Source organism: Corallococcus sp. AB030 (assembly GCF_003668965.1).
Classification (GTDB): Bacteria; Myxococcota; Myxococcia; order Myxococcales; family Myxococcaceae; genus Corallococcus; species Corallococcus exiguus.
Window position 1 is genome coordinate 1 of sequence record NZ_RAWQ01000021.1, and the last position, 55202, is coordinate 55202.

Annotated in this window: 61 protein-coding genes and 1 tRNA gene (1 of these 62 running past the window's edge); 27 read left to right on the forward strand and 35 right to left on the reverse strand. The window is 70.3% G+C overall.

Annotated elements, in window-relative coordinates; genetic code table 11:
• A partial coding sequence (locus D7Y15_RS07710; RefSeq protein ID WP_199745896.1) for a hypothetical protein occupies positions 1–203 on the reverse strand: 203 nt, incomplete at its 3' end.
• 106 nt (positions 204–309) lie between these two features.
• On the opposite strand from D7Y15_RS07710, the gene mazG reads away from it, so the two are divergent.
• Both mazG and rpsT read left to right on the forward strand, forming a co-directional pair.
• The gene (gene mazG, locus D7Y15_RS07715) at positions 310–1500 is read left to right on the forward strand and encodes a nucleoside triphosphate pyrophosphohydrolase (RefSeq protein WP_121752161.1); all 1191 of its coding nucleotides are present in this window, start codon (positions 310–312) and stop codon (positions 1498–1500) included.
• Positions 1501–1671: 171 nt separating this feature from the next.
• Complete coding sequence (rpsT, locus tag D7Y15_RS07720) at positions 1672–1938, forward strand: 30S ribosomal protein S20 (RefSeq protein ID WP_120576275.1); 267 nt, start codon at positions 1672–1674, stop codon at positions 1936–1938.
• Positions 1939–1984: 46 nt separating this feature from the next.
• Here the strand turns inward: rpsT and lptE are convergent, their stop codons facing one another.
• The 3 genes from lptE to leuS form a co-directional block, all read right to left on the reverse strand.
• Positions 1985–2506 (reverse strand): LPS assembly lipoprotein LptE, encoded by a 522-nt coding sequence (lptE, locus tag D7Y15_RS07725; RefSeq protein WP_120576276.1) that lies wholly within the window; start codon positions 2504–2506, stop codon positions 1985–1987.
• 100 nt (positions 2507–2606) lie between these two features.
• The gene (locus D7Y15_RS07730; RefSeq protein WP_120576277.1) at positions 2607–3197 is read right to left on the reverse strand and encodes a hypothetical protein; all 591 of its coding nucleotides are present in this window, start codon (positions 3195–3197) and stop codon (positions 2607–2609) included.
• An 18-nt stretch (positions 3198–3215) separates the two neighbouring features.
• Positions 3216–5717, reverse strand: coding sequence for a leucine--tRNA ligase (leuS, locus tag D7Y15_RS07735; RefSeq protein ID WP_121752162.1), 2502 nt, complete (start codon positions 5715–5717; stop codon positions 3216–3218).
• 217 nt (positions 5718–5934) lie between these two features.
• On the opposite strand from leuS, the gene asnS reads away from it, so the two are divergent.
• Positions 5935–7335, forward strand: coding sequence for an asparagine--tRNA ligase (asnS, locus tag D7Y15_RS07740; protein ID WP_120576279.1), 1401 nt, complete (start codon positions 5935–5937; stop codon positions 7333–7335).
• A gap of 70 nt (positions 7336–7405) precedes the next feature.
• Here asnS and D7Y15_RS07745 read toward each other — a convergent pair whose 3' ends face one another.
• The 28 genes from D7Y15_RS07745 to D7Y15_RS07880 form a co-directional block, all read right to left on the reverse strand.
• A complete protein-coding gene (locus D7Y15_RS07745; RefSeq protein ID WP_120576280.1) occupies positions 7406–8296 on the reverse strand; it encodes an NAD(P)-dependent oxidoreductase in 891 nt (296 codons plus the stop codon).
• Positions 8297–8321: 25 nt separating this feature from the next.
• Entirely contained in the window at positions 8322–10043 is a 1722-nt protein-coding gene (locus D7Y15_RS07750) for a putative ABC exporter domain-containing protein (protein ID WP_121752163.1), read from the reverse strand.
• Entirely contained in the window at positions 10040–10813 is a 774-nt protein-coding gene (locus tag D7Y15_RS07755; RefSeq protein ID WP_121752164.1) for an ABC transporter ATP-binding protein, read from the reverse strand. The genes D7Y15_RS07750 and D7Y15_RS07755 overlap by 4 nt, the downstream gene beginning before the upstream one ends.
• Before the next feature lie 27 nt (positions 10814–10840).
• Positions 10841–11224: a response regulator gene (locus tag D7Y15_RS07760; RefSeq protein ID WP_120576283.1), complete on the reverse strand. Its 384-nt coding sequence runs from the start codon at positions 11222–11224 to the stop codon at positions 10841–10843.
• A gap of 69 nt (positions 11225–11293) precedes the next feature.
• A complete protein-coding gene (gene cheB / locus D7Y15_RS07765) occupies positions 11294–12337 on the reverse strand; it encodes a chemotaxis-specific protein-glutamate methyltransferase CheB (protein ID WP_121752165.1) in 1044 nt (347 codons plus the stop codon).
• A complete protein-coding gene (locus tag D7Y15_RS07770) occupies positions 12337–13209 on the reverse strand; it encodes a protein-glutamate O-methyltransferase CheR (protein WP_180945998.1) in 873 nt (290 codons plus the stop codon). The genes cheB and D7Y15_RS07770 overlap by 1 nt, the downstream gene beginning before the upstream one ends.
• A 13-nt stretch (positions 13210–13222) precedes the next feature.
• The gene (locus D7Y15_RS07775) at positions 13223–15214 is read right to left on the reverse strand and encodes a HEAT repeat domain-containing protein (RefSeq protein ID WP_121752166.1); all 1992 of its coding nucleotides are present in this window, start codon (positions 15212–15214) and stop codon (positions 13223–13225) included.
• 159 nt (positions 15215–15373) lie between these two features.
• On the reverse strand, positions 15374–15763 hold the full coding sequence (locus D7Y15_RS07780; RefSeq protein ID WP_121752167.1) for a hypothetical protein: 390 nt from the start codon (positions 15761–15763) through the stop codon (positions 15374–15376).
• A gap of 45 nt (positions 15764–15808) precedes the next feature.
• Positions 15809–16330, reverse strand: a complete 522-nt coding sequence (locus tag D7Y15_RS07785) for a chemotaxis protein CheW (RefSeq protein ID WP_120576287.1) — start codon at positions 16328–16330, stop codon at positions 15809–15811.
• On the reverse strand, positions 16327–16890 hold the full coding sequence (locus D7Y15_RS07790) for a chemotaxis protein CheW (protein WP_120576288.1): 564 nt from the start codon (positions 16888–16890) through the stop codon (positions 16327–16329). Before D7Y15_RS07790 ends, D7Y15_RS07785 begins: the two co-directional genes overlap by 4 nt.
• A 34-nt stretch (positions 16891–16924) precedes the next feature.
• Positions 16925–19156 (reverse strand): chemotaxis protein CheA, encoded by a 2232-nt coding sequence (locus D7Y15_RS07795; protein WP_121752168.1) that lies wholly within the window; start codon positions 19154–19156, stop codon positions 16925–16927.
• A complete protein-coding gene (locus D7Y15_RS07800) occupies positions 19153–19527 on the reverse strand; it encodes a response regulator (RefSeq protein ID WP_120567722.1) in 375 nt (124 codons plus the stop codon). Before D7Y15_RS07800 ends, D7Y15_RS07795 begins: the two co-directional genes overlap by 4 nt.
• A gap of 54 nt (positions 19528–19581) precedes the next feature.
• Entirely contained in the window at positions 19582–20073 is a 492-nt protein-coding gene (locus tag D7Y15_RS07805) for a M17 family peptidase N-terminal domain-containing protein (protein WP_120567723.1), read from the reverse strand.
• Positions 20070–20495 (reverse strand): transcription antitermination factor NusB, encoded by a 426-nt coding sequence (gene nusB / locus D7Y15_RS07810; protein ID WP_120576291.1) that lies wholly within the window; start codon positions 20493–20495, stop codon positions 20070–20072. Before nusB ends, D7Y15_RS07805 begins: the two co-directional genes overlap by 4 nt.
• Positions 20496–20500: 5 nt before the next feature.
• Positions 20501–21001 (reverse strand): 6,7-dimethyl-8-ribityllumazine synthase, encoded by a 501-nt coding sequence (gene ribE, locus D7Y15_RS07815; protein WP_120576292.1) that lies wholly within the window; start codon positions 20999–21001, stop codon positions 20501–20503.
• Positions 21002–21028: 27 nt separating this feature from the next.
• Entirely contained in the window at positions 21029–21694 is a 666-nt protein-coding gene (locus D7Y15_RS07820; RefSeq protein ID WP_120576293.1) for a riboflavin synthase, read from the reverse strand.
• Between the two features lie 40 nt (positions 21695–21734).
• Complete coding sequence (ribD, locus tag D7Y15_RS07825; protein WP_120576294.1) at positions 21735–22898, reverse strand: bifunctional diaminohydroxyphosphoribosylaminopyrimidine deaminase/5-amino-6-(5-phosphoribosylamino)uracil reductase RibD; 1164 nt, start codon at positions 22896–22898, stop codon at positions 21735–21737.
• A 10-nt stretch (positions 22899–22908) separates the two neighbouring features.
• Positions 22909–23412 (reverse strand): transcriptional regulator NrdR, encoded by a 504-nt coding sequence (gene nrdR, locus D7Y15_RS07830; RefSeq protein ID WP_120576295.1) that lies wholly within the window; start codon positions 23410–23412, stop codon positions 22909–22911.
• 7 nt (positions 23413–23419) lie between these two features.
• Positions 23420–24676 (reverse strand): serine hydroxymethyltransferase, encoded by a 1257-nt coding sequence (glyA, locus tag D7Y15_RS07835; RefSeq protein ID WP_120576296.1) that lies wholly within the window; start codon positions 24674–24676, stop codon positions 23420–23422.
• A gap of 57 nt (positions 24677–24733) precedes the next feature.
• The gene (rpiB, locus tag D7Y15_RS07840; RefSeq protein WP_121752169.1) at positions 24734–25180 is read right to left on the reverse strand and encodes a ribose 5-phosphate isomerase B; all 447 of its coding nucleotides are present in this window, start codon (positions 25178–25180) and stop codon (positions 24734–24736) included.
• Positions 25181–25283: 103 nt separating this feature from the next.
• Complete coding sequence (gene fabF, locus D7Y15_RS07845) at positions 25284–26540, reverse strand: beta-ketoacyl-ACP synthase II (RefSeq protein WP_120576298.1); 1257 nt, start codon at positions 26538–26540, stop codon at positions 25284–25286.
• An 86-nt stretch (positions 26541–26626) separates the two neighbouring features.
• Positions 26627–26875 carry an acyl carrier protein gene (acpP, locus tag D7Y15_RS07850; RefSeq protein WP_014395452.1) on the reverse strand — a complete coding sequence of 83 codons (249 nt, stop codon included), beginning with the start codon at positions 26873–26875 and terminating at the stop codon, positions 26627–26629.
• Between the two features lie 106 nt (positions 26876–26981).
• Positions 26982–27731, reverse strand: a complete 750-nt coding sequence (fabG, locus tag D7Y15_RS07855; protein WP_120576299.1) for a 3-oxoacyl-[acyl-carrier-protein] reductase — start codon at positions 27729–27731, stop codon at positions 26982–26984.
• On the reverse strand, positions 27728–28666 hold the full coding sequence (fabD, locus tag D7Y15_RS07860; protein WP_121752170.1) for an ACP S-malonyltransferase: 939 nt from the start codon (positions 28664–28666) through the stop codon (positions 27728–27730). The genes fabG and fabD overlap by 4 nt, the downstream gene beginning before the upstream one ends.
• Before the next feature lie 28 nt (positions 28667–28694).
• Positions 28695–29696: a beta-ketoacyl-ACP synthase III gene (locus D7Y15_RS07865; RefSeq protein ID WP_121752171.1), complete on the reverse strand. Its 1002-nt coding sequence runs from the start codon at positions 29694–29696 to the stop codon at positions 28695–28697.
• A 43-nt stretch (positions 29697–29739) separates the two neighbouring features.
• Positions 29740–30801, reverse strand: a complete 1062-nt coding sequence (gene plsX / locus D7Y15_RS07870) for a phosphate acyltransferase PlsX (RefSeq protein ID WP_120576302.1) — start codon at positions 30799–30801, stop codon at positions 29740–29742.
• A gap of 20 nt (positions 30802–30821) precedes the next feature.
• Positions 30822–31010, reverse strand: coding sequence for a 50S ribosomal protein L32 (gene rpmF / locus D7Y15_RS07875; RefSeq protein ID WP_014395447.1), 189 nt, complete (start codon positions 31008–31010; stop codon positions 30822–30824).
• 58 nt (positions 31011–31068) lie between these two features.
• Positions 31069–31668 carry a DUF177 domain-containing protein gene (locus D7Y15_RS07880; RefSeq protein WP_120576303.1) on the reverse strand — a complete coding sequence of 200 codons (600 nt, stop codon included), beginning with the start codon at positions 31666–31668 and terminating at the stop codon, positions 31069–31071.
• A 128-nt stretch (positions 31669–31796) separates the two neighbouring features.
• Here D7Y15_RS07880 and D7Y15_RS07885 point away from each other — a divergent pair, with 128 nt between their 5' ends.
• The 24 genes from D7Y15_RS07885 to D7Y15_RS08000 all read left to right on the forward strand — a co-directional run bounded on the left by D7Y15_RS07885 (position 31797) and on the right by D7Y15_RS08000 (position 54396).
• Positions 31797–32726, forward strand: coding sequence for a hypothetical protein (locus D7Y15_RS07885; RefSeq protein ID WP_120576304.1), 930 nt, complete (start codon positions 31797–31799; stop codon positions 32724–32726).
• Complete coding sequence (locus tag D7Y15_RS07890) at positions 32723–33211, forward strand: hypothetical protein (RefSeq protein ID WP_120576305.1); 489 nt, start codon at positions 32723–32725, stop codon at positions 33209–33211. The genes D7Y15_RS07885 and D7Y15_RS07890 overlap by 4 nt, the downstream gene beginning before the upstream one ends.
• Positions 33212–33339: 128 nt before the next feature.
• On the forward strand, positions 33340–34020 hold the full coding sequence (locus D7Y15_RS07895; protein ID WP_120576306.1) for a winged helix-turn-helix domain-containing protein: 681 nt from the start codon (positions 33340–33342) through the stop codon (positions 34018–34020).
• Positions 34021–34027: 7 nt separating this feature from the next.
• A complete protein-coding gene (locus D7Y15_RS07900; RefSeq protein WP_121752172.1) occupies positions 34028–35389 on the forward strand; it encodes a cell wall metabolism sensor histidine kinase WalK in 1362 nt (453 codons plus the stop codon).
• 13 nt (positions 35390–35402) lie between these two features.
• Entirely contained in the window at positions 35403–36353 is a 951-nt protein-coding gene (locus tag D7Y15_RS07905; RefSeq protein WP_120576308.1) for a metallophosphoesterase, read from the forward strand.
• A 180-nt stretch (positions 36354–36533) separates the two neighbouring features.
• Positions 36534–38141: a S1C family serine protease gene (locus tag D7Y15_RS07910; protein ID WP_120576309.1), complete on the forward strand. Its 1608-nt coding sequence runs from the start codon at positions 36534–36536 to the stop codon at positions 38139–38141.
• Positions 38142–38382: 241 nt separating this feature from the next.
• Positions 38383–40149: a chloride channel protein gene (locus D7Y15_RS07915; RefSeq protein ID WP_121752201.1), complete on the forward strand. Its 1767-nt coding sequence runs from the start codon at positions 38383–38385 to the stop codon at positions 40147–40149.
• Between the two features lie 42 nt (positions 40150–40191).
• The gene (locus tag D7Y15_RS07920; protein ID WP_233596813.1) at positions 40192–40404 is read left to right on the forward strand and encodes a hypothetical protein; all 213 of its coding nucleotides are present in this window, start codon (positions 40192–40194) and stop codon (positions 40402–40404) included.
• 96 nt (positions 40405–40500) lie between these two features.
• Positions 40501–41364 carry a sulfite exporter TauE/SafE family protein gene (locus tag D7Y15_RS07925; RefSeq protein WP_120576312.1) on the forward strand — a complete coding sequence of 288 codons (864 nt, stop codon included), beginning with the start codon at positions 40501–40503 and terminating at the stop codon, positions 41362–41364.
• Positions 41361–41810 carry a DUF1634 domain-containing protein gene (locus D7Y15_RS07930; protein WP_121752173.1) on the forward strand — a complete coding sequence of 150 codons (450 nt, stop codon included), beginning with the start codon at positions 41361–41363 and terminating at the stop codon, positions 41808–41810. Before D7Y15_RS07925 ends, D7Y15_RS07930 begins: the two co-directional genes overlap by 4 nt.
• 65 nt (positions 41811–41875) lie before the next feature.
• Positions 41876–42355, forward strand: coding sequence for a histidine phosphatase family protein (locus tag D7Y15_RS07935; RefSeq protein WP_121752174.1), 480 nt, complete (start codon positions 41876–41878; stop codon positions 42353–42355).
• 172 nt (positions 42356–42527) lie between these two features.
• Positions 42528–42914 carry a hypothetical protein gene (locus tag D7Y15_RS07940; RefSeq protein WP_121752175.1) on the forward strand — a complete coding sequence of 129 codons (387 nt, stop codon included), beginning with the start codon at positions 42528–42530 and terminating at the stop codon, positions 42912–42914.
• 298 nt (positions 42915–43212) lie between these two features.
• Complete coding sequence (locus D7Y15_RS07945; RefSeq protein ID WP_120580417.1) at positions 43213–43902, forward strand: response regulator; 690 nt, start codon at positions 43213–43215, stop codon at positions 43900–43902.
• A 109-nt stretch (positions 43903–44011) separates the two neighbouring features.
• On the forward strand, positions 44012–44836 hold the full coding sequence (locus D7Y15_RS07950) for a phosphate ABC transporter substrate-binding protein (RefSeq protein ID WP_121752176.1): 825 nt from the start codon (positions 44012–44014) through the stop codon (positions 44834–44836).
• A 58-nt stretch (positions 44837–44894) separates the two neighbouring features.
• Entirely contained in the window at positions 44895–45890 is a 996-nt protein-coding gene (pstC, locus tag D7Y15_RS07955) for a phosphate ABC transporter permease subunit PstC (protein ID WP_169821295.1), read from the forward strand.
• Positions 45887–46798 (forward strand): phosphate ABC transporter permease PstA, encoded by a 912-nt coding sequence (gene pstA / locus D7Y15_RS07960; RefSeq protein WP_121752177.1) that lies wholly within the window; start codon positions 45887–45889, stop codon positions 46796–46798. Before pstC ends, pstA begins: the two co-directional genes overlap by 4 nt.
• Positions 46799–46844: 46 nt before the next feature.
• Entirely contained in the window at positions 46845–47588 is a 744-nt protein-coding gene (pstB, locus tag D7Y15_RS07965) for a phosphate ABC transporter ATP-binding protein PstB (RefSeq protein ID WP_216671846.1), read from the forward strand.
• A 29-nt stretch (positions 47589–47617) separates the two neighbouring features.
• A complete protein-coding gene (gene phoU / locus D7Y15_RS07970; protein ID WP_120567750.1) occupies positions 47618–48301 on the forward strand; it encodes a phosphate signaling complex protein PhoU in 684 nt (227 codons plus the stop codon).
• An 87-nt stretch (positions 48302–48388) separates the two neighbouring features.
• Positions 48389–49576 (forward strand): ceramide glucosyltransferase, encoded by a 1188-nt coding sequence (locus D7Y15_RS07975; protein ID WP_120580409.1) that lies wholly within the window; start codon positions 48389–48391, stop codon positions 49574–49576.
• Positions 49577–49637: 61 nt separating this feature from the next.
• Positions 49638–50489: a metallophosphoesterase gene (locus tag D7Y15_RS07980; RefSeq protein WP_120580408.1), complete on the forward strand. Its 852-nt coding sequence runs from the start codon at positions 49638–49640 to the stop codon at positions 50487–50489.
• 95 nt (positions 50490–50584) lie between these two features.
• On the forward strand, positions 50585–50968 hold the full coding sequence (locus D7Y15_RS07985; RefSeq protein ID WP_120567753.1) for a response regulator: 384 nt from the start codon (positions 50585–50587) through the stop codon (positions 50966–50968).
• A gap of 84 nt (positions 50969–51052) precedes the next feature.
• Positions 51053–52336 carry a hemolysin family protein gene (locus D7Y15_RS07990; RefSeq protein ID WP_121752203.1) on the forward strand — a complete coding sequence of 428 codons (1284 nt, stop codon included), beginning with the start codon at positions 51053–51055 and terminating at the stop codon, positions 52334–52336.
• Between the two features lie 121 nt (positions 52337–52457).
• Entirely contained in the window at positions 52458–53555 is a 1098-nt protein-coding gene (locus tag D7Y15_RS07995; protein ID WP_120580406.1) for a glycosyltransferase family 4 protein, read from the forward strand.
• A gap of 64 nt (positions 53556–53619) precedes the next feature.
• Positions 53620–54396 carry a DUF3626 domain-containing protein gene (locus D7Y15_RS08000; protein ID WP_233604857.1) on the forward strand — a complete coding sequence of 259 codons (777 nt, stop codon included), beginning with the start codon at positions 53620–53622 and terminating at the stop codon, positions 54394–54396.
• Between the two features lie 39 nt (positions 54397–54435).
• Here the strand turns inward: D7Y15_RS08000 and D7Y15_RS08005 are convergent, their stop codons facing one another.
• The 3 genes from D7Y15_RS08005 to D7Y15_RS08010 form a co-directional block, all read right to left on the reverse strand.
• Complete coding sequence (locus tag D7Y15_RS08005; RefSeq protein WP_121752180.1) at positions 54436–54960, reverse strand: hypothetical protein; 525 nt, start codon at positions 54958–54960, stop codon at positions 54436–54438.
• A gap of 146 nt (positions 54961–55106) precedes the next feature.
• Positions 55107–55174, reverse strand: a tRNA-Ser gene (locus tag D7Y15_RS44070).
• A 1-nt stretch (position 55175) separates the two neighbouring features.
• On the reverse strand, positions 55176–55202 hold the end of the coding sequence (locus D7Y15_RS08010; RefSeq protein ID WP_158629019.1) for a site-specific integrase. Its footprint extends 1119 nt past the window's final position; the window shows 27 of its 1146 coding nt (coding positions 1120–1146); the start codon falls outside the window, past its right edge; its stop codon occupies positions 55176–55178.

Sequence of the window (55202 nt, forward strand, 5' to 3'; positions counted from 1 at the left end):
GGCTCGGGCTCCGGTTCGTCGGCCTCCTCGGAGCCGGTGTCCTCCACCGGATCATCCTCCGTGGCCTGGAAGGTGCTGGGGTCCGGCTCCGGCTCGATGACCTTCTCCTCGATGCGCAGGAGCGGCTCCTGCATCAACGCAGGGGCGCGAGCGGGGACAAGCAGCACGAGGCTGCAACACAGGCCGAGGAACGAGCGGAGCATCCGGACGTCCGATGATAGGCGACAGGCTGGACGATCCGAAATCATGTGGTGCCTTCCGCCCGTGCTACAGGATCCCGTGGCGGGGGGATTGCTCGGGAGTGAATGAATGGCGGCGCCTGGAAGCGAGCTGGAACGACTGGTGGAGATCATGCGGCTTCTTCGGGCCGAGGGAGGCTGCCCGTGGGACCGCGAACAGGACCTGCGCTCGCTGCGCCCCTACCTGACCGAGGAGGCGTTCGAGGTCCTGGATGAAATGGACCGCGTCTCCGACGGCGGCCCGTGGCGCCCGCTGTGTGAAGAACTGGGGGATCTGCTCTTCCAGATTGTCTTCCACGCGCAGCTGGCGGCGGAGCTGGGCGAGTTCACCATGGCGGACGTCTGCGCGGCGATCAGCGACAAGATCACCAGCCGGCACCCGCACGTGTTCGGGGATCAGCAGGTGAAGGTGAACGGCGCCGAGCAGGTGCTGGCCAACTGGGCGCAGCTGAAAGCGGAGGAGCGCAAGAAGAAGACCGGGCGCGCGGGCTCCGTGCTGGACGGCGTGCCCACCGCGGCCCCGTCCCTGCTGCGCGCGGAGCGCCTGACGGAGAAGGCCAGCCGCATCGGCTTCGACTGGCCGGACCTGGCCGGGGTGCGCGGCAAGCTGGACGAGGAGCTGCGCGAACTGGACGAAGCCATCGCGTCAGGCGGCCGGGACGCCATCGAGCACGAGCTGGGGGACGTCCTGTTCTCGCTCGCGAACCTCGCGCGCTTCGTGAAGACGCCCGCGGAGGACGCGCTGCGCATGGCCACGCGCCGCTTCGTCACGCGCTTCCAGTACATCGAGGCGAAGCTGCACGAGGAGAACGTCCCCTTCGGTGGCGCCACGCTCGAGCACATGGAGCGCCACTGGCAGGCCGCGAAGGCCGTGGAGAAGGCGCTCCCCCCGCCCAGCCACCCGCCGCGCGCGTCCGTGGCCACCCTGCGCCTGGCGGTGCCGGACGTGGCGGCCCAGAAGGCCTTCTGGGACGATCTGGCCTCCTGGCTGGGCTGGACGCCCACCCGGACGACGGATGGCACGGCGGCCTACACGGGCGCGGGCCTGGGGCTCGTCTTCATGCCGGGTGTCCAGGGACAGGCGGCGTCCGCAGTAGCCCTCACCCTGGAGGCCCCCTCCTTCGGGGGGGTCGCCCGGCTCCTGGAGCTGTTCCGGGCCCACCATCCGGGACGGTTGGTGCCGTGCGCCAACACCGAGGCGGGCTTCCAGTTCGTGGATCCCGCCGGGTTGCGGTGGGAATACGCCGCCCCTCCGGCATGATTCTTCCGGCGTGAGGCGTCGATGGGGCCCCGGGAGGCATTCCGGAGGCCTCCGGGGGTTCCGGAACTGGAAATCCTGATCGCGATCGCACGCGTGCCTTGACGCAATGGGGGCGTCGCAGTAAGGACGGCCCCTCTTTTTCCTTGCCTTGCCTTCCGCTGGAGCATTGCCTTGGCGAACACCAAGTCTGCAGAGAAGCGTTACCGCCAGTCCCTGAAGCGCCGCGCCCGGAACGTGAATGTCCGGACGTCCGTGAAGGACGCCGTCAAGTCCGCCCGCGAGGCCATTGCCTCCAAGGACGGTTCGAAGTTGACGGACTCGCTGAAGGCGGCTTCCAAGTCCCTCAACAAGGCGGCCAGCAAGGGCGTCCTGCACAAGCGCACCGCCGCGCGCCGCATCTCCCGGCTGGCCAAGGCCGCCGCGAAGAAGAAGGCCTAGTCGTCCCGTAGCACCACCGCGCGTTGAGGACCGGGCTCCCCGGTCCTCACCAGGTGCTGGCCAGCCGATCGTACCCGTCGCGCATGAGCAACTCCGCCAGGCGCGCCAGCGCGGCCTGACGGTTGGCCTCGGCTTCCAGGACGTTTCCGCGTCCCTGGAGGTAGTCCTCGGTCCCTGACACCACCGTCTCCCCGAGCAGCTGCCCCTCCTTGACGAGGCGCAGCCGCACCGTGGTGGAGACGCGGTAGTTGTTGCCGATGATGGTCGGGGAGGCCCAGACGTTGAGCACCGCCCCCTCAATCGTGGACGTGCAGTTCGGAGCGCTGGCCAGACGGCCCGCTTCGATGAGCTGCTGCCGCAGGTAGCGCGTGAAGAGGTTCTCCAGCGCGGGCTCCGGCGTCTCGTTGGCGAAGATGGGCGCGCACACCTGGCCCGTGCCCTCTGGCAGCGCGGAGCCCCACGGGCTGAAGCGGTAGCCGCACCCGGCTCCCAGCATCGCCACGGCCACCACGCCCCACCGGAACGCCTTCACCGCACCCACCTGAACCGCGCTCCTCGAGGGCCGCATGGGCGCGCACCCTACCCGGCCGCGATCCTCCGTCAAGCGCCGGGGCCGGCCAGCGGCGCGGCTTCGAGACCGGGCCCGTTGTCCCGCGGCGCGGGCTCCCTCAAGCGCCGGAGCCGGCCAGCGGTACTCCTCGCATGCGTCCGGCAGCCGCCAGCGTGTCGCGAGCCGCGGTGAGCCGTGCCTCGCGGGCCGAGCCCTTCAGCGCCATGCCCAGCGGCCACTGCATCCGCGTGCCGTCATCCAGCTCCAGCGTGAGGCCATGGTGGCGGTACAGCGCCGCGAGCCCCAGGCCGATGACGCCCGCCATGAAGGCCATGATCCGCACCGCCTGCGTGGGCGCCCAGAAGAGGCCCAGCGCTGTGAAGGCGAGCAGCCCCAGCGATTCGAAGTAGGGCCGCGTGCGCCACTCCAGCCGCCGCACCCTCGCCCAGGGCACCTCGAGCGTCGGGCCTCCGCCCGGGCGCCCCTGGAACGACAGTTGCGTGTCGTTCACCGCCAGGGCGCGTCGGTTGCCCAGGTCCAGCGCGAAAGGGGAGACGCCCGGCAACGGCGCGGGCGACTCCGAAGCCTCGGGAGACCGGGGCGGCAGGGGCGCCTCCGGCAGCTCCGCGTTGCAGAAGGCACAGCGGCGCCGGGCCGCCGTCTGGGGGCGCCCGCAGGCGGAGCACATGACGAGCACTTCCGCGGGCACCGCCCCTCCCTCCCGCCGTCAGCCGACGACGAAGTTCACCAGCCGCTTGGGGACGAAGACGAACTTGCGCAGCGTCTTGCCTTCGAGGGCGGCCTTCACCTTGTCGTCCGCCTCCGCCGCCGCGCGCACATCCGCCTCGCTCGCGTCCGCCGCCACGCGCACCTCCGCGCGCAGCTTGCCGTTCACCTGCACGGCGTACGGAATCACGTCGTCCACCACCAGCGCCGGGTCGAACTCCGGCCAGGACTCCGTGACGGTGGACGCCTTCGCGCCGTAGGCCTCCGCCAGCTCGTCCGCGATGTGCGGCGCGAGGGGCGTGAGGATGCGCGCGAGCAGCCGCACCGCCTCCCCCATCGCCGCCTTCTCCGCGGGCGTCTCCGGCGTGCCCACCGCGTAGAGCGCGTTCACGCACTCCATGACGCCCGCGACGGCGGTGTTGAAGGACAGGCGCTCGATGGCCTCCGTCACGCGCTTGAGGCACTTGTGGGCCGCGCGGCGCGTCTCCAGCGCCTTGCCCTCGTAGGGGCCCGAGTACGTGGCCTCCGCCGAGGAAGCGTGGTGCGTGGCGGCCAGCGTCCACACGCGCTTGAGGAAGCGGAACACGCCCTCCACCTGCTCGTGGGACCAGTCGAAGTCGCGCTCCGGCGGGCCCGCGAAGAGCACGTAGGTGCGCGCGGTGTCCGCGCCGTACTTCGCCACGATGGTGTTGGGCGCCACGCCGTTGCCGTAGCGCTTGCCCATCTTCCGGCCGTCCGCGCCGTTGACGATGCCCTGCGTGATCAGCCGAGTCACAGGCTCGTCCACCGGGGACAGCCCGAGGAGCTTCATCACCCGGGTCCAGAACCGGAAGTAGAGCAGGTGCATCACGCCGTGCTCGGGGCCGCCCACGTAGATGTCCACCGGCAGCCAGCGCTGGCCCTCCTTCGGGTCGAAGGGCGCCACGTCGTACTTCGGCGACAGGTAGCGCGCGAAGTACCAGCAGGAGTCGACGAAGGTGTCCATCGTCTCCGTCTCCCGGCGCGCGGAGCCACCGCACTTCGGGCAGGTCGCGTTGACGAACTCCGGCACCTTCGCGAGCGGCGGCTCCCCCTTGCCGGTGAGCACCGCCTGCGTGTCGATGTCCGGCAGCCGCACCGGGAGCTGCTCCATCGGGACGGGGATGCCCTTGCGCTCGGGGTCGCACTTCTCGCAGTAGACGATGGGGATGGGCGTGCCCCAGTAGCGCTGGCGGCTGAAGCCCCAGTCCTTCTGGCGGTACGTCACCGTGGCCTTGCCCTGCCCCTGCGACTCCAGCTTCGCGGCCAGCTTCACGCGCACTTCGGCCGAAGGCATGCCGGTGAAGTCACCGGAGTCCACGAGGACGCCGTCCTCCGTGTACGCCGCGTCGAGCGTCTCACCGGCGCCGAGCTTGTCGCCGGACGCCGGCTGGATGACCACGCGCACGGGCAGCGAGTACTTGCGCGCGAAGGCGAAGTCGCGCGCGTCGTGCGCCGGGACGCTCATCACCGCGCCGGTGCCGTAGTCGCTCACCACGAAGTTGGCGATCCAGATGGGCACCGGCTGGCCCGTCACCGGGTTCAGCGCGTAGCCACCGGTGAAGACGCCCTCCTTCTCCGCGTCCTCGCCCAGCCGCTCCGTCTTGTTCTGCGCGGCCATCTTCTTCGCGAACGCGTCCACGTCCGCGCGGCGGTCCGCCGTCGTCACCTGGGCCACGAGCTTGTGGTCCGGCGCGAGCACCACGTAGGTGCAGCCGTAGAGCGTGTCCACGCGGGTGGTGAAGACGCGCAGGGCGGCGTCATGCCCCTGCACGCGGAAGTCCACCTCCGCGCCGTCCGAGCGGCCAATCCAGTTGCGCTGGGCCGAGGTGATGCGGTCCGGCCACTCCTTGAGCGTGTCGAGCGCGTCGAGCAGATCCTGCGAGTACTTCGTGATGCGGAACGCCCACTCGGGCATCTCCTTGTCCTGCACCTCGGAGTCGCAGCGCTCGCAGCGGCCGTCCTTCACCTGCTCGTTGGCGATGACGGTGTGGCAGCCGGTACACCAGTTCACCTTGCTGAAGCGGCGATAGACGAGCCCGCGCTCGAGCATCTGGAGGAAGAACCACTGGTTCCAGCGGTAGTACTCCGGCTGGCTGGTGTTGACCTCGCGCGTCCAGTCGTAGCTGTAGCCGAGCGTCTTGATCTCCGCCTTGAACGACTCGATGTTCTCGCGGGTGCGGATGGCCGGGTGGACGCCGTCCTTGATGGCCGCGTTCTCCGCCGGCAGGCCGAAGGCGTCCCAGCCCATGGGGTGCAGCACGTCGAAGCCGCGCATCTGGTAGTAGCGCGCGTAGACGTCCCCGATGAGGTAGTTGCGCACATGCCCCATGTGCATCTGGCCACTGGGGTACGGCAGCATCTCCAGGACGTACTTCTTCGGGGCATCCGGGCGCCTGCCTGCCCGGAAGAGGCCCTCCTGCTCCCAGCGGGTCTGCCACTTTCCTTCAATCGACTGCGGCTCGTAACGCTCGTTCATCGCCATGGCTTCTCGGTCTCTTAGCGGGAGGTAGGACACGCGGGCAACAAGTCTTGGCGCGTCGAAAGCCTGGACGGCTGGCGGCCCCGGGGCCCTGACCGGGAAACCCGGATGGGCGGGGACCCGGCAGGCCCCGGGCCGGGGCCAGGCTTCGCTCGGTGCTTGCCCTTGGGGCCGGGCACGACTAACTCGCCTTCCCGGTCTGGAGCAGAGGGAGAGCACCATGCAGGTCGTGAGTGTGAAGAAGGCCCTGTCGGGGGCCGTCGAAGCGGGCTCGAAGGTGGAGGTGCGCGGCTGGGTGCGGACGCGCCGCGACTCCAAGGCGGGCATCAGCTTCGTGAACGTGAGCGACGGGTCGGTCTTCGACCCCATCCAGGTCGTCGCGCCCAATTCGCTGCCCAACTACGAGAAGGAAATCCTGCACCTCACCGCGGGCGCCTCCGTCATCTGCCGGGGCACGCTGGTGCAGTCCCAGGGCAAGGGCCAGGCTTTCGAGATCCAGGCGGATGAGGTGCAGGTGCTGGGGCTGGTGGACGACCCGGACACCTACCCCATCCAGCCGAAGCAGCACTCGCTGGAATTCCTGCGGGAGGTGGCGCACCTGCGAGTGCGCACCAACACCTTCGGGGCCATCACCCGCGTGCGCAACGCGGCGGCGCAGGCGGTGCACCGCTTCTTCCACTCGGAAGGCTTCTGCTGGGTGAACACGCCCATCATCACCGCGAGCGACGCGGAGGGCGCCGGGCAGATGTTCCGCGTGTCCACGCTGGACGCGCACAACCCGCCGCGTGGTCAGGACGGGAAGATCGACTGGGGCAAGGACTTCTTCGGCAAGGAGGCCTACCTCACCGTGTCCGGGCAGCTGAACGTGGAGGCGTACTGCCTCGCGATGTCGAAGGTCTACACGTTCGGCCCCACGTTCCGCGCGGAGAACAGCAACACCACGCGGCATCTGGCCGAGTTCTGGATGATTGAGCCGGAGATCGCCTTCGCGGACCTCAACGAGGACGCGCTGCTGGCGGAGCGGTTCCTCAAGTACGTGTTCAAGGCCGTGCTGGACGAGTGCGCGCCGGACATGAAGTTCTTCGAGGAGCGCCAGCAGAAGGGCGTCACGGAGCGGATGGAGAAGTTCATCGGCTCCAGCTTCGAGCGCATCGACTACACGGACGCCGTCTCCATCCTCCAGAAGGCGAAGAAGAAGTTCGAGTACGCGCCGGAGTGGGGCAAGGACCTCCAGACGGAGCACGAGCGCTACCTCACCGAGGAGCACGTGGGCCGGCCCGTGGTGGTGATGAACTACCCGGAGGCCATCAAGGCCTTCTACATGCGCATCAACGAGGACGGGAAGACCGTGGCCGCGATGGACGTGCTCGCCCCGGGCATTGGCGAGATCATCGGCGGCAGCCAGCGCGAGGAGCGCCTGGACGTGCTGGACGCGCGCATGAGGAAGTTCGGCCTCGATCCCGCGCATTACCAGTGGTACCGCGACCTGCGCCGCTACGGCACGGTGCCGCACGCGGGCTTCGGCCTGGGGTTCGAGCGGCTCATCGTCTACATGTGCGGCCTGCAGAACATCCGCGACGCCATCCCCTACCCGCGCGTGCCGGGCTCCGCCACGTTCTAGTCAGCGCCAACGCGCAGTGAAGTCAGAGAGGGCCTTCCGTGGCGCGAACCACGGGAGGCCCTTCGTCTTTTCAGCCCTTCTTCGTGATGCCAGCGCGCTCCTGTGCGAGCGCGCCGAGCGCGGACCAGTCCTCATCGCCGCGCCCCTGGGCGACGCCGGTGAGGAAATGGTCTCGCAGCAGGCTCGCGAGTGGCAGCGGCACCTCCGCCGCCCTTCCCGCTTCGAGCGCCAGCGTCACGTCCTTGAGGCCCAGGCGCAGCGCGAAGCCCGCGGGCGTGTACTGCCCCTTCGCGATGGCGCCCGCGTAGTTCTCGAAGATGGGCGCCTTGGCGAAGACGGACTTGAAGACGTCCAGGAACGCGGCGCGCTCCACGCCGCACTTCTCCGCGAGCGCGAAGGACTCCGACAGCGCCTCCATCATCGACGCGATGAGGAAGTTGCCGGACAGCTTCACCGTGTTCGCGGCGGACGGCCGTTCCCCCAGCTCCGTGAGGCCGCGCCCCAGCGCCGTGAGCACCGGACGCACCCGCTCCACCTGCGCCTTCGGGCCCGCGGCGACCACCCAGAGCTGCTTGCCCGCGGCGGCTTCTGGCCGGCCGAAGACGGGAGCGGAGACGTAGCCCTGCCCCGCGTCCGTGTGCGCCTTCGTCAGGCGCTCCGACAACGCGACGGAGATGGTGCTGGAGGAGACATGGACGGCGCTCTTCGGCAATGCGCTGACGATGCCGTCCTTCCCCAGCACGGCTTCTTCCGCGGCGTGATCATCCGCGAGCATGGACACGACGACCTCCGCGTCGCGGGCGGCCTCCGCGGGCGTCTTCGCCACGCGCGCGCCCTGCTGTTTCAGCGGATCCGCCTTGGAGGCGGTGCGGTTCCAGACGACGAGCTCATGGCCCGCGCCGGCCAGGTTCTTCGCCATGGGCGTGCCCATGTTCCCCAACCCGATGAAGCCGACCTTCATGGAGATGCTCCCTTCGTGCTCGCGTTCACGCTTCGTTCGACTGTTCTTCCGACACGTCCAGCCGCTCGAAGGCGCGGCCCAGGACGGCGACGCCCAGCGCCACCTCCGCGAAGAGTGCTCCCGCCGCCGCCAGCCCCGCGAGCGGAACCGCCCAGCGCCCCATGACAGTGAACAGCGGATAGCCCACGAGGAGGGCTACAACGGCGGCCGGCAACAGTCCCAGGAACGTCACCACCAGCGTGCCCACCAGCGTGAGCAGCCGCTGGCCCAGCGCCTCCACGCCGCGCGCCCGCTCGGAGTCCGCCGGAATCCACGCGGGCAGCAGCACCACCGCCGCGTTCTGCACGAACAGCCCCGCCAGGCCCAGCGCCGGCAACACCGACAAGAGGCCCAGCACCACCGGCGCGGACCATGGCGCGAGCGTCACATCATCCGCGCCCACGCCCAGCACCAGCGCCACGAGCAACATCACCCACTGCGCCACGCCCAACGTCAGCGCGGACGCCGCCAGCTCCGCGCCCACCACCTGCCGCCCCGTAAGCGGCAATGCGCGCAAGAGATCCAGCTTCGGCAGGTCCATGCGCAGGTCGGTGCGGAATGCGCTCGGGCCAATCACGGCCATGGCCACCGCGACCATCAGCGCCATGGGCCCCAGGAACTCACGGCTGTTGGAGAACAACCGAGTGTCCCCCATCACCAGCGCGAACACGGCGCCCAGTACCCCGAAGGACAGCAGCATCGCCAGCCCGCTGCCCATGCGCCTGCGCGCGATGAGGTTCTTCCACAGGAGCGCGACCTCTGGACGCCCCCGGGCCTTCAGCACGAAGGGCACCCGGCCCACGCGCAGATTGCCCGAGCGCGCTGCCCGCTGTGCCCGCCGCCGCGTCCGCGCTTCCGCCCCGGCCACCGCGGAGTCCTCGAAGGGAACCTCCACCGCGAGCACCCAGGCGTAGTGCGCCACCAACAGCGCCAGCGACGCGGGCAGGTAGCGCAGGAAGCCCTCCCAGCTTCGCGCCATCGCGGGGGCCACCAGCGCCCGGCCCGGCCACAGCACCGCTCGGGGCCCGGGGGCGTTGAGCACATCTCGCAACCACTCGCGTACGGCGAAGGGTGCGGAGAGGTTCTCCGGCAGTGGGTTGTCGCGCAGCGTGGACAGCAGCGTGCCCATCCCCGCGACCATGACGACCGCCACGATCGCCCACCGCACCACGCTGCCCCAGCGCCCTTGAGACACGAGCCACGCGCGCACGAAGGACGCCGCCGTGCCGTGCAGGTAGAGCGTCCCCATGGCCAGCGCCGCGCCCAGGAAGAAGAGCACCGGCTGGGGGCTGGTGAAGCGCCCCACGAAGAGGGTCGCCGCCAGCGCCGCGAGCATCGCGCTCAAGAGGCCGCGCAGCAGCTTGTAGTGCAGGAGCGCCTTGCGCGTGACGGGCGCGGCGAAGAAGGTCTGCACCTCCGTCTGCGTGAAGGTCAGCGCGGGCCGGTCCGCGCCCAGCACCCACGCCGTCACCAGCGTGCCCAGCACGGAGACCTCCAGCGAGAACTCCGCGAACAGCCTCGCGTTGGGCGCCACCGCGCGGCCCGTGCCCTGCACGAAGACGCTGCGCCCCACCAGCGAGTACAGGTACGCGAGCCCCACCAGCGCGCCCAGGAGGTAGCGCGGACGCTTCAGCCGCTGCACCTGGCGCACCAGCCGGTTGCGCCACGTCCTCACCCAGAGGAACGCCACCGCGCTCGGGAAGCTCACGCCGGTTCGTTCCCCCGCGCTTCCGCCTCCTCCGACGCCGCGCTGGTGATGCGCACGAACAGCTCCTCCAGCGACGCGCCGTCCCCGGCTCCGCCCGCCATCTGCTCGCGAATCTCCGCCAGCGAACCCAGCGCCACCGCGCGCCCTCCGGCGATGACGAGCAGCCGGTGGCACAGCTCCTCCACCAGCGGGAGCAGGTGCGACGACAGCACCAACGCCGTGCCCTCCTCCGAGCGGCGGCGCAGCGAGGCCTTCATGCGGCGGATGCCCAGCGGATCCAACCCCGTCAGCGGCTCATCCAGGAGGATGAGCCGGGGCTGGTGCAGGAAGCCGCACGCGATGGACAGCTTCTGCTTCATGCCCCGCGACAGCTCACCCGGCAGTGACTTCTCCCGGCCCGTGAGCTCCATCTCCGCCAGGAGCTCGCGGCCCCGCTCCTCCCAATCCTCCACGCCGTAGAGGCGCGCGGTGAAGTTCAGGTGCTCCCAGACGGTGAGATACTCGAAGAAGCGCGGCTCGTCCGGGAGGAAGGCCAGCTGGCGCTTCGCCTCCACCGGCGCCTGCGCCACGTCGAAGCCCGCCACCCGCACGCGCCCCTCGGAGGCCGGAAGGATTCCGGCCAGGCACCGCAGCGTGGACGTCTTGCCCGCGCCGTTGGGCCCCACCAGCCCCAGCACCTCGCCCGGTGCCACCTGGAAGGACAGGCCGCGCACTGCCCGCACCGCGCCGTACGTCTTCTCCAGCCCTTCGACGTCCAGCGCCGGTTCCATGCGTGCCCTTGGGATTCCTGTCGAAGCTCAGCCGAGCTTCAGCAGTTCCTTCACCGTGTCCAGCACCACGCGGGCCTGCACGGGCTTCACCAGGTAGGCCGTGGCTCCCAGCGCCATGGCCCGCTCGCGGTCCGCCGCCGCGCCCTCCGTCGTCACCACGACGATGGGCACCGCCCGGTGCTCTTCCGTCTGGCGGATGTGGTGGATGAGCTTCAGCCCGTCCATCAACGGCATGTTGATGTCCGTCATCACCAGGTCGAAGCGGCCCTGCGTGGAGAGCTTCTTCAGCCCCTCCACGCCGTCCTGTGCCTCGATGCAGACCACCCCGGCCAGGCGCTGGAGCGCGTACATGATGCTGCGGCGCATGGCCTGCGAGTCATCCACCACCAGCGCGCGGATCTGCTGCGACATGGACACCAGCCTAGCACCCGCACGCCGTCCGGCCTGGGATTGTGCGGCGGCTGTCATGCAGCCAGCGATTCACTGCCCGCCGGACTGCCGTCGGCGGCGCACCAGCGCGGCCAGCTCCGTCCCGATGGCGTCCAGGGCCAGCACCCGGCTCACCGCGCCCGTGGCGATGGCCTCCTTGGGCATGCCATACACCACCGCCGTGTCCTCGGACTCGGCCCACGTCTCGCCGCCCTCGCGGTGGACGGCGCGCACGCCCTGCGCCCCATCCGCTCCCATCCCCGTCAGCACCACCGCCACCGCGCGCGGTCCCAGCACGTCCGCCGCGCTCTCGAAGAGCCGGTCCACCGACGGTGCGTACTTGTCCGCGGGCACGGGCGACGGCGTGCGCAGCTCCAGGCGCCCGGTGCGGTCGGACAGCAACAGGTGGCGACCTCCCGGCGCGATGTAGACGTGGCCCGGCTTCACCATGTCGCCCTCGCACGCCTCCCTCACCGTGAAGGGGCCGATGCGATCCAACCGCTCCGCGAAGGCCTTGGTGAACTGCGACGGCATGTGCTGGCCCACCAGCACGCTGACGGTCGGCTCGGTGGCCAGTCCCTCCAGGAGCCGCTGCACCGCGGGAGGCCCGCCCGTGGACGCACCCACGGCGATGATCTGCGGCACCTCCCCCGACAGCACGACGCCGCGCGGCGCGGCCCCGTGGCGTCCCCCGGCCTTCACGTGGCGCGCCGCGAGCACCTTGTCGATGAGTTCGCGCCGCAGGTGCTCCAGCGCCGCTGGCGTGACCTGGGGCGGCTTGGCGATGAAGTCGAACGCGCCCAGCTCCAGCGCCTTGCCCACGTCCGAGCGGTGCGCGTAGCTGGAGATGACGATGACGGGCGTGGGCGCCGCGCGCATGAGCAGCCGCAGGAAGGTGTGGCCGCCCAGCCGGGGCATCTCCAGGTCCAGCGTCACCACGTCGGGCTTCAGGTCCAGGACCTTCCTGAGCCCCTCCTCGCCGTCCTGGGCCCAGTCCAGCACCATCACCTCCTGGGAGGACTCCAGCAGCGTGGTGAGCGTGCGGCGGTTGGTGGCCGAGTCGTCGATGACGAGCACCGTGAGCGGGCGTCCCATCAGCGGCCCTCCCCGCCCGGAAGCTCGGGCCGGCGGTAGACGAGGTCGCCCTTCAGGTGCACCAGTTCGAAGTCCGCGCCCAGGCTGAGCAGGTTCTCCGCGTGGCCCAGGAGCAGGTAGCCCCCGGGACAGAGCCGGTCGCGGATGACGCCCAGCACGCGGCGGCGCGCGGCCAGGTCGAAGTAGATCATCACGTTGCGGCAGAAGACGACGTCCGAGCGCGGCACCAGCTGGCTGCCCGCCACGTCCGACAGGTTGTGGTGACCGAAGTTCACCCACGCCTTCACGTCGTCGCGCACGCGGACGCGGTTCACCCCCGCGGGCACGAAGTAGCGCTCCAGCAGGTCCGGCGGCGTCGCGCGCAGGGCGCTGGGGCCGTACTCGGCGCGGCGGGCCACGGCCAGCACGCGGCGCGACAGGTCCGTGCCCAGGACCTCCACGTCCCAGTCGTCGAAGCGGCCGCTCTCCTTGAGCAGCATGGCCAGCGTGTACGCCTCCTCACCGGAGGAACACCCCGCCGACCACAGCCGCAGCCGCCGCGTGTGCGCGTTGCGCTTCTCCAGGATGGGGAGCAACTCCTCGCAGAAGGCCTTGAGCTGCGCGGGTTCGCGGAAGAAGTACGTCTCGTGCGTGGTGAGGGACTCCACCGCCGCTTCCAGCTCCGCGCTGCGCTGGGCGTCGTAGCGCAGGTAGCGGTGGTAGGAGCCGAAGTCCTGGATCCCCAGCGCCTCCAGCCGGGGCCACAGCCGGCGCTCCATCACGAACTTCATGTTCTCGTGGATGAGGATTCCGCAGTGCGCGTAGACGTGGTCGCGCAGCAGCCGGAACTCCTCCAGCGTCATCTCCGGGCGGCCCTCGTCGAAGCGTGGCATCCGAGTCCTCTCCTCAGCGCCCCGACAACCGGACGACCGCTTCCGCCAGCGCCACCTGGGCCAGCGCGTCCTGCTCCACCGCCATCGCCTGCTCGAGCGCGGGCAGGCACTCCGGCCGCCCCAGCCCGCCCAGCACGCGCGCCGCGGTCGCCCGCACGTCCCAGCGGGGATGCCCCAGCAGCGACACCGCCAGCGCCGCCCCATCCGCCGAGGCCTCCGCCGACCCCAGCGCCGCCAACGCCGCCTTCACCACCTCCGCGTCGTGATGGCTGAGCGCGTCCCACAGCACGCCCGCGCCCACCGTGCCCAGCTTCGTCAGTGCGCGCACCGCCAGCATCGCGAGCGCACCATCGCCGTGGCGCACCAGGGCCTCCAGGTCCGGCGAGCGCTCCTTCGCGCCCGCCACGCCCACGGCCTCCACCGCGGCCACTCGCACACCGCGGTCCTCGTCCTTCAGCGCGAGCCCCAGGAACGTCGCGGCCTCCCTGCCGCCCTGCTGCCCCAGGGAGCGCACCGCGGCGATGCGCACCTTGGGGGACTCGTCCGCCAGCGCGCCGCGCGCCAGCTCCATGCCGGCCTCGCCGTCCGCCCGGCCCGCGGCCTCGACCGCCGCCGCGCGCCAGGAAGCGTCTTCATCGCGAGCAATCCGCCGCAGCACGGGCAGCACCCGCGCTCCACCCAACCGGCCCAGCACCGCCACCGCCGCGGGCGTCGTGCGCTGCTCCACCGCCTCCTCCAGCGCGGCCAGCGCCGCCAGCGGGTGGGCCACGGTCAGCTGCTCCAGCGCTCGCGCCGCCATGCCCGACAGCGCGGGGTCCGAGAGCAGCTCCACCAGCGGCGCCACGGCCTCCGGCGAGCGCGTGCGCCCCAGCGCGCGCACCACCACCGCGCGCAGGTCGTCCTCCGCCCACTCCAGGAGCGCGCACAGCTCCGACACCGACGTCGAGTCCACCAGCAACACCAGCGCCTCGGCCGCCACCGTGCGCGCGGGCAGCGACAGCGTGCCCATGCTCCCGAGCAGCAGGCGACGGCCCTCCGGCCCCAGCTGGCCCAGCGTGAAGAGCACCTCGCGCAACAGCCGGTCCTCGCGCGCCACCTCCGCCACCGCCACCGCGAGCGACGCTTCGCCCAGCGCTCCGGCCGCCACCAGCGCGCCGGCCCGCACCCGGACATCATCGCCGTCCAGGGCCTGCGCCACATGCGCCGTCACACCTGGGATGCCGCTCAGCACCGAGCGAGCCACGGCATCCAGCTCACCGCGCTCGTACGGGCCCAGCCCCACGGCCTGCTTCCCCAGCGCGACGAGCGCCGCCTCGCGCACCGAGCGCACCGGCGACGCCAGCGCCCGGCAGATGCGCTCCGTGGACACGCCCGGGGGGTACAGGCCGAGGAGCCGCAGGGCGCTGCGCTGTACCCCCGGGTCCTCGACCAGCGCCAGCACCCGCACCAACGGGGGCGCGCGCTTGAGCGACGCGAGCCCCTCCAGCGCGGCCAGTCGCAACAGGGGCGTGGGCGCGTCCAGCAGGCCTTCCAGCGCCCGCGCCGCGGCGTCCCCGCCCATCCGGCCCAGCGCCTCCGCGGCCGCCACGCGCACGTTGAGGTCGTCGTCGGAGAGCGCGCGCAGGAGCACGTCCTCCACCTCCGGACGGCCCAGCTGGCCCAGGATGTCCGCCGCCAGCTTCCGCTGATCCGGATCCTCGTGCTCCAGCAGGTGCACCAGCGGCGGGATCGCCACCGGGCCCATTCCGGCCAGCGCCTCGGCCGCCGCGTTGCGCGCGCCCGTCTCGCCGCGCTTGCCCAGGACGGAGATGAGCCGCGCGGTGACGCTCCGCGCATCCGGCACGTGGCGCAGTCCTTCCGCCGCCGCGTGGCGCACGCGCCAGCTCTCGTCATGCAGACCGGTGGTGAAGGTCTCCAGGGCTCCGGGCGCACGCGGATCCACCGCCTGCAATGCCCGATACCGCGCCTCTTCCTGCCCCGCGGGGGACCGCACCGTGTCGCTCATCCGCCGTCCTCCTTCGGGGCTCGTGTTGCTCGGTTTGGCTCCATCCTGCTCGAAGCCGCCGGGGGAGTCGCGTCCCACGAGACTGCTCCCACCGCAGGTGGACAGCCCTGCGCCGGATGGAAACGTTCACCTTCGCACCCTTCGCCACACGCGGCGCGCTCAGGCCTCCTGGAGGTCCGCGTCCCAGCCCTCCTGGCCGAAGAACCAGAGCGAGTAGACGCCCAGCACCGTACCTAGCGGAAAAGTGGGCAGGGCCACGAGGCCGAGCAACGTCGCCAGGCCCTTGGAGACGGGGCGGCCGCGCACGAGCCCCAGGCCCAGGGCGAGCCCTGCGATGGACGCCGCCAGGAGCACCACGAAGATGCCCGCCATCGCGAGGACGAGCGGGTTCTCCCACACCGGAATCGCGGGGGCGGACCTGCCGGCGGCGGCGACGAAGCCCAGGGCGGCCGTGACGTACGCCAGCACGCCCGTGCCCGCCAGCATCAGCGTGTGCACGAACAGGTAGAGGAACCCCAGGGACTTCCGGTGCCCGCTCAGGTCTCGCATGAGGCCCCCTCCTAAAGCCGGGATGCGCACGCCGAAAACGCGCGCTCAGCCAGCGGGCGGCGGGCGGGAGTCGCGCTCCAGCTCCGCGCGCAGGAGCGCCTTCAAGTCCAAGAGCAGCCTCAGCCGCTCCGGCGGTCCGCACACGCCCACCACGAACGGCGTGCGCCCCCCGGCCATGAGCGCCGGCGCGGGCTTGATGTCAGCCCGGCGCACGCGCAGCACCTCCGCCACGCGGTCCACCCGCGTCACCACGCGCCGCGTTCCCAGCCGGCACACGAGCAGGCGCGTGCGCCGCGTCTCCTGCGCGGGCTCGCCCAGCAAGCGCCGCCGCAGGTCCACCACGGGCAGCATCGCGCCGCGCAGGTGCAGCACGCCCTCCACGAAGGCGGGCGCGTGCGGGATGGGAATCACGCGCTGGGGCGGGAGGATCTCCTCCACGCGCATGATGTCCAGCACGTACTCCTCGTTGCCCACGAAGAAGGCGCACAGCTGCACCTCGGCCGAGGGCGTCTCGGAGGTCTTCTCGCCGCGCGGTCGGCGGACCATCAGGTTCACGGGGTCCGTCATGGGGCGAGCGCCTGCTCCGGATCCAACAGGATGTAGAGCTGCGAGCCCTTGCGCCCCAACCCCGCCACGCAGTCCCGGTCTCCCCGCAGCCCCGCGGGCGACAGCTCCACCATGGACGGCTTGAGCCGCACCACACCCGCCACCGAGTCCACCCATACGCCCGCGGGCCCGTCCTCCGTCTTGAGCACCAGGATGCGCGAGGCCCGGGGCGGCAGGCCCGCGTCCGGCCCCGCCACCAGTGGCGGCACGTCCGCCAGCCGCAGCCGCAGCTTCACGTCGTAGACGGGCAACAGCTCCCCGCGCAGGTTCATCACGCCCAACAGCTGCGGCTCCGCGCGCGGAATCTCCGTGAGCAGCGGCACCTTGCAGATCTCCCTCACCGCGAGGATGGGCACCGCGTAGCACTCCGCCTCCAGGCGGAAGGCCAGGTACTCGACGGGCTCCTCCTCCAGCAGAGGCTGCGCCAGGTCGTCACTGCCCGCGGCGAAGTCCAGCAGGCCGCCGACGTCCTCGTCCGGACGGTAGAAGAACGCGTCGAGCAGGGCTTCGAAACGGGACACGCCCGGGAGGATAGCAGCCCCCGGCGTGGACGCCTCAAGCGCGGCGCCGCTCCTGCGCGATGCCCTCTTCCAGGAGTTCCGCGACATCCAGCACCAGGACGGTGCGGCGGTTGCCCAGGTCGGTGGCGCCGGAGATGCCCTTCACGCGGCTCAGCCGGCCGCCCAGGGGCTTGGTGACGATGTCCTGCTGGCCGAAGAGCTCGTCCACCGCGATGCCCAGCCGCTGCTGCGCCAGGCCCACCACGACGACGAAGTGGCGGCTCACCTCGCGCTCCGGCAGGTGGAACAGGCGCCCCAGACGCAGGAAGGGCAGCGTCTGGCCGCGCAGGTCCAACACCTCGCGCCGCTCCACGGTGCGGATGTCGCGCGGCTGCACGGACAGGATTTCCAGCACGCTGTTGAGCGGCACCGCGTAGGTGCGGCCGCTGACGCCCACCACCAGCGCGCGCACGATGGCCAGCGTCACCGGCAGCGTCAGGTGGAAGGCCGTGCCCTTCCCGCGCTCGCTCCACACGTCGATGATGCCGGAGAGGTTGCCCAGGTTGTTCTTCACCACGTCCAGGCCCACGCCTCTTCCGGAGAGCGCGCTGACGCTGGAGCGGGTGGAGAAGCCCGGCAGGAAGATGAGGTTGAGCAGCTCGCGCCGCGTCATCTCACTGACCTGCGACGGGGTGACGAGCCCGCGCGACAGCGCCACTTCGCGCACGCGCACCTCGTCGATGCCCGAGCCGTCGTCGGACACGCTGATGACGACGTGGTTGCCCTTCTGCTCCGCGCGCAGCCGGACCGTCGCGCGCCGGGACTTGCCCGCGGACAGCCGCGACTCCGGGCCCTCCGCGCCATGGTCGATGGCGTTGCGGATGAGGTGCATCAGCGGGTCGCTGAGCTCCTCCACGATGAGCTTGTCCAGCTCCACCTCGCCGCCGGAGCTGACGAAGTCGATCTCCTTGCCGGCCTCGCGGGCAATCTTCCGCACCAGCCGCGCCAGCTTGTCGAAGACCTGGCCCACCGGGACCATGCGCGCTTCGAGCAGCCCCTCCTGGAGCGCCTCCAGCTTGCGCTCCAGCTGCCGCGTCTCCCGCGACAGCTCCTGGCCAAAGAGCTTGGACAGCGCGACGGTGCCGTCCTGCCGGGACGTCTCCGCCAGCCGCTGGAGGTTGGCCTTGATGAGCAGCAGCTCGCCCACCATGTTGATGAGCCCGTCCAACCGCCCGATGTCCACGCGCACGGTCTGCGTGAGCGAGCGCAGGGACGTCTCTTCCGCCTTGGGGCGGCCCGCGGTGAGGGGCGCGGACGCGGCGGCCTGGAGCCCCACCACCGTGGCCGGAGGCGTCACCGCCCGCATGCGCGGAGGGCTTGCTCCCGGGTGCGCGGACACGGTCGCGAGGCCTCGGGTCTCCACCGGCCCCTCCGCGTCCTCGTCCTCCGGAGGCAGCACCTCGACGTCCTCGCGCACGGTCGCGGCATCGCGTGGCCGAGGCATGTCGAACGCGGGCCCCGTCGAGCCCGATTCCGGCGGCCGGACGGACAGCGGCGCCAGCTCCGCGGGCGTGCCCCGGAGGCCGTCCTCCAGCGCTTGCGCGCCCACCTTCGCGCCGAAGATGAGATCGAACGCGATGCCGGTGGAGCCGCCCGGCCGCGACGAGGGCAGCGTGCTGATGACCTCGCCCAGGGGCTTGAGGCGCGCGTTCAGGTCCGCGAGTCCCTGGTCGAAGTCCGTGAGGTCGAACGCCGCGCGCACCCGCCACAGCGCCACCCCGCGCCGCACGTTCTCGCGCAGCCGGTGCTCCTCGTACTCGGTGAAGACGGCGCGCACCGTCGCGTCCAGCTCCAGCCGCTCCAGCGGATCCTCTTCCACGGCGGGCGGGGGCGACCCCAGCCGCGCCATGCGGTCCTCCATGTCGCGGGTGCGCTGGGAGAGCTCGGGGCCCTCCTCGCTCCGGGACGCCTCCCCGAGCAGCGCCTGGAACGTGTCCAGCGCGTCCACCAGCGTGTCCAGGACCTGGTCGTCCAGCGTCAGCCGGCCCAGCCGAAGCCGGTCCAGCAGGTCCTCCGCCGCGTGCGCCAGCTGGGTGATGCGCTCCTGGCCGAAGAGGCCCGACAGGCCCTTGAGCGAGTGCGCCGCGCGGAAGATGCCGTTGATGTGCTCGGGGTCCGCCTCCAGGCCCCGCGCCTCGTCCAGGGCCAGCAGGTCGCGGCCCAGCGCATCCAGGATTTCGGTGGCCTCGGCGACGAACTCCGCGAGCGCCTTGCCCCCAGGCGTCACAGCGGCTTCAGGAAGCGCCGCAGGAGCGCCTCCAGGTCCGCCGGCTGGAACGGCTTCACCAGGTAACCAGCGGCGCCCAGCGCCATGCCCCGCGAACGGTCCTGCTCACGCCCCTCGGTGGTGACGATGATGAGCGGCACGTCCCGGTAGTTGGGGTTCTTCTTGACGAAGTTGATGAGTTCCAGCCCGTTGATGTCGGGCATGTTGATGTCGGTGATGATCAGGTCGAAGCGCTGACGCGGCAGCAGCTTCAGCGCCTCGAAGCCGCTGGCGGTGGTGACGGCCTCGACGCCGTCCACGGCCTCCACGGTCGCGGCGATGTGCTCGCGCGACACCTTGGAGTCCTCGACGATCAACACCTTGAACTTCATCGCGCGCGCCTCAAGGGCCGGATGCTAGCAGAACCCCTGTCTGGCCGCTGTGCGTCAACCCTTCCGGGATGACAGCGACCCGACAAGGCCCTTGTCCGCGAGGAGGGACACCCGTCCCCCCTTGAACGCGGGCAGGAACTGCCGCTGGTACGCCTCCGCCCGAGCGGAGTCGCTCAGGGAAGACCCCTGAGGCACCTCCAAGGCCACGGACTCCACCTTCGCGCGGCTCAAGACCTTCGCCGCGCCCGCCAGCGCCTCGCCCAGCGAGGCCGCGTCCAGGCGCTTCCGGGAGCCCAGCCCCACCACGAAGATGCGCGGCACGGTCAGCTTCCCGTCCGACGGCAACAGGAGCCAGTCGTCCTTCACGCCGGTGAAGAACCCACCCTGGAGCACGCGCGACAGGGCGCCGCACAGCCGCCAGTCCACGTAGCCGGCGGAGGACGGCAGGGGGCGGTCGTCCTCGGCCACGAAGAGGCAGAGGGCGTCCACCCCGTTCAGCGCGTCCAGGCCCTCCAGGCCCACGTCCAGGGTCTGCGTCTGGCTCACGGCTTCCCGAGCGCCACCGCGACGCGGTCCAAGAGGCCGTTGACGAAGGCGCTCGACTCCTCGTTGCCGAAGTTCTTCCCCAGCTCCACCGCCTCGTTGATGGTCACCTTGCGGGGGATGTCCGGGCGGTACTTCAGCTCGAAGATGCCCAGCCGCAGCACGTTCCGGTCGATGCGGGACATGCGGTCCAGGCGCCAGTTGTGGCTGTGGCGTTCGATGAGCCCGTCAATCTCCTCGCGGTGGGCCTCCACGCCCTCCACGATCTCCTTGGCGAACTTCACCGCGTCCGGCTCCGGCGTACCGTCCTCCGAGGAGGCGGCCCACGCCGCGTCCAGGGCCTCCCGCGTGGTGGCGCCCTGGGTCATCTCCAACTTGTAGAGCGCCTGCAGCGCCCGCTCTCGTGCCGTTCTGCGCGCGCCCATCGCGGTTATCCCTTTCGCTCCGCGCCGGACATCCGCGCGAAGAGGTTGACCATCTCGATGCAGGCCAGCGTGGCCTCCGCGCCCTTGTTGCCCGCCTTCACGCCCGCCCGGTCGATGGCCTGCTCCACGGTATCGCACGTGAGGACGCCGAACGTCACCGCCGCAGGCCGGGGGCCCGCCGCGGCGCTGAACGCCACCGAACCAATGCCCTTGGCGCACTCGCCAGCCACGTAGTCGAAGTGGGGGGTGCCGCCGCGAATCACCGCGCCCAGGACGATGATGCCCGCGTACTGGCCACCCTCCGACACGCGGCGGGTGACGCCGGGCAGCTCATAGGTGCCGGGGCAGCGGTACACGTCGATGGCGTCGTCCTTCACGCCATGGCGCACCAGGGTGTCCACGGCGCCCTTCAAGAGCTCCTCCGTGATGAAGCTGTTGAACCGGGACACGCAGATGGCGAACCGGCCCTGGGGGGGGAGGAAATCCCCTTCGAAATAGCGAGGCATGGCGCGCTCCTTACACCACCCGAGCCCCTACCCGCGAGGGCTGAAACCCGCGGCCCGCACCACCGCCTCCGTCAGCCCCGCTCCCTGGGCGGCGGCCTCGGGGGCGCCCCGGAGGGCGTACAGCCGGGCCACGTACTTGCCAATGAGGTCGCCCTCCAGGTTCACCCGGGCCCCGGGCCCCTTGCCGTGCAGGGTGGTGCGCTCCTGCGTCTCCGGAATCAGCTGTACCCGGAAGCGGTCCGTCTCCACCGCGTTCACCGTGAGGCTGATGCCGTCGATGGTGACGGAGCCCTTCTCGATGAAGCAGGGCGCCAGCTCCGGGGGCAGCCGGAACACCATCACCCACGAGCCGCCCTCCGCGAACGTCTCCAGCACTTCACTGACGGCGTCCACGTGGCCCGACACCAGGTGTCCGCCCAGCCGGTCCCCCAGGGCGAGCGCCCGCTCCAGGTTCACCTTGTCGCCTGTCTTCCGGGCCCCCAGGGTGGTGCGCCGAAGCGTCTCCGGGGCCGCCTGCACGCGGAAGGTGTCCCCGCCCTTCTCCACGACGGTGAGGCAGGCGCCGTCCACGGCGATGGATTCCCCCAGGGCGAAGGCCTCCGCGCCCAGCGAGGTGCGAATCCAGAAGTCGGTCATCGCGCCGGTGGTGACGCGGGTGACGGTGCCAGTGTCCTGGATGAGTCCGGTGAACATGGCCGGAACCTTAACGGATGCCCTGTCCGGGCGCTGGCCTTCAGAGCAGCGCGCGCAGGAGGACGTCGTCCCCCACCTTCTCCATCGTCAGGTCCTTCACGGCCAGGGCGTGGGCCATGTCCTTCACGCCCAGCTCGCCCGCCCACGACAGGCCCCCGGCCCCCACCAGCTTGGGAGCGAGGAACAGGGCGAGCGCATCCGCCAGGTGCTCGCGAAGCAGCGTGCCGTACAGGCCCGCGCCGCCCTCCACGAGCACGTGGTTGAGCCCTTCCTTCTTCACGCGCTTCAGCACCGCCTTCAGGTCCACGCGGTCCTGCTTCGCGCGCACGTTCCACACCTCCACGCCCTGGGCCAGGAAGCGCCGGGCGCGCCGGCCCTCCGGGTCCTCCAGCGTGGCGATGACGGTGCGCGCGGGGCTGCGCTGCGTGAAGACGGTGTGCCCCGGGGACAGCTTGAGGTGCGAGTCCACCACCACGCGCACCGGGTCCTTGCCCCCGCCCCCCGGCAGCCGCGTGGTGAGCTGCGGGTCATCCATGCGCACGGTGTTCGCGCCCACGAGGATGGCGTCCACCTGGTTGCGCAGCCGGTGCACCCACGCGCGAGACGCCTCGCCCGTCACCCAGCGCGAGTCTCCGGAGGGCGCGGCGATCTTCCCGTCCAGCGTCACCGCGGCCTTGAGCGTCACCCACGGCAGGCCCGTGCGCATCATCTTGAAGAAGGGCCGGTTGAGCGCGTCCGCTTCATCCTTGAGGACGTGCGTCACCACCGCCACGCCGCCGCGCTTGAGCCGGTTGAGCCCCTTGCCGCTGACCAGTGGGTTGGGGTCCGACGACGCGCTGAACACGCGCCGCACGCCGGCCTCCAGCACCGCCAGGCTGCACGGCGGGGTGCGCCCGTAGTGGTCACACGGCTCCAGCGTCGTGTAGAGGTCCGCGCCGCGCGCCTTGGAGCCCGCGGCCTCCAGCGCCACGACTTCCGCGTGCGCCGTGCCGGCCTTCTTGTGGTGGCCGCGCGCGATGATGCGCCCGCCCTTCACCAGCACCGCCCCCACGACGGGATTGGGGCTGGTGCGGCCCAGGCCCTTGGCGGCTTCTTCCAGGGCGATGCGCATGAAGAACTCGGCCACCGCGTGGTCGAAGTCCGCCGCGCGCTTGGAGCGGGGCGTCTTCACCGCCTGCAACCGTGACCTCGTGAGCAAGCGCATACCGCCCTTCCTAACCGTCCTTGGGCGGAGTCACAGGCGGCTTCGCCTTGCGCTCACGCTCCTGGTCCTCGAGCAGGTCCTTCAGCTCGTGCATGAACTCGGAGATGTCCCGGAAGCTCCGGTACACGGACGCGAAGCGAACGTACGCCACCTCGTCCAGTTGCTGTAACCGCCGCATCACGTGCTCGCCAATGGATGAGGAGGGAACCTCCTTCTCCCCCATCCCCTGGAGCAGCCGCTCGATGTCCTCCACCGTCGCCTCCAGCTGCGCGGCGGACACCGGGCGCTTCTCACACGCCTTCTTCAGGCCGTTGAGCATCTTCTCGCGGTCGAAGGCCTCGCGGCGCCCGTCCTTCTTCACGATGAGCGGGTAGAGCTCCTCCACCCGCTCGTACGTGGTGAAGCGGCGCTTGCAGACCAGGCACTCGCGGCGCCGCCGGATGACGGAGCCCTCGTGCGACTCTCGCGAGTCGATGACCTTGTTCTCCGGGTCCTGACAGAAGGGGCAGCGCACGGGCGGGCTACTTCAACCGCGAGGCGTACAGCGGGAAGCCCTGCGCCAACTCCTTCACCTGCCCCTTGACCCGCGCGAGCGCCGCGTCGTCCTGCGCGGCGTCCAGCGCCTGGCCGATGAGCCGGCCCACCACCGCCATCTCCGCCTCGCGCATGCCGCGCGTGGTGATGGCCGGGGTGCCCACCCGGACGCCAGAGGTCGTCGTGGGCTTCTCCGGGTCGAAGGGGATCATGTTCTTGTTGACCGTGATGCCCGCCTTGCCCAGCACGTCCTCGGCCACCTTGCCGGTGAGCTTCTTGGCGCGCAGGTCCACCAGCATCAGGTGGTTGTCCGTGCCGCCCGAGCACAGCCGCAGGCCCGCGGACTTCAGCGCCTCCGCCAGCGCCTGCGCGTTGGCGACAATCTGCTTCTGGTACGTCTTGAACTCCGGCGACAGCGCTTCCTTGAAGGCCACCGCCTTGCCCGCGATGGCGTGCATCAGCGGGCCGCCCTGGATGCCGGGGAAGATCTGGCTGTTGATGGTCTTCGCGAAGGCCTCACGGCTGAGCACCATGCCGCCGCGAGGACCGCGCAGCGTCTTGTGCGTCGTCGTCGTGACGATTTCAGCGAAGGGCACCGGCGACGGGTGCACGCCCGCGGCCACCAGGCCCGCGATGTGGGCCATGTCCACCAGCATGGCGGCGCCCACCTTGTCGGCGATCTCCCGGAACTTCGCGAAGTCGAGCGTGCGCGGGTACGCGCTCGCGCCCACCACCAGCACCTTGGGCTTGTGCTCCAGGGCCAGCGACTCCACCTGCGCGAAGTCGATGGTCTCCGTGTCGCGGGACAGGCCGTAGTGGACGACCTTGTAGAGCTTGCCGGAGAAGTTGAACGCCGCGCCGTGGGTGAGATGGCCGCCGGAGTTCAGGTCCAGGGACAGCATCGTCTCACCCGGCTTCATCAGCGCCATGAAGGCGCCCATGTTGGCCTGGCTGCCGGAGTGCGCCTGCACGTTCACCGCGTCCGCGCCGAACAGCTCCTTCGCGCGCGCGATGGCCAGGTTCTCCGCCACGTCCACCACCTCGCAGCCGCCGTAGTAGCGCTTGCCGGGGTAGCCTTCCGCGTACTTGTTGGTGAGCACGGAGCCCACCGCCTCCAGCACCGCGGGGCTGACGAAGTTCTCCGAGGCGATGAGCTCCAGCCCCTCCTCCTGACGCTCCGTCTCGTGCCGGAGCACCTGGGCGATTTCAGGATCCACCTGGGACAGCGTGCGGGTGTTCTCCATGGGGGTTGCCTCCTGGCGTACGAACGAAGGGGACTGCGAAGGGACGCCTCACGGCCCTCAGCGCTGCTGGGCCTCGACGTCGCGAATCTTCTGGACGCGCTTCTCGTGGCGGCCGCCCTCGAAGGCGGTGGAGAGGAAGGCCTCCAGGATGCCGCGCGCCACGCCCGCGCCCACCACGCGCTGGCCCAGGCACAACACGTTGGCGTCGTTGTGCGCGCGGGTCATCCGCGCCTCGAACTCGGTGGTGCACAGGGCCGCCCGGATGCCCCGGTGCTTGTTGGCCACGATGCTCATCCCGATGCCGGTGCCGCACACCAGCACGCCCAGCGTGCCCTCTTCCGCCACCACCGCGCGCGCCACCTGCGAGGCGAAGTCCGGGTAGTCCACGGACTCGCGCGTCTGGGGGCCCAGGTCCTGGAAGCTGGTGCCGCGCTCCTTCAGGAGCGCCACCAGTTCCTGGCGCAGCTCGATGCCCGCATGGTCGGAGGCGAGGATGACTTTCACGGCCGGACTCCGGAAGGCGGGGCCCGCGCCGTGAGGGCGGGGCCGGGAAGGAGGGCCCCTGCCCGCCGCTGCCCGTCACCGGGAGCAGCGGGCCGGATGGCCGTCAGGCGAAGCGCTTGAACACCAGGACCGCGTTGGTGCCGCCGAAGCCGAACGAGTTGCTCATCACCGCGTCGACACGGGCGTCGCGCGCCGTGTTGGGCACGTAGTCCAGGTCGCAGTCCGGGTCCGGAGATGTCATGTTGATGGTGGGCGGCAGCACGTTCTTGGTGAGCACCTGCACGCTCACCACCGCCTCCGCGCCACCCGCCGCGCCGAGCATGTGGCCCGTCATGGACTTGGTGGACGACACCGCCAGCTTGCGCGCGTGGTCGCCGAACACGGCCTTCAGGGCCTTGGTCTCGTTCGCGTCGTTGAACGGCGTGGACGTGCCGTGGGCGTTGACGTAGCCCACCTGGTCCGGCCGCATGCCCGCGGACGCCAGCGCCAGGCGCATGCAGCGCGCCGCGCCCTCGCCCTCCGGGGCAGGCTGGGTGACGTGGTACGCGTCCGAGTTGGCGCCGTACCCCACCACCTCCGCCAGGATGTTGGCGCCGCGCTTCTTCGCGGCCTCCATCTCCTCCAGGATGACGATGCCCGCGCCCTCGCCCATCACGAAGCCGTCGCGCTCCTTGTCGAAGGGACGGCTGGCGCGCGCCGGGTCGTCGTTGCGCGTGGACAGGGCCTTCATCACGGAGAAGCCGCCCATGCCCAGGGGCGTGATGGCCGCTTCCGCGCCGCCCGCGATGGCCGCGTCCGTCTCACCCAGGCGGATGGACTTCCAGGCCTCGCCGATGGCGTGCGCGCTGGTGGCGCACGCCGACACCGGGGACCAGTTGGGGCCCTTACAGTTGTAGCGCATGGAGATGAGCCCAGGCGCCATGTTGATGATCATCTGGATGATGAAGAAGGGCGACAGCCGGTCGAACCCCTTCTCCAGCCCCTTGCGGTGCTGCTCCTCCAGGGAGGAGATGCCGCCGATGCCGGAGCCCACGATGACGCCCACGCGCTCCGGCTGGTAGCCATGGGGCGCGTCCGGGCCGATGGGCAGGCCAGACTCCTTCACCGCCATGTCGGCCGCGGCCATCGCGTACTGGGCGAACAGGTCCATCCGGCGCACTTCGCGCCTGTCGATGAACTGCTCGGGCTGGAAGTCCTTCACCTCGCCCGCGATTCGCGCGTCGAGCTTCCCCAGGTCGAAACGGGTGATCGTGCTGATACCGGATTGACCGGCCAGCATCGCCTGCCAGTTCTTCTCGGTGCCGGTGCCCAGCGCAGAAATGATGCCGGTTCCGGTGATGACGACTCGACGGTTTGACACTGTTCTTCTCCGCTGACCGCGATGGGGCGTGGAAGCGCCGGTGAGGACGCTCCCCCAGGCCCCGGACTTCCGGGTGTCGCGACTGCCTACTTCTTGTGGGTCTTCACGTAGTTCACGGCGTCGCCGACGGTCTTGATGTTCTCCGCCTCGTCATCCGGAATCTCGACCTCGAACTCCTCTTCCATCGCCATGACCAGCTCGACGATGTCGAGGCTGTCCGCGCCCAGGTCTTCGATGAAGGACGACTCGGGCTTGATCTCATCCTCACCCACACCGAGCTGGTCGGCGATGATGGACTTGATCTTGGTTTCCACGTCGGTTGCGGTGGTGGACATACGTGCAGAACCCTCCAGCTACAGATGGGGCCCGCCGTTTTGAGTCGCGGGCCGTCTTCAAGGCGGGCGCGGTATATCCCACGCCCGGCGCCAATCCAACCTTGGCTTACATGTACATGCCGCCGTTGACCTTCAGGACCTCGCCGGTGATGTAGGACGCCGCATCACTCGCGAGGAACACCACGGCCCCGGCGACCTCCTCCGGGTTGCCCAGGCGGCCGAGCGCGATGCCGCCCACCATCTTCTGGCGCAGCTCGTCGTCCAGGTGCGACGTCATGTCGGTCCCGATGAACCCGGGGGACACGGCATTGACGCGGACGCTCCGGCTGGCCAGCTCCTTGGCCACGGACTTGGTCAGGCCGATGAGCCCCGCCTTGGCCGCCGAGTAGGCCGCCTGCCCCGGGTTGCCCATCTCCCCCACGACCGAGGTGATGTTGATGATGGCGCCGGAGCGCTGCTTCATCATGGGCCGGCTGGCGGCGCGGATGAGCGCGAAGGCGCCCCGGAGGTTGGTGTCCATCTGCCGGTCCCAGTCCTCGTCCTTGACGCGCATCACCAGACCGTCAATGGCCATGCCCGCGTTGTTCACCAGCACGTCCAGCCGGCCGTGCGCCTTGATGACGCCGTCGATGGCGCCCGCGCACGCGGCGGTGTCCGCCAGGTCGAACCGCACGGCCTCCGCCTTCGCGCCCGCCTGCTGGAGCAGGCCCACCGTCTCCTGCGCGGCGGCCTCGTTGCCCACGTAGCTGATGACCACGGTGGACGCGCCCGCCTTCGCGAAGGCCTGCGCGCACGCCCGGCCGATGCCGCGCGAGCCGCCCGTCACCAGCACCACCTTGTCCTTGAAGCCGCTCATGCTGCCCCCAACGCGGCGAGCACCTTCTCCAGGGTCGCGGCGTTCTCGACGTTGAACGATTCGATGTCCTTGGTGATGCGCTTGATGAGTCCGCCCAGCACCTTGCCCGGCCCCAGCTCCACCACGTGCGTGACGCCGTTCGCCTTCAGCGACTCCACGCACTCAATCCAACGCACTGGCGAGCTCACCTGCTCCAGCAGCAGCGGCACCACGCGGGACGCGTCCGCGTTGGGCTTCGCCTCCACGTTGCTCACCACCGGCACGGACGGCGCCAGGATGCGCACGCCCGCCAGCACCTCCGCCAGGCGCGGCTTCACGGGGTCCATCAGCGCGCAGTGGAAGGGCGCGGAGACGGGCAGCGGCATGACGCGCTTGGCCCCGGCCTCCTTGCACTTCGCGCCGGCGCGCTCCACCGCGGCCGCGTGGCCCGCGATGACCGTCTGCTCGGGCGAGTTGTAGTTGGCCGGGGAGACGACCTGCCCTTCCGCCGCCGCGTCGCAGGCGGCCTTCACCGCGTCCGGGCTGAGGCCCAGGATGACGGCCATGCCGCCCGTGCCCACGGGCACCGCCTCCTGCATGAAGGTGCCGCGCGCGCGCACCGCCCGCGCCGCGTCCTGGAGGTTCATGGCGCCCGCGGCCACCAGCGCGGAGTACTCGCCCAGCGAGTGGCCCGCGACGAACGCGGGGGCCGGGCCGCGCTTCTGGAACACCGCGTGAACCGCGGCCGACACCGTGAGGATGGCCGGCTGGGTATTGGCGGTGAGCTTCAGCGCGTCTTCCGGGCCCTCGAAGCAGGAGGTGGAGAGCTTCTCGTGCAGCGCGTCGTCCACGGCGTCGAAGACGGCCCGCGCTTCAGGGAACTGCTCGTAGAGGTCCTTGCCCATCCCCACGGCCTGACTGCCCTGCCCGGGAAACACGAACGCGACCTTCGCCATGTTGCGGTCCTTCCTTGTGTCGTCCTGCCTACCAGCGCACCACCGCGCTGCCCCACGCCATCCCCGCGCCAATGGCCATCATCGCGATGACGTCGCCGCGCTTGAGGCGGCCGGCGCGCTGCGCCTCGTCCAGCGACATGGGCAGCGAGGCGGACGACGTGTTGCCGTACTTGTGCAGGTTGAGCCAGCATTTTTCCTTGGGAATCTCCAGCCGCTCCATCACGGCTTCCAGGATTCGCAGGTTCGCCTGATGGGCGATGACGTGGTCCACCTGCGTCGTATCCATCCCGTGGGCCCCCAAGGACGTCTGGGTGGATTCCACCAACGCGCGCACCGCGAAGCGGAACACTTCCTTCCCGCTCATCTTGAGCTTGTGAAGATTTGCATCCACGTTGTCCGCGGTGACGGGGGTACGCGAGCCACCGGCAGGGATGCAGAGCAGGTTCGCGAGGTCGCCGTCGGTGCGCAGATGGGTGGAGAGGATGCCGCGCGGCGCCATGGCGTCTTCGTCCGCGTCCTGTTCCGCCGCCAACACCAGGGCGCCCGCACCGTCCCCGAAGAGGACGCAGGTGTTGCGGTCCGTCCAATCCACCGCGCGGGTGAGCAGGTCCGCGCCCACGACGAGCGCGCGCTTCACCTGGCCCGAGCGCACGAACTGGTCCGCCACGCTCAGCGCATACAGCCCACCCGCGCACGCGGCGGACACGTCGAAGGCGAAGGCGCGCTTCGCACCCAGCTTCGACTGCACCAGCGCGGCGCACGAAGGCATGGGCATGTCCGCGGTGACGGTTCCCACGATGATGAGGTCCAGGTCGCCGGGCGCCACGCCCGCCATTTCCAGCGCGTGACGGGAGGCGTTCACCGCCAGGTCGCTCGTCGCCTCATCGGGGGCGGCCTGCCTGCGCTCCTGGATGCCGGTGCGCTCGCGGATCCACGTGTCGCTGGTGTCCACCAGGCGCTCCAGGTCCTGGTTGGTCAGGACCTGCGCGGGAGCATAGGAACCCGTTCCGATGATGTGCGTGCGTGCCAAGAGGCCTCCGAGTCGTCGGAGTCCAACGCATGGCCGGCGCGCTCTAATCGGCCCCTTCGTCCCCGTCCGCCTTCCTTCCCCGCTGGTGGGGAGGAAGCCAGGCGGCGGCGTTGGCAATGCAGCGCGTCAGCTCTTCCTGCACGCCCGCGCGCACATGCTGCAGCGCGGTGACGAGCGCGTTGTGGATGGCGCGGGGAGAGGAGCGGCCGTGCGCGACGATGCCCACTCCCTGGAGGCCCAGGAGCGGCGCGCCGCCGTATTCGGCGTAGTCCATGACGCGGCGCAGCCCCAGCAGGGTGGGCTTGAGCAGGAGCGCGCCCAGCTTCTCCGGCAGGCCGCCGCGCTTCTCGATGGCGGAGCGCAGGAGTCCGGTGATGCCCATGCCCACGCCCTCGGAGGTCTTGAGGACGATGTTGCCGGTGAAGCCGTCCGTCACGACGACCTCCACGTCGCCGGAGAACAGGTCCTTGCCCTCCACGTAGCCCACGAACTCCAGGTCCGAGCGGCGCAGCAGCGCGCTGACGTCCCGCGTGAGCTGCGTGCCCTTGGATTCCTCTTCGCCGTTGGAGAGCACCGCCACCCGGGGACGCTTCACGCCCAGGCGGGTGCGCGAATAGGCCTCGCCGAGCACGGCGAACTGGGCCAGGTGCGAGGGACGGCAGTCCACGTTGGCGCCCGCGTCCAGCAGCAGGCAGCGGCCTTCGCCCTTCAAGGCCGGGAACAGGGCCGCGATGGCCGGACGCTCCACGCCGGGAATCCGGCCGAGCGTCAACATGCCACCGGCCATCACCGCGCCGGAGTTGCCCGCCGACACGAGGGCGGACGCCTCCCCTTGCCGGACGAGCTCGAAGCCCACCCGGAGCGAGGAGTCCCGCTTGCGCCGGAACGCGGCGGTCGCGGGGTCGTCCATCTCCACCACTTCGGACGCGTGGTGGAGGTGGATGTTGGGAGGCGAACCGGCGCGCTCCAGGACAGGGCGTACACGCGTGGCGTCCCCGACCAGCACGAGTTCGTGCCCGGGATACGCTCGCGCGAACAGCACGCCCCCGTCCACGACGGCGTCGGGGGCGTGGTCGCCACCCATCGCGTCGAGGACGAGCCGCACCGGCAGCCTTCCGCTTTCAACTACTCCGCGGCGGTCGCGATGACCTCACGGCCACCGTAGTTGCCACAGGCCGCGCAGGCGCGGTGCGGCATCACGGGCTCCTTGCACTTGGAGCACTTGATGACCTGCACGGGGGTCCGCAGGTTGTTGTTGCCGGCCCGACGACGGTCCCGGCGCATCTTCGACGTCCGCTTCTTGGGAACTCCCACGGCTCACCTCGGCATCGGACCCGTCCCCCCTCGCGACCTGCGAGGGGCATAGGGACCGTCAGTTCAGCTTGATGTTCTTCAGCGGCGACAGTCGAGGGTCCACGACCTTCGGCTCGCAGCCGCACTTCTTTTCATTGAGGTTCTGGCCGCACTGCGAGCAGAGCCCCTGGCAGTCTTCCCGACAGACCGCGCTCATCGGGAGCGCGAGCAATACCTGTTCCCGGAGGATCGGATCCAGATCGATCGTCTTCCCATCGAAAACCTGCTCGTCCGTGCCGTCCAGTTCGAAGGTGCCCCCGGATTCACCCTGGGTGCGTTCCTTCTTCTCCATGACCTTCTCGTCGTCGTCCTTGAAGTCGTCTCCCCGGGCCAGGGACTCCGGCACCAGGTTGATGATGAAGGACACGGGGAGGTCCAGCTTCACGTCCGCGAGGCAGCGCTTGCAGGGCGCGCCCAGGTGGACGGTGAAGTTGCCGTTCAGCAGCACGCCGCCGCTGAGCTTGCGCAGGGTGGCGTGGAGCGTGGACGGAGCGGTCGCCTGAAAGCCAGTGCCCTCACCGGACGACTGGCCCTCCAGGGCCTCCTTGAGGAGGCCAGGAGCGATGGGCTCGTCGAGCTTCAGCCCTGCTTCTTTGATTTGTTCAATCTTTACGACCATCTACAAGGCTTCCCGGCAAAAGGGCGCGCAACATAGAGGGACTCCCCCCTTCAGTCAACACGCCGGGTTGGACTCGCGAGCCGAGCCGCGTGGATCCACTCAACACCGCTCTGCTAGCTTTCCATCTGATGCGCAACCCCGCCCGAGGTTGGCGGGGCGCACTCTGTGTCTGGGGGCTCGGGCTGACGCTCGCCCTGCCAGCGCAGGCCCGTGCGCCCCTGCCCCCGTCTCCCCTCCTCTTCCAGTTGGGCCCCACGAGCCCCGCCATCGACTCCGCGAAGGAACTGCTGGAGGCCGGCCGCTTCCAGGAGGCCCTGGGCGTGGTGCAGGGCGGGCTGGATGCGCCCGACGTCACGGACGACGAGCTGGTGGAGCTCTACCGCCTGCAGGGGCTCACCGCCCTCTACCTGGGCGACGAGGCCCTGGCGCGCGGGGCGTACGAGAAGCTGCTCCAGGCCCGGCCGGACTTCGAGCTGCCCCGCTCCGCGCCGCCGAAGGTCCGCGGCCTCTTCGCGAAGCTGAAGGAGGACCTGCGCCACCGCCGCGTCCACCCCGTCACCCTGGAGGTGGACCCCATCCCGGACCCGGCGCCGGGAGACCGCGTGGAGGTGGACGCCGTCCTCCGGGACATGGCGCTGGGCGCGCGGGCCCGGCTGTTCTACCGGCGCGCCGGGGCGCAGGGCTTCTCGTCGGTGGACTTCGTGCGCGACCGCGCCCGGGCCGAGCACTACCTCGCCGTGCTGCCCGCGTATGAGCTGCCGGTGGAGTCCACGCCGTATGAAGTGGAGTACTACTTCGAGGTCGTGGACGCGGCGCAGCGCCGGCTCGCAGGACGCGGGGATCCGTTCCACCCCCTCCTCTTCCAGGTGGCGTCGAAGGCCGCACCCGCCGCGGCCCTGACGGAAGGGACGAGCCGCCCCTGGTACAAGAGCCCCTGGCTCTGGGTGGCCGTGGGCGCGGTGGCCATTGGCGGCACGGCCGGCGTGGTCGCCCTGTCCTCCTCCGAGGAGCGCGGCCGGGTGCCCATCACCATCCGCGTGGAGGACGCAGCACCATGAGACGCCCCACCCTGCTGATGCTGGCGCTGCTCGCCGGCTGCGGCCCGGACGCCACTTCGGAGGCCCTGCCCTTGGGCCTGGACATCACCTTGAGCCGCGCCGTCGCCAGCCAGGTGGGCGCGTACCAGGTGGCCGTGTTGAAGGACGGCACGAAGCGCAACTGCACGGAGCTGCAGCGCACCTGCCTGTCCTCCCAGGTGTCCTCCAGCGACCTGCTGGAGTTGAAGGACGCGGACGGCAACTCGGGGCGCACGCTGCGCTTCCCCTCGGCTCCCGGCGGCGCGGCCATGGGGCTTTCCGTGGACGTGCCGGTGGGCCGCGACTACGCGCTCGTCATCGAGGCGCTGACGGCCGACACGCCCACCCGCTTCCTGGGCAGCTCCTGCAACTACCTGCGCGTGGTGAACTCCGGCACCAACGCGACCCTGGTGGCGGCGCCCATCGAGCTGACCACGCAGTCCTGCGACCCGGTGTTTCCGCGCTGACGCCCGGTCCCAGGTCCCCTGGTGGGAGAGCGGGCATGGTGCATGGATGTCACATGGATGTCCCGGGCGCGCCGGAACGAATCTGTTACGGGACGCCACGCATTCCATCCCTTCGCGGGAGCACCTTCATGGCGCGCATCCTCATCATCGAGGACGAGCAGGACCTGGCCGGACTCGTCGACTACAACCTCCGCGCGGCGGGCTTCGAAACGGACACGGCGAACACCGGCGCGGGGGGGCTCGCCCGGGCGCGGGCCCATCCTCCGGACCTGGTGCTGTTGGACCTGATGCTGCCGGACGTGGCGGGCGGTGAAGTCTTGCGCATGCTCAAGAGCGACGCGGAGCTGAAGAAGGCCGCGGTCGTCATCGTCAGCGCCAAGGGCCAGGAAGCGGACCGCATCCAGGGACTGGAGCTGGGCGCGGACGACTACGTGGTGAAGCCCTTCTCCGTGCGCGAGCTGCTGCTGCGCGTGAAGGCCGTGCTGCGCCGCGCGGACGCGGAGGAAGGCCCCGCCGCGGAGCTGGTCGCGGGCGACATCAGCCTGGACACGTCGCGCCACCAGGTGCGGGTGAAGGGCGAGGAGGTCATCCTCACCGCGCTGGAGTTCCGCCTGCTGCGCACGCTCCTGGAGCGAAGCGACCGCGTGCAGACGCGCGAGGTGCTTCTGTCCGACGTCTGGGGCATCCAGGCCGAAATCCACACGCGCACCGTGGACACGCACATCAAGCGCCTGCGCGAGAAGCTGGGCCCCGCGGGCGACATCATCGAGACCGTACGCGGCGTGGGCTACAAGCTCAGCCCTCCGTGAGGCCGCCATGCCCCTGCGCTTCACGCTCCTGGCCCTGCTCGTCCCTCCCCTGCTGGTCTCGACGCTGCTCGTGCTCTTCGGGCACCCGGCGGGCGCGCTCGCCGCGGGGCTCGTCACGCTGGCGGGCTCCGCGCTGGCCCTGGGGACGAGCCGCGTGGCCATGGAGCGACAGCTTCGCGCGCTGACCCAGAAGACGCAGTCGCTGGCGGCGGGCATGGACGTGGCACCGCCCGCGGGCCTGGAGCGCACGGACGACCTGGCGCAGCTGGAAGACGCCATCGACACGCTGGACGACAAGCTGTCCATGCGCGCCGCCGCGCTCAACCAGGAGGCTCGCATCCTCACCGCCGTGCTGGACGGCATGGCGGAGGGGCTCTGGGTGACGGACGCGGAGGGCACCGTGGTACGCCACAACGACGCGCTCGCGGAGATGCTCCTGCCCGCGCACGGCGCCATCGTGGGCCAGCGGCCGCTCGCGCTCATCCGCAACGAGGCGCTCAACGACGCGGTGGCCCGCGCCTGCCATGAAGGCGCCTCCACGCGGCTGGAGCTGACGCTCGAGGGGCTCTACTCCCGCACCCTGGCCGTGCGCGTGACGCCCGTGGGGCGGGATTTGCCCGGCAGCTCCGCCGTCTTCCACGACGTCACGGACCTGCGCCGGCTGGAGAAGGTGCGCAAGGACTTCGTGGCCAACGTCTCCCACGAGCTGCGCACGCCCATCACCGCCATCCGAGGCTACGCGGAGACGCTCCAGGGCGGCGCGCTCCAGGACACCCAGGTGGCGCCCAAGATGGTGGAGATCATCCACCGCCAGTCCGAGCGCCTCTCCGAGCTGGTGGAGGACCTGCTGGAGCTCTCCCGCCTGGAGGCGCGCGAGATGACCTTCCAGCGCACGGAGGTCCCCCTGGCCCTGGCCGTCTCCCGCGCCGCAGAAGGCGTGCGCCCCAAGGCCGAGGGCAAGAACCAGCAAATCGGGTTGCACGTGCCGCCGGGGCTGGTGGCGATGGGGGATGGGCGGGCCATCGAGCAGGTGCTCCTCAACCTGCTCGACAACGCGGTGAAGTACACGCCTGCGGGCGGCAGGGTGGACGTGGACGGGGCGTACGAGGGCGGCCGGTGCGTCGTGCGCGTGCGCGACACAGGCGTGGGAATCGAGCCCAAGCATCTTTCCCGGATTTTCGAGCGATTCTACCGGGTGGACAAGGGCCGCAGCCGGGACATGGGGGGGACGGGACTGGGCCTTTCCATCGTGAAGCATCTGATGGGCGCGATGGATGGCGAGGTGAAGGTGGAGAGCCAGCCGAACGCGGGCAGTACCTTTGTCATTTTTCTACCCTCGGCGGCTGGCCCGACGGCTGCGACGGGCTAGGATGGGGGCGGCCATGCGGGTCGCCATCCTCGCGGACATTCACGGGAACCTTCCGGCCTGCGAGGCCGTGCTGGACGACATCACCAAATCGGTGGCGCCGGATTACATCGTCGCGGCCGGAGACCTGGCGCTGCGGGGCGCGCACCCGCGCGAGACGGTGGAGCTGCTCTTCAGCAAGTGCCACGCCCTCATCATGGGCAACACGGACGCGTACCTCGCCGGCAACTACCTGGGCGGCGCGTACCGCGAGCGCGACCACTGGAAGACGGAGCTGTTGCGCTGGACGCGCGACCAGCTGGGCGACACGCTGCTCCACCAGCTGGGACAGATGCCCTTCTCCCTGCGCTACACGCCGCGCAAGGGACAGGACCTGTTCATCTGCCACGCGAACCCCCGCAACCTGGAGGAGTCGCTGGACCCCACGCTGGACGACGTCGCGGTGCGCCGCTTCTTCACGCACCTGGACGCGGCCGCGTGCGCCTTCGGGCACCTGCACTTCCCCTACCGCCGGCGCGTGGGCCGGATGCTCATCGCGGACGTGGCCAGCGCCGGGATTCCTCGCGACGGCGACCTGCGCCCCGCCTACGGCGTCTTCACCTTCACCCCCAAGGGCTGGCGCGTGCAGATCCGCCGCGTGCGCTACCCGGTGCGCAAGGCCACCCAGGCCCTCACCGCGCGCCGCGTGCCCGGGGGGCCGCTGCTCATCCACAAGCTCGTGGAGGCAAGGTACCGCCACCACAACGCCCTGATGGAGGCCGCGCGGCGGCACTCGGGGCTGCCTCCTCCGGGGCCCGTGCTGCGTCCGCCCCCGGGGACCGGAGGTGCGCGCCCCGTGCTCGCCGCGCCCTTCGAGAACAACCCTCCGCCAGAGGTTGATCCGTCCACGCTGCCCCTGGACCTGGACGGCACGGTGACGGGCGCATCACCGCTTCCGCCCGACGCGCTCAACGACCTGGACGGGTGAGGCCCACGCCCACCGTGTGCGTCAGGACGGCCCGTCCGGGAATGGACAGGCGCGCCGTCACTTCTGACGGACAGCGGGCTTTTCGCAGCCCGAAATCCGCTTGGCCTCCCGCACGCACAGATGCACTCGGGCGCGCCGGGCCTTAGCAACACCTGAGGCGACGACAACGCGGGAGGGGCCATGGTCGGGTGGATGGTCGGACTGTCGGTGGTAGCGGTGTCCCTGACCGCTGCCGGAGCAGAGGCGCCCTCTACGACTCCGCCGCCCACGGAGGCGCCCGCGGAGGAGTCACCACCGCCCGCGCCATACTGCGAAGGCGAATACGCGGACAGCTACGCCGCTCTGTCCCCCAAGGCGCGGGCCTTCGAGCAGGCGATGAAGAAGAAGTACACGTACTGCGTGCGCAGCACCGCCGTGTACGAGTGCCTGTCCTACGGAGCGGAGGGCAACGTGCGCCGCACGCGCACGCCGGTGTCCGCGCACGGCACCGCGTTCGCTTACAAGCAGCAGGCGGGGGAGACGCTGCTGCTCACCAACGAGCACGTCGTGGAGTGGCCGGACGTCACCAGCGACGCGCGCCCGGTGGACGGCGTGCCTTCCGGCTGCAAGCGCGTGAAGGACGGCCTGAGCATCGTGGAGAACGAGGCGGACCACTACGACCGCGACGACGTTCCGTTGTCCAAGGCGGTGGTGGATCCGCAGCTGGACCTGGCCGTCATCAAGTCCAAGACGCCCCTGACGGTGATGCCGTGGAAGGTGGGCCGGAGCGCCGCCGTGCGCGAGCGCGACGTGGTGGACGTGCGCGGCTTCCCACTGGGCGTCTTCAACGCCACCAACATGGGCAAGGTCATCTCCGCCTACGACCGCGACGAGTACAAGGAGTGGTACCACGACGACTTCGTCATCGACGCGCTCCTGTCGCAGGGAAACTCGGGGTCGCCCGTGCTCGCCATCTCCTGCAAGACGGGCGAGTTCGAGCTGGTGGGCGTCTACCACGCGGGCTATTCGCGAGGCAGCGCGCTCAACGTGGTGGTGGGCATCGACCAGGCGCGCGACCTGATGAACAACCTGCGCCGCACGCCCAAGCGCGCCATGGAGGACACGACGCCGTTGGACGCGCTGGCCCGGGCCCGCGTGGCGAAGCGCGCGGAGGTGTCCGCCACGCCCTTCTTCCCCTTCGGCTCGCGCACCGCGGCGGTGTTCCCTCGCGCGGACGGCACCCTGCTCTTCGCGCTGTATGAACAGGACTTCCCGCGCCGCGTGCACCCGCTGCTCGTGATGGAGGACGTGCCCCTGGCCTCCGCGGACGAGGGCTTCGGGAAGGTGGGGCGCGTCTGGTTCGGCGGCGAGCGGGGCCTGCTGGAGCGCCCTCGTGCGGAGCAGGACGCGGAGCTGCAGCAGCAGCTGGCCCGGCTGCTGGATGCGCTGCGCCGGGACGCGACGCTCGCGTTCTCGTACCAGGACTCGCTGCCGGGCTCGGACGAATCCCGGCAGACCTTCGACACGTCGGCCCGGCTGGGCAAGACGCTGGAGCGCACCATCGTCGCGCACCGCGAGATGAGCGACGCCGCCGCGGAGCTGGCGGACCGCTTCGCGCCGGACATCACCGAGCCCGCGACGCGGACGGAGTCCGTGCTGAAGAACCCTCCGCCGCCCGGCATCCACCTGGGCCTCACGGGTGAACCGGAAGGCCAGCCCTCCACGGGCGCCCCGCCTCGGGACTCCGGTGCTCGCCAACCCGCGAAGAGCACGCAGGGAAAGGGAGCCAGGACTCCGTCGGGCAAGTAGTCCATCCGGAACGCGACAGCCCGCGCGAGGCATGCAGCGCTGCGCGGCAAGGACTCCGGCGGCCCGGTCACCCGTCCGGAACGCGACAGCCCGCGAAAAGCACGCAGCGGGACGTGGCCAGGACTCCGTCGGACCGGCAGTCCGTCCGGAGGACAGGCGGCCAGGCGGAAGCCTCCGGGAAATACCGTGCGGTCCCGGGAAGGCCCTTCCCTCCTCCGTACATTGGACAGGTGTGGAGGCCATGCCCGAACCCGCATCCGGAGCCGTACATCCCGACCTGAGGACGGGGGCACCCTCGCCCTGGCTGCGGCGGATCCTCCGGGGCCTGTTGGGACAGGAGCGGCGCTTCTGGGTGCTGGTGGTGGGCGTGGGCCTCATCTCCGGCCTGGGCGCGGTGGCGCTGCTCGCCGTGCTGCGCTTCACCCAGCACCTGTTCTGGCAGACCAACTCCGAGCACTTCCTGGAGGGGGCGCTCGCGTCGCCGGGCTGGCGCCGGTTCCTGGTGCCGGTGCTGGGCGGCGCGCTGGTGACGCTGGTGTCCCTGGTGGTGGGCCAGCCCCTGCGAGGCCACGGCACCGCGGGCATCATCGAGTCCATCTGGGTGAAGTCCGGCCGGCTGCCCTTCCCCCGCGCACTGCTACGCGGCTTCGTGTCCATCATCGCGGTGGCGCTGGGGGCTCCACTGGGCCGCGAGGGCGCGCTCCTCCAGACGGGCGCGGCCAGTGGCTCCGCGATGTCCGGATGGCTGAAGTTGGGGCCGGGCCAGGCGCGCGTGCTGGTGGCGTGCGGCGCTTCGGCGGGCATCGCGTCCGCGTACAACGTCCCCATTGGCGCGGCCCTCTTCGGTCTGGAGGTGCTGCTGGGCAGCTTCGCGCTGGAGCTCTTCGGCCCCATCGTCGTGTCGTGCGTGGTGGCGACGCTCGTGTCGCGCACCCTCATCGCGGACCATCCCAGCTACGTCATCCCCCACTACGCCCTCACCCATCCGCGCGAACTGCTGCTCGCGCTCATCCTGGGCGTGCTCGTGGGCGGGGCCTCCGCGCTCTACGTGCGCGGCATCAACTTCACGTCCGACCTGCTGGACAAGCTGCCCTCGTGGCTCACCCCGTTCATGCCGCTGGTCGCGATGACGGTGGTGGGCGTCACCGCCATCGCGGGGCCGTACCTCATGGGCAACGGCTACGACTCCGTGAACATGGCGCTGCACGGGACGCTGCCCCTCACGCTGCTGCTCATCCTGCCCCTGGCGAAGCTGGCGGTGACGTCGCTGTGCGCGGGCGCGGGGGTGCCGGGCGGTCTCTTCACCCCGTCCCTCTTCTTCGGCGCGCTCCTGGGCGGCGCGTTCGGGATGATGGTGGAGCGGGCGCTTCCGGGCGGGGCGGCGCCCAGTGGGGCCTACGCGCTGCTCGGCATGGGCGCGGTGCTCGCGGGCACCACGCATGCGTCCGTGTCCGCGGTGCTGATGATCTTCGAGATGACCGGCGACTACGACCTCATCCTCCCGCTGATGCTCGCCGCGGTGGTGGCCGCCGTCGTCAGCCGCCGGCTGGAGCCGGAGTCGCTCTACACCTCCGTGCTCGCGAAGCGCGACGTGCGCGTGCCCGCCTCCGTGCCGCACTGGCTGCGGGAGGAAGGCGTGCGCTCGCTCTTGTCACCGGCCACGCAGCGGGTGCCTCCCTCCGCGCCCTTCGACGAGGTGGTGGTGCTGCTCCTGGAGCAGCCCGCGGGCGCGGACCTCTACGTCACCGACGCGGAGGGGCGCCTGTTGGGCGTCATCACCCTGGACGCGCTCAAGGGCCACCTGCCGGACCACTCGCTGCTCCAGGCCACCGTGGCCGCGGACGTGATGGACACCGGCGTGCAGCCCATCACCCCGGACCTGTCCCTGGCGGAGGTGGCCGCGCGCTTCGGCCACACGGAGTTGGACCGGCTGCCCGTGGTGGATGGACGCAGGCACCTGCTGGGTTCGCTCTCCAAGGGCGACCTGCTCAAGCGGGGGCGCTTCTAGATGGAGCTGGAGCCCCGCACGCGCGCGTGGAGCATCGTCGCCATGAGCTTGCTGTGCGTCGTGCTGGCGTGGGTGCTGCTGCGCACGCCACCGCACCCCGGTCAGCGCCTGGAGCCAACGGAACCCACGGAAGAACCCACCCGGGGCAATCCCTACCGGGGCTGGCCGCTCTTCCAGGGTTGGCAGATACCGCAGCCCCCGGACACGCCGCCGGCACACGACACAAAGCCGTCCAACGCGCCCCGGCAACGTTGAAGGTCCACCGCCCCCTCACCCTTGGGGGGCGGTCCAGGGCGGGCAACCAGACGGGCTGCGCGTGAAGCGCTTGCATGCAGGAGGGCCAGGAGGAAGATGGCCACCGTCTTGGACGCCACTCCGTTCAATTTCGTCGCCATCGTGCTGTGCATCTCCATTGGAGCGGGCCTGATGGGTTCGCTGCTGGGCCTGGGCGGTGGCCTCATCCTCATCCCCGTCCTCACGCTCGTGCTCAAGGTGGACATCCGCTACGCGGTGGGAGCCTCCATCGTGTCCGTCATCGCCACGTCCAGCGGCGCGGCGGCGGCGTACGTGCGCGACGGGCTGGCCAACATGCGCGTGGCCATGTTCCTGGAGCTGGCCACCGTGGCGGGCGCCGTCACGGGCGCGATGCTCGCGGGCGTGGTGAGCGGGCGCGCGCTGTACTTCCTCTTCGGCGCGGTGATGGCCTATTCGGCGCTCGCGATGCTGCGCAAGCTGCGCGAGGACGGCAGACCCCGCGAAGAGCCGCCGCCGGATGCCCTCGCGGACCGGCTCGCGCTGCACGGCAGCTACTACGACGTGTCCACCGGCGGCGAGGTGGCGTACCGCGTGCACCGTCCGCTCGTGGGCCTGGGGCTCATGTACGTCGCGGGCACGGTGAGCGGGCTCCTGGGCATCGGCTCCGGCGCGCTGAAGGTGCCGGCCATGGACCTGGCCATGGGGCTGCCCATCAAGGTCTCCACCGCCACCAGCAACTTCATGATTGGCGTCACGGCGGCGGCCAGTGCGGGCATCTACTTCGCGCGAGGCGACATCGACCCGTTCATCGCCGGCCCCGTCTGCGTGGGCGTCACGCTGGGCGCGTTCGCGGGCTCGCGCTACCTCACGAAGCTCAAGAGCGGCTCCCTGCGCAGGCTCTTCGTGGCCGTCCTGCTGTGGGTGTCGTACGAGATGCTGTCCAAGGGAATCCACGGATGAGCTCGGTCACCGGCGAACCTCCGTCTCCTCCGGAGACCACCACCACCGCCGTCGCGCAGGACGAGGTGGTGCCGCTCACGCCGGAGCTGCTCATCAGCCAGCTGTTGCGCGGCGGCGTGCTGCTCAGCCTGTCGCTCGTCGCGTGCGGCATGGTGATGACCTTCTTCCGGCACCCGGACTACTTCTCGTCCCCGGACGCGCTCCAGCGCCTCACCTCGCCGGACGACGCGCCGCACCAACTGACGGACGTCTTCGAGGGCGTCATGGCCGTGCGCGGCCAGTCCTTCGTGATGGCCGGGCTCCTGGTGATGATCACCGTGCCCGTGCTGCGCGTGGCCCTGTCCCTGGGCATCTTCCGCGCGCAGAAGGACCGCGCCTTCGCCGCCATCACCACCGGCGTGCTCGCGCTGCTCCTGCTCGCCTTCCTGATGGGCGGTGTGGAGTAGTCCACTCAGCAGTCCACCCGTTCGTCACATCCATGCGGGCGCGAAAAGCACTACAACGCGCGCCCATGGCCGAACGCGATCTGCCCATCCTCCTCGTGCGCCACGCCGTGGCCGAGGACTCCCACGCCCTGGGCGACGAGGCCCGCGCCCTCACCCCGCAGGGCCGCGCCGCCTTCCGTCAGCACGCGAAGAAGCTCGCGCGCCTCACGCCGCTCATGGGCATCATCACCAGCCCCCTGGTGCGCGCGGTGCAGACCGCGGAGCTGCTCGCGGACGCGCTCGGCCTGTCCCACGTGGAGGTCCACCCCGCGCTCGTCCCCATGAAGGGCGCGGCCCGCAACGTGCTCAAGCTGGCGCTCGACGTGGGCCCGGGCTGGGCGCTGGTGGGACACAACCCCTCGCTGGAGCGCGCCGCCGCGCTCGCGCTGGGCCATGCCCTGCCGGACAAGCTCCGCAAGGGCTGCGCGGTCGCCCTGCGGCCCGAGGGCCGCGAATTCACCCTGCAGTGGATGGCTGCGCCAGGGCGGCCCCTGCGGCGCCCGTGATCCACCCTCGCGGGCGACGAGGTGCTTTTCCGGGATTGGGGCGCATGAGGGAAGAGCCGTTGCGGTAGGATGCTCGCTTCGGCGACTCATGCATGCCCCCCAGGCCACAGCCCTCGCGGTTCCCGGTGCAAGACACGGCCTGGAGCGCGCGTGCGCGTCGGTCGTGGCACGCATGAGCAGTCTGCTGAAGCTGATGCTGATGGCAGGGGTCGTCGTCGGGCTCGGGTTGCTGCCCGGCGTGATGGCGCCCAACAAGCCCTTCACGCCCACCGTCCCGATGAGCCAGGGCCAGGGCAATCAGGGCCCCTTCGAGGAAGACCACCCCCGTGCCGACGTCGGCATCAAGGTCTTCGCGGAGAAGCACCGCCGTTCGGGCGGCCTGTTCATCGAACCGGTCCCCACCGAATGCGGCCTGGCCGCGTTCCTCGCCTCGCTCCAACCCGCGTTGCGCGGCGTGGCCCCCGTGGCCCCGCCTGACGCTCCGGATGAGCCAGGCATCGCGCTGCGCCGCAAACAGCTGCCGCGCCGCGGTGGCATGGACGAAGCCGCCGCCGTCTGACGTCCGCCGTCTCCCGCGCCTGAAGCCCATGAGCCGCGCGGCGTGGACGCCGTCATGCCGGTGGTGCCCAACGAAATGAATGGCGACGGTCACGGCGCGGATGCGCCAGGCCGCACGCCAAAGGTGGCCTCGCGCAGCCCAGGCGAGGACAAGTGGCGCGGACGGCCCCGTCCCCCTTCTCCTCGGGGTCCGTCCGCGCCCGTCGTATTCGCGCACACCCTTCCGTGACGGACGTGACGCACTTGTTGCCGGCGCGTCACGTAGGCGCGAAGCGATGCGCGCACAGTACGTGCCCGCCATGTCCCACGTACTCATCGTCGACGACGAGCGCGACCTAGCGGAGCTCATCGACTTCAACCTGCGCGGCGCGGGCTTCACCACCCGCGTGGCCTTCACCGGGGAGGCGGCGCTCACCGCCGCGCGCGAGCAGACCCCGGACGTGGTGCTGCTGGACCTGATGCTGCCGGACCTGTCCGGCATCGAGGTCTGCCGCCACCTGCGCGCCAACCCCCGCCTGCGTGACGTGCTCATCGTCATGCTCACCGCGAAGAGCGAGGAGGCGGACCGCATCCGAGGCTTCGAGGTCGGCGCGGACGACTACGTCGTCAAGCCCTTCTCCGTGCGCGAGCTGGTGCTGCGGCTCAAGGCCATCCTCCGGCGCTCGTCCTCGCCCCAGGAGGGCAACCCGCCCCTGGCGCTGGGCCCCCTGCGCCTGGACGTCACCCAGCACCGCTTCTTCGTGGAGGAGAAGGAGACGCCCCTCACCGCGCTGGAGTTCCGCCTGCTGGAGTACCTCATGGCCCGCCTGGGCCGGGTGCAGACCCGTGAACAGCTGCTGGAGCAGGTCTGGGGCCTGTCCAGCGCGCTGGAGACGCGCACCATCGACACGCACGTGATGCGCCTGCGCGACAAGCTGGGCCCTGCCCGTGCCCTCCTGGAGACGGTGCGCGGTGTCGGCTATCGCATCGTGGATCCGGCGGCCGGTTAGCCAGGCGCTCCCTGCCGTAACCCATTTGTCACACAAGGGCCGTCAAACGGCCACATCGGGTCCATAGATCGTCACGCGACCTCGACACCCTTCGAGGAGGAGACACCTCATGAAGAAGACTCTGCTCTCAAGCTTCGTCGCCTTCGGGCTTGCCGTCCTCCCGCTGACCGCCCAGGCAGGCACGGTGACGGTGAAGGGCTCGGACACCATGGTCATCCTCGCCCAGCGCTGGGCGGAGGCGTTCATGAAGAAGAACCCCGCCACCAAGATTCAAGTGACGGGCGGCGGCTCCGGCACGGGCCTGGCGGCCCTGCAGAACGGCACCACCGACATCGCCATGTCCAGCCGGGAGATCAAGGAGGCGGAGTCGGCGAAGATCCGCGCCCGCAACAAGACCGCGCCCACCGCGCTGTCCGTGGCCAAGGACGGCGTCACCTTCTACGTCAACGACACCAACAAGGTGGACGCGCTCAGCACGGAGCAGCTCAAGGCCATCTACCTGGGCGACACGACGAACTGGAAGGACGTGGGCGGACAGGACGCTCCCATCGTCCCGTACTCGCGTGAGAACTCCTCCGGCACCTACGTCTTCGTGAAGGACCACGTGCTGGGCGGCGAGGACTTCGCCCCGGAGGCGCAGACGCTCCCCGGCACGGCCGCGGTGGTCAACGCGGTGGCCAAGGAGAAGAACGGCATCGGCTACGGCGGCGCCGCGTACGGCAAGGGCATCAAGGAGCTGAAGGTGAAGAAGGGCAACGAGACCTTCGCCCCTAGCGCGGAGAACGTGAAGAGCGGCAAGTACCCGCTGTCGCGCGACCTGTTCTTCTACCTGGGCAAGGCGCCCGCGGGCGAAGTGAAGGCGTTCATCGACTTCGCGCTGTCCGCCGAGGGTCAGGCCATCGTCACCCAGGTCGGCTACTTCCCTGTGAAGTAGTTGGCGTCACGCGATTGTCACCCGGCGCGGGGTTCCCATGTTGGATAGACAGGCCGTCATGCAGGAGCAGGACCTCGCGCCCCCGGTGGCGCTGCCCATGCTGTCGCCCGCGGCACGCCGGCGCCAGCTGAAGGAGAAGGCCATCGCCGCGCTGATCACCGCGGTGGCCTTCACGGGCATCGCCGCGCTGGTGCTCATCCTCGTCTTCGTGGCGAAGGAGGCGCTGACGCTCGTCACCGACGCGGCGGCGCGCGAAGAGGCCAGCTTCTCCAAGATGTTCCTTCCCCAGATGGTGCGGAAGGGGAAGCCCCTGGGCTACGTGTGGCAGCCGGTGTCCGGCGTACCCAAGGTCAGCATGATTCCGCTCTTCATCGGCACGCTGAAGACGACGGCCGTGTCCATGCTGGTGGCCGTGCCCCTGGGCATCTTCGGCGCGCTGTTCGCCGCGGAGTTCGCCCCCCGCCGCCTGCGCGAAATCCTAAAACCCACCATCGAACTGCTCGCCGGCATCCCGTCCGTGGTGCTGGGCTTCTTCGCCCTGATGGTCATGGCCTCCTTCCTCCAGGAGACGTTCGGCTTCACGTCCCGGCTCAACGCCGTGGTGGCGGGCCTGGGCCTGGCGTTGGCCATCGTGCCGGTCATCTTCACGGTGACCGAGGACGCGCTCACCGCCGTGCCGCGCAGCTACCGGGAGGCTTCCCTGGCGCTGGGCGCCACGCCCTGGGAGACGGCCTGGAAGGTGGTGCTCCCCGCGGCGGCCCCCGGCATCCTCGCCGCGTGCGTGCTGGGCTTCGGGCGCGCCATCGGTGAGACGATGATCGTCCTCATGGCCTCCGGCAACGCCGCCATCGTGTCCTGGAACCTGGGGGACTCCGTGCGCTCGCTGTCCGCCACCATCGCCGCGGAGATGGGCGAGGTGGTGGTGGGCAGCCCGCACTACGCGCTGCTCTTCTTCATCGGCGTGGAGCTGTTCCTCTTCACCTTCGTGCTCAACATGCTCGCGGGGGTGTGGACGAAGAAGGTCATCCAGCGGCTCAAGGGAGGTGCGGGGTGAAGCACGCCACACGCAAGGTCGTGGGCCTGTCGCTCGTGTCCCTCACGGGGCTGGCCGCGTTCGTCATGGTGGCGATGCTCGCCCTCATCCTCCTGGACGTCGTCCGGGGCGGCTGGAGCCACGTCTCCTGGCAGTTCCTCTCCCAGGCGCCGTCGGACGGGATGATGGGCGGCGGCATCTTCCCCGCCCTCTTCGGCACCGCGGCGCTCACGCTGCTGATGACCCTGGCGGTGATGCCGGTGGGCGTGCTCACCGCGGTGTACCTGCATGAGTACGCCCGGCCCACCAGCTTCCTGGCCCGCGCGGTGCGCGTGGCGGTGGCGAACCTGGCGGGCGTGCCCTCCATCGTGTTCGGCCTCTTCGGCCTGGGCTTCTTCATCCTCTTCGTGGGCAAGGGCCTGGACCACGCGCTGGGCTACGAGGAGCTGCACTGGGCCCAGCCGGGCATCCTCTGGGCGTCGCTCACGCTGGCGGTGCTCACCCTGCCCGTCGTCATCGTGTCCACGGAAGAGGCGCTGCGCGCCGTGCCTCAGGAGCAGCGCACCGCGAGCCTGGCGCTGGGAGCCACCCAGTCGCAGACGCTGGCGCGGGTGGTGCTGCCGGGCGCGCTGCCGGGCATCCTCACCGGCGCGGTGCTGGCCGTCTCCCGCGGCGCGGGGGAAGTGGCCCCCATCCTCTTCACCGGCGCGGCGTACTTCCTGCCGGACCTGCCCACGAGCCTGAACTCTCAGTTCATGCACCTGGGCTACCACACCTACGTGCTGGCCACGCAGTCGCCGGACGTGGAGGCCACCCGCCCGCTGCTGTACGCGACGGTGCTGGTGCTGCTGCTCCTCACCTTCGCCCTGAACCTGGTCGCGGTCGTCATCCGCACGCGCACGCGCCGCAAGGCCGCTGCCGGACACTGACGCTCTTCATCCCATGCCCATCTCCTCCGCCACGCCTCGCAACAAGATGGAAGCCCGCGAGCTCACCCTGCGCTACGGCAGCAAGGTGGCCATCAAGCAGGTGAGCCTGGCCATCCCCGAGCACAAGGTGACGGCGCTCATCGGCCCGTCCGGCTGCGGCAAGTCCACCTTCCTGCGCTCGCTCAACCGGATGAACGACCTCATCCCGGGCGCGAACCACGACGGCAGCGTGTTCCTGGACGGCCGCAGCATCCACGACCGCGCCCTGGACGTGGTGGACCTGCGCCGGCGCGTGGGCATGGTGTTCCAGAAGTCCAACCCCTTCCCCAAGTCCATCTTCGAGAACGTCGCCTACGGCCTGCGCGTGGGCGGGCTCAAGGACAAGGCGAAGCTCGCCGCCCGGGTGGAGAAGTCCCTGCGCGGCGCTGCGCTGTGGGACGAGGTGAAGGACCGGATGGAGGAAAGCGCCCTGGGCCTGTCCGGCGGTCAGCAGCAGCGCCTGTGCATCGCGCGCGCGCTGGCGGTGGAGCCGGAGGTGCTGCTGATGGACGAGCCCGCGTCCGCGCTGGATCCCATCGCCACGGCGAAGATCGAAGAGCTCATCCACGAGCTCAAGGCCACGTACACCATCGCCATCGTGACCCACAACATGCAGCAGGCCGCGCGCGTGAGCGACCGGACGGCTTTCTTCTACATGGGAGAATTGGTGGAGTGCGGTCCCACGGAGCAGATCTTCACCAATCCCCACGAGAAGCGCACGGAGGACTACGTCACCGGGAAGTTCGGCTGAAGCCCTCCCGCGCGACGGAACAGGACGACATGGCGGCCACGCACACCGACAAGGCATTCGAGCAGGACCTGCGCAACCTGCGCGAGAAGCTGCTCGCCATGGGGGCCAAGGTGGAGGCCCTCATCTCCCAGAGCACCCGCGCCCTCACCGACCGCGACTCGGCACTGGCGGAGCAGGTGGTAGGGGCGGACCGCGAGGTGAACCGGCTGGAGGTCGACATCGACGACCTGTGCCGCCGCATCCTCGCGCTGCGCCAGCCGGCCGCGTCCGATTTGCGCCTCATCACCACGGCGCTGAAGATCGTCACCGACCTGGAGCGCATTGGTGACCTGGCGGTGAACATCGCCGAGCGCGCCATGGACCTGAACCAGGCGCCGCCGCTGGCGCCATACGTGGACACGCCGAAGCTGGCGGAGCTGGCGCAGCAGCAGGTGAAGAAGGCGCTGGACGCGTTCGTGTCCGGGGACGCAGCCAAGGCGGAGGACGTCCTCAAGGGGGACGACCTGCTGGATGCCCTCTTCCTGAAAATCTTCAACGAGCTGCTGGCCTACATGATGGAGGACTCGCGCAACATCCGCCGGGCCACGGCGTTGATGTTCATCGCGAAGCACCTGGAGCGCATTGGCGACCACGCGCTCAACGTGGCGGAGATGGTCATCTACATGGTGCGTGGCAAGGACGTGCGCCACCCGCGCAGCCGCGACCTGGAGTAGGCGGCTTCACCGGCGTGTCACGGCGAGTTGGCCGTCCCGCCGTTCCGCCGCCCCGGTCCCGCCTTGTGGGACCTCTAGGGTGGCGACATGCTCATCGCATCCAGCCTCCTCCTGGCCGCGTCCGCAGTGGGCCTCGTCGCCCTCCTCCTCCAGGCGCTGTTCGTGCGCCGCCACCGCCGCACCGTCCCCGCCGGCCCCACGCACCGCCCCGGCCTGTCCATCCTCAAGCCGCTGTGCGGCGTGGATGACGACCTGGAGGCGAACCTCGCCTGCTTCGCGCGGCTGCCCTACCCCCACTACGAGGTGCTGCTGGGCGTGAAGGACGCGCGCGACCCCGCCTACGCGGTGGCTCGGGCCGCGCAGGCGAAGTGGCCCCACGTCATGCGCGTGGTGCTCCAGGAGGGCGAGCCCGGCCTCAACCCCAAGGTGAACCAGCTGGTGACGCTGTCGTCCGAGGCCCGGTTCGACTTGTGGGTGGTGAGCGACAGCAACACCCGCGTGGGGGACGGCTACCTGGAGGAGATCGCCGCTGGATTCGAGGACCCCACGGTGGGCTGCGTGACGCACCCTGTGGCGGGACTGGGTGAGAAGACCTTCGGTTCGCTCCTGGACAACCTGCACCTGTCCTCCAGCGCGGCGGCGGGGATGATCGCCGCGAAGCACGTGGCGGACCGGGACATCGTGGTGGGCAAGTCCATGGCGCTGCGCCGCGAGGACGTGGAGGCGCTGGGCGGCTTCTTCTCCGTGAAGGACGTGCTGGCGGAGGACTACGTCATTGGCCAGTGGGTGACGCGCAAGCTGGGCAAGCGCGTGGTGCTGGCGCACGCCCCTGTCTTCAACGTGTCCCTGCGCAAGAGCGTGGACGCCTTCTTCCAGCGCTACCTGCGCTGGAGCGTCATCCACCGCACAGCGGTATCGCCCTCGACGTACCTGGCGCAGGCGCTCCTCAACCCGGTTCCGCTCGCGGTGCTGGGCGCGTTGATCCACCCGTCCGCGCTCACGGGCCTGGCGGCGCTCGCGGTGGCGCTGGGCAAGGTCTGGGTGGACGTGGCGGTGTTCCGCTCGCTGCGGCCCCAGCCCGTTTCCTTGCGCGCGGCTCCCGCGGTGCTGGTGAAGGACGCGCTGCTCTTCGCCGCGTGGTGGCACGGCGCGTTCAGGCGCACGGTGGACTGGCGCGGCACGCGGTTGCGCGTGGTGTCAGGCACGCGCCTGGTGCCGATGCGTGCTCGTGGCACTCCCGCGACGGAGTGGATCCCCAGCAACGGGGTGGGGTGAACGACGCTGGCCCAACTTTTGACGAACCTTCGTACAGCAACCCTCGCCGCTCGAAGAATCGATGCCTATCTCCTTCAACATGCCCTCCCTGAAGCTGGCGCATCTTTCGGATCTTCACCTGGACATGAGCCGCGAGAGCGATGCCTCCGCGTCCTCATTGGTGAAGGCCCTGACAGCGCAGGAAGTGGATCACGTGGTGGTGACGGGAGACCTCACGCACCGCGGATCCCACGCCGAGTTCCAGCGCTTCCGTGAACACTTCTCTCCCTGGATGGAGACCGGACGCCTCACCTTCATCCCCGGCAACCATGACCGGCCCGGCGAGGATGTGGGCAGCGTCTTCATGGAGGGTCGCAAGGTCCACACGGTGGAGAAGGCGGGCCTCTTCCTGGTCTGCGTGGACTCCACCGGTGAACACAACCGCAACTATTTCCACAGCCACGGCGAACTGACGGAAGGCGTCGTGGACGAAGTGGACCGCGCGCTGGAGCAGGCGCCGAAGGACACGCTGGTCGCGGTGCTGCTGCACCACCACGTGATGCCGCTGCCGCTGGAGAGCTTCCCGGAGTGGATCGCCACGAAGTTCGGATTGCCCCACGCGTCGGAGCTCGCGTTGGGAAGCCGACTGCTGGAGCGCGTGGGCGGCCGGGCGGACCTGGTGCTGCACGGCCACCGGCACATCCCCAGCGAGGCGGACCTGGGCACCCCGGGCGAGCGCTCCTTGCGCGTCTACAACTCCGGCAGCAGCACGGACCTGGGCCGCTTCCGCGTCTTCAGCCACATCGCCGGCCAGCTGGTGGGCCAGCCCTCGTGGTGCCAGGCGTCGGAGCCCGCGAAGCCGCGCACGGCGGTCCACAACGTCAGGCCCGCCCTCCAGTACCTGGTGGGCCAGCTGGGCATGGCGCTGTTCTAGGGCCTGCCCGGCTGCCTGCTGGAGGCTGTCCTCAAGTACAAGTGGCGCGAATGCCAGCGGGGCCCCGGAAGGTTCTCCTCAGGTCAGGAGGATGCTTGGGGCGACTCGCGCTGGATGATGGGGCTCGGAAGGTCCTGGTCGTGGATGACGATGCGGACTGGAGGGAGTTCCTCCGGGTGAGCCTGGAGGACCTCGGTTATGAGACCACCGAGGCAGCGGACGGACAGGAGGCGCTCGACTCGCTGCGGCGGGGCGAGCGCTTCGGCGTCATGCTGCTGGACCTGAACATGCCGGGGATGAGTGGCCTGGAGGTGGTGGAGAAGCTTCCACGCGCGTCCACCAACCCGCGCATCGTCTTCCTCACCTCCGCGGCGGCGCAGGATGTGGGCAGCGCACTCATGTCCGGTCCCCACTACTACCTGCCCAAGGGAGCGAGTCGCGACCAATTGTCGCTCCTCCTGCAATCGCTGGGGGTGTAGGACTGGAGGCGTCACCCGCCGCCACGTGGCGAGGTGGATCCAGCCAGGAGGGCCGCCATCGTCACGGAGCTCGTCATCATCCTCTTGCTGGTCTTGGCCAACGGCGTCTTCGCGGGCGCCGAGCTGGGCCTGCTGTCCGTGCGCAAGACGCGGCTGAAGGAGCTGCTGGAGCAGGGCAGCAAGTCCGCGAAGGCCGTCGCGGCGCTGCGGGATGATCCGGAGCGGCTGCTGGCCACGGTGCAGATTGGCATCACGGTGATTGGCTCCACGGCGGCGGCCTTCGGCGGCGCGAGCATCGCGCACCGGCTGTCGGGGGTGCTGGCCGGGCTGGGTGTGCCGGAGGCCACGGCGAGCCAGGTCGCGTTCGCGCTGGTGGTCGCGCTGGTGTCGTACCTGTCGCTGGTGCTGGGAGAGCTGGTGCCCAAGTCCCTGGCGCTGCGCTACTCCGAGCAGTACGCGCTGACGCTGGGCCGGCCCCTCAAGGCGTTGGCGTGGGTGATGCGGCCCCTGGTGTGGTTCCTCACCGCGAGCTCCAACGTGGTGCTGAAGCTCTTCGGGGACAAGACGAACTTCTCCGAGTCGCGCCTGTCGCCTGACGAGTTGCTCCAGTTGGTGGAGGAGGCGTCGAAGCAGGGCACGTTGGATCCGCGCGCGGGGGAGATTGCGTCGCGGGCCTTCGCGCTGGGGGATTTGACGCTGGGCGAGGTGATGGTGACGCGCGAGCACATCATCTCGTTGCGCCGGCACGCGAGCAACGAGGAGATCCGCCAGGTGCTGCTGGAGCACGGGCACTCGCGGATGCCGGTGTACGAGGGCACGCTGGACAACGTGGTGGGCTACATCGTGGCCAAGGACCTGCTGGGCGTGGCCTGGGAGGGGCACCTCATCGTCATGGAGGACGTGCTGCGCCCGCCGCTGTTCCTGGTGGAGTCCATGCGCGCCATCGCTGCGATGAAGGAGCTGCAGCGCCGGCGGATGCAGCTGGCGGTGGTGGTGGACGAGCACGGAGGCGTGGTGGGGCTGGTGACGGTGGAGGACCTGGTGGAGGAGCTGGTGGGGGACATCCTCAGCGAGTCCGAGACGCCGGAGGAGCTGGTGCGGCGCGAGGGCCCCACCGTCGCGGTGGTGCAGGGCGAGGCGAGCCTGCGCGTGGTGAACCGCGCGCTGGAGCTGGAGCTGGAGGAGAGCGAGGACTACTCCACCGTCGCGGGCCTGTGCATCGCGCTCGCGGGAGGCGCCATCCCGGAGCCGGGCACGAAGCTGCCCATGCCGGACGGCACGGTGCTGGAGGTGATGGAGGCGTCACCGCGCCGCGTGCGCCAGGTGCGCTTCCACCTGCCGGCACAGCCCGCGCAGCCGGAGGCGTGACGGCGGTCCCTCCTCTTCGTGCGAATCCGGACGGGTGCCCCGGGGTGCCGTTGGTGATACCGCACCGGGCACCTATATGCCCGGGAGGGACACCCTGGCCCTGGGGAGGCGCGCGCAGCGGATGCAGTCCTCAGCTCCACGCATCGCGTTCGTCATCGAGACGACGCTCGGCAACGCGGTGTTCCTGGACAACCTCAAGCGGGCGATGGCGCGCCGCGACGACATCGTGCCGGTGTGGCTGCCCATCGACGAGCACGCGGATGACGTCTGGGAGCAGCTGCCGCTGGTGCGCTCGCGGCTGTCGGTGCGCGGAGGGCTGCGCGCCCGGAGTGCGCTGAACCGGGCCTGCGCCACGGAGCCGGTGCGGGCCGCGGTGGTGCACACGCAGCGGATGGCGCACCTGTCGCACGACTTCATGCGCCGCGTGCCGAGCGTCATCTCCACGGACGCGACGCCGAGCGGGCTGGAGGAATACCTGCGCTATTACGGCCTGCGCACGCAGCACGCGGGCTGGATGGGCCGGGCGAAGAACGTGCTGCACCGGCGCACGTACGCCATCGCGAAGGGGCTGCTGTCCTTCTCCGAGTTCACCAAGCGCTCCCTGGTGGAGGAGTACGGCGTGCCCGACACGAGCGTGCATGTCGTCTGGCCCAGCGTGGACACGACGCTGTGGCGGCCCGCGCCGGAGAAGAAGCGCCGGGACGGAGTCGTGCGGCTGCTCTTCGTGGGAGGAGACCTGGGGCGCAAGGGCGGCCAGCTGCTCTTGCGCTGGGCGCGCGATACGCGGCGGAAGGGCTGGCACCTGGACATGGTGACGTCCACGCCCTTCGAGGCGCCGCCGGGGGTGCGCGTGCACGTGGGCCTACAGCCGAACTCGCCGGAGCTGATTGGCCTGGCGCAGGCGGCGGACCTCTTCGTGCTGCCGACGATGGCGGACATGTCGTCGTGGGCCATCGCGGAGGCGAAGGCCGCGGGCCTGGCGGTGGTGTCGACGCCCGCGGGCGGCGTGGGTGAGCTGGTGCGTGACGGCGTGGACGGGCGCATCGTGCCAGCGGGGGACTACACGGCGCTGGCGCACATGTTGGACGCGCTGGTGCAGCGCCCGGCTACACTGGAGGCCATGGGACTGGAGGCCCGCCGCATGGCCGAGGCGCACATGGACCTGGACACGACGTGCTCGCGGATGCTCGCGTTCATCCGTCAGGTGACGGGCGTCTGAGCGGGACATGCGCTCGCGCCATCCCGCCCTGGAGCATGTGCACCCGCAGGCCCGGGGCGGTCCCATGGATCGCCAGCTCCGGGTCACCCTGCACTTCCATCCGGATGTCCTCTTCGAGGGAAGCGGCATCCTGACCGCGATGCGGCGTGACGGCCGGTACCGCTCCCAGTTCGAGACGCGCACGAGCAACGGCGGACTCACGGCGTTTCCCGACGGAGCCCGCTGGCGGTGGGAGAGCCGTCTCTTCAATGGCTTCTATGATGCGCGCCACGGCAGCGAGCGCCCCAAGTACGGCTCGCTGAACTTCCGCGGAGAGGCCCATGGGGGCTCACCCCGCTTCGGCTCCAGCTACTTCCGGCTGACGGAGGCAGCGCTGGACCGCTCCAGCTTCTGCTTCCCGGACAGCGTCTTCGAGCCCACGTCCTTCGGGACCTCCGAGCGGATGGCGCTGATTGGCCTGGCGGAGGCCACGCCCTTCGAGGATCCGCTGGACTGGTACGTCGAGGCCCACGTCCATGGCGACCTCCGGATTCCAGAGGACATCGAGGCCCTGGTGCTCGACCCCAGCTACGAGGGAACCCCCATCGAGGACGAAGCGCGCGCGTTGGGCGTTTGCGTGGAATGGCATCCGGGCTACGCCGTCACGCTGAACGAGCTGCGGCCTCACGCGAGCTACCGGGGTGACGACATCCTCCGGCTCGCGGAGCAGCTCGCGGACGATGAACGCCTCACGCCGTTCATCCTGGGCCGGGCACGTTCGGACGCGTCGGTGGAGCCCCAGTCCCTCAAGAAGGTCTGGCACTGCCTGGCCCGCTTCGGCCGGAGCTGGGGCATTCGATAAGGGGAGGACCCTGCGCCACCAGCGCGAGCAACGGCGGGCTCACGGTTTCGCCGCGAGGGTGCGGGCGAAGTCCGGCTCCAGGCGCTGGAGCAGTTGCCACTCCAGGTCGCGGTCGCGGTCCGCGGGGACGAGCCGCGAGCCCTGGATGCCATCCGGCTGGTATTCCAGGTGCTGATCCGCCTGGCCGGGCCGGCTGGGGACGACCGCGACGGATCGCTCGTTGCGGAAGTACCGGATGGTGCATTGACCGGAGCCGCGCTCGGTGCCAACCACGAAGAAGGTCGCGTAGTGGGTCCCCAGCGAGGAGGGCGGAGTGATCTGCGCCCATTCCGTCCGGGCTTCGTAGCGGGTGGAATCCGCGATGACCGAGAAGCCTTTGTCCTTGAGCAGGGCAAGGGCCGTGGGCCACACGTCCGCGAGCTGCTTGCGATACACGTGTTCGCGGACCTCATCCTCCAGCGCGACCTGCTGGCGTTGGGCCGCGCAGCCCATGCCCATCAAGAGCAGGACCGGGAGGGCCAGCAGGCAGACTGCGCGGGGCGACGACGTCTTCCGAGGGTTCATGAGTCCGTCTCCAGGTGGGCTGAGGCAACGCCATCCCCTGGAACGTCCAAGCCCCGCCGGCATACCGCCGCGAGCAGCGCACGCCCCAAAAGCAAAGGCCCGGAATCCCTGGGATTTCCCAGTGATTCCGGGCCCTTACATCTGCGCGCGATGCAGGATTCGAACCTGCGGCCTTTGGCTCCGGAGGCCAGTTCTTTCCTTCGCCTCTCTTCGCTCTATTTCGCATGTTGTTGTTTCTCCTG

Excerpts from the sequence above, each read along its gene's own strand:
- mazG (WP_121752161.1), top strand. The coding sequence starts at position 310 with ATGGCGGCGCCTGGAAGCGAGCTGGAACGACTGGTGGAGATCATGCGG.
- lptE (WP_120576276.1), bottom strand. The coding sequence starts at position 2,506 with ATGCGGCCCTCGAGGAGCGCGGTTCAGGTGGGTGCGGTGAAGGCGTTC.
- leuS (WP_121752162.1), bottom strand. The coding sequence starts at position 5,717 with ATGGCGATGAACGAGCGTTACGAGCCGCAGTCGATTGAAGGAAAGTGG.
- asnS (WP_120576279.1), top strand. The coding sequence starts at position 5,935 with ATGCAGGTCGTGAGTGTGAAGAAGGCCCTGTCGGGGGCCGTCGAAGCG.
- D7Y15_RS07745 (WP_120576280.1), bottom strand. The coding sequence starts at position 8,296 with ATGAAGGTCGGCTTCATCGGGTTGGGGAACATGGGCACGCCCATGGCG.
- D7Y15_RS07755 (WP_121752164.1), bottom strand. The coding sequence starts at position 10,813 with ATGGAACCGGCGCTGGACGTCGAAGGGCTGGAGAAGACGTACGGCGCG.
- D7Y15_RS07760 (WP_120576283.1), bottom strand. The coding sequence starts at position 11,224 with ATGTCGCAGCAGATCCGCGCGCTGGTGGTGGATGACTCGCAGGCCATG.
- cheB (WP_121752165.1), bottom strand. The coding sequence starts at position 12,337 with ATGGGACGCCCGCTCACGGTGCTCGTCATCGACGACTCGGCCACCAAC.
- D7Y15_RS07770 (WP_180945998.1), bottom strand. The coding sequence starts at position 13,209 with ATGCCACGCTTCGACGAGGGCCGCCCGGAGATGACGCTGGAGGAGTTC.
- D7Y15_RS07775 (WP_121752166.1), bottom strand. The coding sequence starts at position 15,214 with ATGAGCGACACGGTGCGGTCCCCCGCGGGGCAGGAAGAGGCGCGGTAT.
- D7Y15_RS07780 (WP_121752167.1), bottom strand. The coding sequence starts at position 15,763 with ATGCGAGACCTGAGCGGGCACCGGAAGTCCCTGGGGTTCCTCTACCTG.
- D7Y15_RS07785 (WP_120576287.1), bottom strand. The coding sequence starts at position 16,330 with ATGACGGACCCCGTGAACCTGATGGTCCGCCGACCGCGCGGCGAGAAG.
- D7Y15_RS07800 (WP_120567722.1), bottom strand. The coding sequence starts at position 19,527 with ATGAAGTTCAAGGTGTTGATCGTCGAGGACTCCAAGGTGTCGCGCGAG.
- nusB (WP_120576291.1), bottom strand. The coding sequence starts at position 20,495 with ATGGGCGCGCGCAGAACGGCACGAGAGCGGGCGCTGCAGGCGCTCTAC.
- ribE (WP_120576292.1), bottom strand. The coding sequence starts at position 21,001 with ATGCCTCGCTATTTCGAAGGGGATTTCCTCCCCCCCCAGGGCCGGTTC.
- D7Y15_RS07820 (WP_120576293.1), bottom strand. The coding sequence starts at position 21,694 with ATGTTCACCGGACTCATCCAGGACACTGGCACCGTCACCCGCGTCACC.
- ribD (WP_120576294.1), bottom strand. The coding sequence starts at position 22,898 with ATGCGCTTGCTCACGAGGTCACGGTTGCAGGCGGTGAAGACGCCCCGC.
- glyA (WP_120576296.1), bottom strand. The coding sequence starts at position 24,676 with ATGGAGAACACCCGCACGCTGTCCCAGGTGGATCCTGAAATCGCCCAG.
- acpP (WP_014395452.1), bottom strand. The coding sequence starts at position 26,875 with ATGTCCACCACCGCAACCGACGTGGAAACCAAGATCAAGTCCATCATC.
- fabG (WP_120576299.1), bottom strand. The coding sequence starts at position 27,731 with ATGAGCGGCTTCAAGGACAAGGTGGTGCTGGTGACGGGCGGCTCGCGC.
- fabD (WP_121752170.1), bottom strand. The coding sequence starts at position 28,666 with ATGGCGAAGGTCGCGTTCGTGTTTCCCGGGCAGGGCAGTCAGGCCGTG.
- D7Y15_RS07880 (WP_120576303.1), bottom strand. The coding sequence starts at position 31,668 with ATGGTCGTAAAGATTGAACAAATCAAAGAAGCAGGGCTGAAGCTCGAC.
- D7Y15_RS07885 (WP_120576304.1), top strand. The coding sequence starts at position 31,797 with ATGCGCAACCCCGCCCGAGGTTGGCGGGGCGCACTCTGTGTCTGGGGG.
- D7Y15_RS07890 (WP_120576305.1), top strand. The coding sequence starts at position 32,723 with ATGAGACGCCCCACCCTGCTGATGCTGGCGCTGCTCGCCGGCTGCGGC.
- D7Y15_RS07895 (WP_120576306.1), top strand. The coding sequence starts at position 33,340 with ATGGCGCGCATCCTCATCATCGAGGACGAGCAGGACCTGGCCGGACTC.
- D7Y15_RS07900 (WP_121752172.1), top strand. The coding sequence starts at position 34,028 with ATGCCCCTGCGCTTCACGCTCCTGGCCCTGCTCGTCCCTCCCCTGCTG.
- D7Y15_RS07905 (WP_120576308.1), top strand. The coding sequence starts at position 35,403 with ATGCGGGTCGCCATCCTCGCGGACATTCACGGGAACCTTCCGGCCTGC.
- D7Y15_RS07910 (WP_120576309.1), top strand. The coding sequence starts at position 36,534 with ATGGTCGGGTGGATGGTCGGACTGTCGGTGGTAGCGGTGTCCCTGACC.
- D7Y15_RS07915 (WP_121752201.1), top strand. The coding sequence starts at position 38,383 with ATGCCCGAACCCGCATCCGGAGCCGTACATCCCGACCTGAGGACGGGG.
- D7Y15_RS07920 (WP_233596813.1), top strand. The coding sequence starts at position 40,192 with ATGAGCTTGCTGTGCGTCGTGCTGGCGTGGGTGCTGCTGCGCACGCCA.
- D7Y15_RS07925 (WP_120576312.1), top strand. The coding sequence starts at position 40,501 with ATGGCCACCGTCTTGGACGCCACTCCGTTCAATTTCGTCGCCATCGTG.
- D7Y15_RS07930 (WP_121752173.1), top strand. The coding sequence starts at position 41,361 with ATGAGCTCGGTCACCGGCGAACCTCCGTCTCCTCCGGAGACCACCACC.
- D7Y15_RS07935 (WP_121752174.1), top strand. The coding sequence starts at position 41,876 with ATGGCCGAACGCGATCTGCCCATCCTCCTCGTGCGCCACGCCGTGGCC.
- D7Y15_RS07940 (WP_121752175.1), top strand. The coding sequence starts at position 42,528 with ATGAGCAGTCTGCTGAAGCTGATGCTGATGGCAGGGGTCGTCGTCGGG.
- D7Y15_RS07945 (WP_120580417.1), top strand. The coding sequence starts at position 43,213 with ATGTCCCACGTACTCATCGTCGACGACGAGCGCGACCTAGCGGAGCTC.
- D7Y15_RS07950 (WP_121752176.1), top strand. The coding sequence starts at position 44,012 with ATGAAGAAGACTCTGCTCTCAAGCTTCGTCGCCTTCGGGCTTGCCGTC.
- pstC (WP_169821295.1), top strand. The coding sequence starts at position 44,895 with ATGCAGGAGCAGGACCTCGCGCCCCCGGTGGCGCTGCCCATGCTGTCG.
- pstB (WP_216671846.1), top strand. The coding sequence starts at position 46,845 with ATGGAAGCCCGCGAGCTCACCCTGCGCTACGGCAGCAAGGTGGCCATC.
- phoU (WP_120567750.1), top strand. The coding sequence starts at position 47,618 with ATGGCGGCCACGCACACCGACAAGGCATTCGAGCAGGACCTGCGCAAC.
- D7Y15_RS07975 (WP_120580409.1), top strand. The coding sequence starts at position 48,389 with ATGCTCATCGCATCCAGCCTCCTCCTGGCCGCGTCCGCAGTGGGCCTC.
- D7Y15_RS07980 (WP_120580408.1), top strand. The coding sequence starts at position 49,638 with ATGCCTATCTCCTTCAACATGCCCTCCCTGAAGCTGGCGCATCTTTCG.
- D7Y15_RS07995 (WP_120580406.1), top strand. The coding sequence starts at position 52,458 with ATGCAGTCCTCAGCTCCACGCATCGCGTTCGTCATCGAGACGACGCTC.
- D7Y15_RS08000 (WP_233604857.1), top strand. The coding sequence starts at position 53,620 with ATGGATCGCCAGCTCCGGGTCACCCTGCACTTCCATCCGGATGTCCTC.
- D7Y15_RS08005 (WP_121752180.1), bottom strand. The coding sequence starts at position 54,960 with ATGAACCCTCGGAAGACGTCGTCGCCCCGCGCAGTCTGCCTGCTGGCC.